We start from the raw sequence: 57,671 nt of genomic DNA, 5'->3' as shown, positions 1-57,671 counted from the left end.
TCTTCACCTCTTCTATTTGCGATTTTATTTATATAACACCCCAGTGAAATGTACAGCTTGAGAGCATTTATAGTCATTCCGTAAAAGCTCTTCTAAACAGAACTTTTACAGATATTTTTATACTAATTGAGACTTTCATTATCTGAAGTATCTTCTTTATTTAAAATCCGCCCTTCTTGTTTTGGTCGAATCAACGGTGCTGTAGGTCTTGGATGATGAGTATGTGTATATTGCATACCTGCTCCCGCATTGACGTCATCTGCAGCGATTTCAGTTTCAAAACGCTCATTATCCAAATCTCGAATTTCCTCTGTAATTCTTTCTACCTCATCTTCATCCACACCAAGTTCTTGCAAAATCACACCTCCAAACTTAATTGCAGATTCAAACGTTTCACGAATCATAAAGTCCACTTTTTGTTTAACTAAATGCAGTGAATGCTCACGGTCATATGAACGGACTAATAATTTTGCCAAAGGAAATTCATGGGTCACGAGTTCTACAATTCTATTGGTCGTTTCCTTGCTATCTACACACACCACAATCGCTTGTGCTGTTGCAGCGCCAGACGCATGCAGTATATCTAGATGGCAACCATCGCCATAATAAATTTTAAAACCAAACTTTTCGGCGTTTCGAATCATGTCGGTATTATTATCAATAATGGTGACATCGACACCTCTTGCTAACAACAATTGACTAGTAACCTGTCCAAAGCGCCCAAAACCGATCATTAAAACACTACCACTTAGCCCGTCGGCAATATTGATATTTTCTAATGAAACCTTCGTTTTTGCTTGAGTAAAACGTTTGAAAATAATACCGACAATTGGAGTCAACACCATTGAAAGCACAACAATGGCGGTTAAGTTAGATTTAATAGTATTATCAATAACTTGTGCACTTAGCGCAGCCGAGAAAAGTACAAAGGCAAACTCTCCACCTTGAGCCATAAGTAAAGCGCGGTCTAACGCTTCAGTATGAGAGCTTTTCGTTATTCGAGCGACTATATAAATCATGAGCGCTTTGGCAAGCATCAGGGCAATTACGCCACTCACAATCAGTTGCCAGTTTTGAGCAACTACCGATAAGTCCAATGACATACCGACCCCAAGGAAAAACAGGCCCAGCAATATTCCTCGGAATGGTTCAATATCCGCTTCAATTTGATGTCTAAAGGTCGATTCAGATAAAAGCACGCCCGCCAAAAAAGCACCCATCGCCATAGTCAAACCACTGACTTGCATGAGTAACGCCGCACCCAACACAACCAGTAAAGCCGCAGCCGTCATGACCTCTCGGGCCTTGGCAGCGGCCAACAGTCTAAATAATGGGTTTAGTAACCAATATCCTGCCGCAATAAGCCCTGCAATTGCGAGCAAACCAATCCCTATATTTTCTAGACGTACCGATGTGCTTTCGACCACATGATTCGGTGCCATAAAAGCAACAATAGCCAGCAATGGCACAATGAGTAAATCTTCAAAAAGTAAGATGGCTACAATTTTTTGTCCTCGGGGTTGAGTCAGATCACCCCGATCACCCAAGAGCTGCATCACAATTGCAGTCGAGGTTAATACAAACCCTGCAGCACCAATAAAAGCAACTTGCCACGTAAAACCAAATAAAAGCCCGACACCAGTTAAAGCCAGCGCGCAAATAATAATCTGTAGCGTACCAAGGCCAAAAATCTCGCGTCTAAGACTCCACAAATGTGACGGCTGCATTTCCAAACCAATCACAAAGAGGTACATCACGATTCCCAACTCGGCAATATGCAAAATTGCTGTAGAATCTTGAAAAAAAGCAAAACCAAATGGGCCAATAATTAGACCCGCAATTAAATAACCTAATACTGAACCTAAACCAATACGTTTAAAAATAGGAACCGCAATGACAGCAGCCGCCAATAAAACCACGGGGGCAACCAAGCTAATTGAATGTGCTTCTGAGCTCATACATTTCTCATTTTATTTATCTGCATTTATTCTATGTGAAACGAGGTTTAAGGGCGATTATTAGTTTTGAGAAAAAGCATCCTAAAAATAAAATGGTTTAATGATCCGAAAATAAAAATTGAGCCTATAAATAAGAATCAAATATTCATGGACAAACACCCATAAAAAAAGCCCTAACGGGCTTTTTTTATATTAGGCAATAAATTTCAACATGAGCTGAATGACTGTCGCATTAATTAAGTCGACAAAGAATGCACCACAAAGCGGAACGATTAAGAAAGCCTTATGCGATGGACCATACATATTAGTAATGGCTTGCATATTTGCCACGGCTGTTGGTGTTGCACCCATACCAAAACCACAATGACCTGCTGCCAATACTGCTGCATCGTAGTTTTTGCCCATGACGCGGAACGTCACAAATGCCGCATATAAAGCCATCGTAATGGTTTGCGCACCTAAAATAACTACAAGCGGACCAGCTAAGTCGGCAAGTTGCCAAAGCTTTAATGAAAGCAATGCCATTGCTAAATAAAGCGACAAAGACGCGTTACCAAATACATCAATCGCACGGTCGAAAATATCAATTTTCAACACGCTTTCTAAAATGTTTCTTAAGATTACACCGCCACCGAGTGCCCAAACGAAAGTTGGTAACTCAAACCACGTTCCCTTACTAAAGCCAGTCATAAATTCAGCAAACGCTAAACATGCTGCAAACATACCCAGTGTAGTAATTGCATTATCGGCAGTAATTAAACGGACTTGATGCGGGTTTTCAAACGGAGCAAGGTCATCTGAATTTTGTTCAAGATGTGTGTCGCGATTTTGAATTTCAGCATTGGTTTTTGGTTGAGCAAGGCTGTAACGATTGATAAGCAATTTCGCTAAAGGCCCACCAATCACACCACCAATAATCAAGCCAAAGGTCGCGCTCGCCATACCTAATGCTAAAGCACCCTGAATACCATGCTGACTTTCTAAAATTTCACCCCATGCGCCAGCTGTACCATGACCACCTGTTAAGGTAATTGAACCAGCAATCAAACCAATAAGTGGGTCAAGGCCCAATAAAGTCGCAAGGCTCATACCAACAGCATTTTGCACAACAATAAATGAGGCTACACAAATTAAGAAGATGATTAAAGCAGTACCACCTTCTTTAAGCTTCATAAAATTGGCACTCAACCCAATTGAAGCAAAGAACACGAGCATAAAACTGGTTTGTAATTCGCTACTAAAAACAATGCTATACCCCCACAATGTGTGGACAAGTAAAGAAACTACAGCAGCAACCAAACCACCCGCTACAGGTTCAGGGATATTATAACGTTTTAAAAAATCAATACGATTAACAAGAAAGCGGCCCAACAATAAGACGATAACCGCCGAAATTAGTGTATAAAAACCATTAAAAACAAATTCCATATATACTACTTTCTGATTACATTCCTAATGGATTGTAAAATAATTATATTTTATTTTTTATTATTTAAAAAAAACACAAACAAACTTTACAAAAACCATCTTTATTTAATAATACCAATATAAATCAATGTATTATTTTGAGTATTTAGTAAAAAATCATGATGTATCCTCTCTTAAATTTCTATATTGCTTTGATAATTAATTTTTTAAACATTTAAATGCTCAAGCGATGAAATCAAGACATCTGGTTGCCTCAATCTTATTACCGATTTTTTAAGTAAGAGTATGTTGGGCTAAGCTAAGCTCTACTTGATACATTTAAAGAAAAATCCTGTCTTTTGGGTCACTGAACTTCTCCATCATTCACTTTAATATCCTTCAAAGACCAGCTCTTTACTGTTCTGGGCAACATCTTTATAGGTTTTATATTCAATGAGTTTATTGCTTAAAGTTCGTCAGAACGTTCCACAGCTTCAATCTATTAAAAAATCTCTTCAGACACGTGCTGGTCAAAAAATACCTCACATGCTGATCAATGCATCAGATCTCTTTTTCAGAGGCCCTCAAATAGCTTTGTCAGGAAAAACACCTTTTGATGTGATTCATAAGCATGAAATCATTACCTTACGCCATTATAAAAATGAAACTGATACCTCTACTCCTAAACACCGCGTACCTTTAGTTATTGTTCCACCACTAGCAGTGAACATGCTCATTTACGATTTGTTCCCTACTCGTAGTTTTGTACGTTTCTTTTTAGCCCAAGGGTTTGATGTTTACTTAATTGACTGGGGCGTACCAACCCGACACCAAGCAAAATACAACTTCGGGACCTATATTAAAGTTTTCATGCCAGAGATGTTAAAGCAAGTTCGCCTACACAGCGGTCAGCAACAACTTTCTTTACATGGTTGGAGTTTAGGCGGCGCACTTTCGCTCTGCTATACCGCATTGTTTAAAGATAAAGATATTAAAAATCTAATTATTCTCGCTTCCCCTATCGACACACATAAAGCAGGTTATATGGGGAAACTATACGGTAGTCTTACCAAACCTGCCGAATGGGTTCGCAAACATACGCCGTTTCGTATTCGCCATCATGTACCAAGTGAAGCATTTCATATTCATGGCTGGCAAAACACGCTTGGCTTTAAATTAACGGATCCGATTGGAAATTTGAAAACATATTGGGAACTTTTTAAAAATCTAGATAACCGAGAGTTTATTGTCGATCATGCAACCTCAAGCTCATTTATCGATAATATGCTGGCCTATCCGGGCGGTGTCATGCGCGACATTATTCTCCGTTTCTGGATTGATAATGAATTATCTAAAGGTGTAGTTAAATTTGGTGAACTTACCGCCTATCTAAAAGACATTAAATGCTCTGTGTTAGCTGTTGGTGGCAACACAGATATTATTGTCACAGCTGATGCTGTTAAACCACTCATGGATTTAATTAGTAGCCAAGACAAAACATTTAAGGTGGTACCCGGTGGTCATATGGGCGTAGTTTCTGGTAGTCAAGCACCCACTACGGTCTGGCCCGAAGTGAGTACTTGGTTAGCTACTCGTTCAGAATAATTAATTCAAAAGCAGTAAAGCCAGTGTAGTCAGTTCTATGCTGGCCATAATTCAAATTTTATAAGTCTGATATTCTAGTTTCATTTATATTACAGTAGTTTTTTCTCATAATTCAAAAGCAGCTCATTACTAGATAACTCAAAAATATAAATATAATTTCCTCACTATTAATCACATTAAAATCCTTCAACACATAAATTTTATTTATTAGAAATACAACTTAATAAAACAATATTTTATCAAATGTTAAAATTTTTTAAATAGATCAATTTTTTCTTATTAATATTTATAAATTTTAAGAAAAGTACCTCTTAAAGTTGATGTTACTTTTTGTTATTTATGTAAAGCTCATCTAAACAATATATTTACTTAAGTTACTGTTAAACAATTATTTTTATAAATTTAATTTTGTAAAATTTGATCATTATTTATACAAATGTAGGCAATATCTCACAATTATGTAAGCCAAAGCTTACAACTCAACTGATTGTTTTTCTTATAATTAATTTCAGTACATATAAGCACTCTTTACTATTAAATAGAAAGCTGAATATTAATAAAGAGATCTGGAGAAAATGATAAAGTCATCTTTATTAATATAAAAACTCTTAATAATAGAAAAAGAATCTCAAAAATTAATATGTACTATCTTTCCTCTGGAAACAGAGGAAAGATACTTTTTTAATCATCAGATAGGGTATAGAAAATGTTTATTGCAAAAAATATATTTGTATATTTACTATCAATGTTAGCTTTATGCTTACTGATTATTTTCTTTAATTACATAGGAATAAACGAGACGATTAATCTTCTTCTCTCTTCTGCACTGTTTGGAATATTTATTACTTGGTATTTTAAAGGTAGTGGACTCTGTCTCGCCCTATTTAGCTTTTTTTATTGGGCTATGTTTGTCATTAGTCAAAGCTTAGAAGTGATATGGATGCTCGCAAGTTCAGTTATTGTATATTTAGTCATGACTAAAATATTACCTAAACTCAAGACCATCCATATTGGCGTGATAGCCAAATAGCTAAAACGGTTTCACCCCACGATTCACCATACCCACCTTTTTAACTGTATTAACTTTGGTTTGCTCAGCAATAACCAATTCATTGATGAAAGCTTTTAAATTTTGCTCATCGAGACGAATAGGATTAAAAGTACTTTCTCCCATTTTTAGAAAGAAAGATTCGATATTTGTATTACGTTGTACATATTTCATTGACCATCGTTGAAACGAGTTTTGTTCAATGGAATATGTACACAACCATTTAACATTGTGGTGTCTTTCATCATTTGTAATTTTTTCAAATAATCGTTCAACCACTTCTCGCTCACCTTCCAAGCATTGAAAGAAAGCATTATCGGCATAATAGAGCACCCCACAGATCTGATTCAAATCATTGAAATCTCGTGCTTCTGTCAAAATATCACGTAAATCTTGCAACAAATCTTCATTTTTTTCGTTTCGTTGACTGGCATAACACAGGCGAACGTTCATTAGCAATTCCGTGAAATATAAAATTTCTTTATTTAAAGATTTTTTAATCTAGCATATCTCTATTACTAATAATTTATATTTCACTCATATTCTAAAGTTTATTTTAAAAATACGTTCGATTATTAACTATAAGAGCTTAATAACTAATGATTTATATTCACAAGAAAATAAAAAGCCCTCCTATTGAGGGCTTTTAATGCTCTAAAAGAACAATAAATTTCTTTAAAAGCTAAAATAAAAAAAAGCACTAAAAAGTGCTTTTTTTACTTGCTGTTATATTATTGTGGAATAATATTTACAGCATTTGGGCCTTTTTGCCCTTGAGTAACGGTAAATGTTACGCGTTGACCTTCATGCAAAGTTTTGAAACCAGAACCTGTGATTTCTTTGAAGTGAGCAAACACATCTGGACCGTTGTCTTGTTGAATGAAACCGAAACCTTTAGTTTCGTTAAACCACTTTACTGTACCACTTACTGTATTAGACATGATATATCCTACTGATTTCTAATATTTTAGAATCATTAAATAATGACCCTATCATAACTTTGAAAAAAGAATAACAAATTGAGCTTAATATCTTAAAAAACGAAGGATTATGACTAAAACTACGATACTTAAAAGAAGATTTACTAACAAGTCTTTTTTCTAGTTAACAGCATCATACATGAAATAAAATTGTATTCAAGGCTTTTATATAAATAATTTCCAAAACTTAAGTTAAATAAATATAAAACAATAGCTTAAAAAAAGATTAAGAAATTCAGTACATTGCTTAATTAAAAAACAATCTATGATGTGATAAAAGCATTGGAAAGCAACAGATATAAAAATGTCTATTTAGAAAATTGCTTGAGCACGGATGAAAAGTTATTTTTAAAAATATAGATAATAAAAAACTCCCGAATAGGAGCCTTATTTTATTTGATGGCAGAGGATCAAGGACTCGAACCTTGACGAACGGTTTTGGAGACCGTCATGCTACCATTACACCAATCCTCTATATTCATGATTAAACACTCAAGATTTAATCATAAAAAAAGCAAGATCATCGTCTTGCTTTTTTCAATGGTGGGGGCGAAGAGACTCGAACTCTTACACCTTGCGGCGCTGGAACCTAAATCCAGTGCGTCTACCAATTTCGCCACGCCCCCATCTGGGACATTTATTTAAAATAAATGTGGCAGAGGATCAAGGACTCGAACCTTGACGAACGGTTTTGGAGACCGTCATGCTACCATTACACCAATCCTCTTCCAAGATCTAGATGACTTAACATCTACATCAAACTTTAAGTTATTAGCTTAAAGTGGTGGGGGCGAAGAGACTCGAACTCTTACACCTTGCGGCGCTGGAACCTAAATCCAGTGCGTCTACCAATTTCGCCACGCCCCCGATGGCTGTGTATATTAGCGATAAGATCTGACAGTGACAAGTGTTTTTTTTCTAAAAAAAACTAACCGTGTAAATTGTATACAGATACTAGATCAATGATTTTTATCAATTTGAATCTCTTTTAAGCAATTTATTGCTTCATCAGCATTTGAAAACCGATTTTGCTGTTGTTTTTGTAATAAACCTGCAAGTAAGGGATAAAAAATCAAAAACTGCGTGGGTAATTGAATGTTTAATTTTTGACAGTGCAAGACTGCCCAATCACGATAACTACCAGCTTCTAAGCGAGTTTGTGTTAACCATTCATATAGAACGATGCCAAATGCATATAAATCGCTTTGTATTCCCTTATACCCTCCTCTAAATAGCTCAGGAGCCATATAACGAGGTGTTGCATCCATGACTGTATCGCAACTTGAAATCGGTCTCGTTTTCTCAAAATCAATTAAATAAGGCTTTTGCTGAAACTTTCTAAAATGCTCTGCCTTAACGTCTCCATGAATCCAGCCAAGTTCATGAAGTTCTGCAAGCTTATTTATTGCGAACCAAATCTTACGATATACATCAGTTAAATCACTTTCATGAGTCAATGAACCGAACCACACATCACTATCAGGTAAAATTAAAACCTTACCCAAAGAATGGCCTAGCTGAGGAATTAAACTGACCTCAATCAATTTATAAGGTAAAAGCCATGCAGGTTTTTTAAGGTGAATTTCTTTATAAAATAGTTGCTCATGCATGAAATCTTGCTCATTTTGAGCATGGGTTTCAGGCAAATGATATTTTAACCAGTAATTCTTGGTATCTATGGTACATGTCCATAAACACCGTCCTAATGCTGCACTTGTTGGCTTTGTTACACATGTTAAGTTTTCTATATGCGAAGCAAAATCATGCTTCAGCATAATAAGACTCAGGCTGTTGTTTCTTTTCTTCAAAGCGCAAAACTTCTAAACAATGCTGAATTGTCTTACCAATACGAGCATGGGTCTCAATTGAAGAAATTTTTGGCCAAGTTGCACGTTCCCCTTCTCTTTGCAAACGCTTAAACAGATGCGGACGCGGGTTTTGCAAAGTATAGGTATAGTGACTTAGGCTATATTTAGCAATGATATTTACATCACCATAATAACGCTGTCCCATTACGCCATAGCCATGATCCAACAATCTTCTAACTGGGGATATAGAACCAAGTCGTTGACGCGTAAAGTCCATAATGCCCATTGATAGCACTTTACCTTGGCGTCTTAGAATTCTTTCAGGCCAACTTAAAACGTCTTTACGGAAGCGATCCGCATCATTTTGCATAAATGGAACAATATGTGGGTTAACCTGACTCGCAATCGTATAGTTTAAATTATAAAGCCGCGCCATTCTTTCTTGCGGGAAATCGCTTCGTACACTTCCATCCACCCACTTTGTATTTGCCATATAAGGTGTATGTTCACCGTCATAACGTTTACTGGTTAAACGTACCGGCGGGAATAAAATTGGCACGGCACATGAAGCCAATACAGCACTCCAAACCAAAACATTCGGTGTCATAATGGCGTTCATAATTCTTGGGTTTTCTGTTGCATCATATGGCGCCACTGCCACATTAATGTTTAAACCAGATTTTTTGAAAGCCTCTTCAAAAGTAAGATCACCTAAGTTCTCAATGAGGAATTTTTTCAAATACTGAACATCGGCAATTCCACCATTGCCTTTAATGAGTTCACGGAATTTCCTAAAATGAAAAGCATCACTAAAAAATTGCTCACCATTTAATAAGTTTTGGATATCTTCACTGGCAGAGGTTCCAAGCATACCTGTCATAATTGCCCCTGCACTTGAGCCAGAGAGCACTTTAGGCATTAAGTCTTGTTCAATTAAAGCCTTACATACTCCCGTATGAAAAAGTCCTAAAGTCGCCCCGCCCGAAAACATAAGTGCAGGTTGTCCATACGCCTTTTCACAGTTTTCAAAAAACTCTATTTTTTCTTTTCTTTGAAACGTAATGCATTCACTTGAAGCAATGTAAGCCAAGCTTTGGCTAACTTCTTCAATATAGTCTTCAATTAACTTTTTTGTACCGACATGTGTTGCGGCAAAAAGCATTGGATGACCAATATTTGCAATATCGTAAGTTAGACCTTCTTTAAGTAAATAAATGAGGTCTAATGTGCGATGTTGCTGACGATATCTTTTGAGCAAAGTGTATCGATAAGAAATGAGCTCGGCATCGAAATAAGGTGAACTATTATCAAATTTCCACTCTTGCACACCTGTTTCTTCATCTAGTTTTAATGCAAAAGACTTCCATTCTTCATAAGATTCAGCCATGTCTAATTGACGTTGTAATTTTTTGATACGGTAAGCCTGATGTGGATTCATATCACTTCGTATTTTTTCAAACATATTTCGTCCTCATCTTCACAGATGATTTTACTGAATAGACATCACAACACTATGCTCGGTCTGAACATTTCAATCAATTGCAAAACCGATAAAGTGTATAGGCAATAAGTTTTTTGTCAGCCTGTTAATTTCGGTGTTAGTATCCTATCAAACACTGTTTAACATGATTGACTTACCATGGCTACCATTGATTTACCGGACAATTTAGTTCAAACATTATCACTTGTATTAAATCAGTTACAGCAAGTCTTGCCTGAGCCTCGACAAGAAACAGATTTTACTGCACCTGCTTTTAGATGGGAAAATCAGCAACTTAATGCCATCTATACGCCAAAAAATATTTATCTTGATGACTTAAAAGGCATTGAGCGTCAAAAAGAAAAAATTATTCAAAATACTTTGCAATTTTTAAATGGCCTACCAGCAAATGATGTGCTGTTAACCGGCTCACGTGGTACAGGAAAATCATCTATTGTTCGTGCTTTATTAACTGAGTATGCTCCTCAAGGATTACGTTTAATTGAAATTGAACGTGATGATTTATCAGACTTACCTAAAATTCAAAAACTCATTCAAAATCGACCTGAAAAATATATCGTCTACTGTGATGACTTGGCTTTTAATGCCGAAGATGAAAATTACCGTAGTCTAAAAAGTGTATTAGATGGTTCATTACAGTCAGGTTCAAGTAATTTTATTATTTATGCAACCAGTAACCGTCGCCACCTGTTACCAGAATTCATGCATGAAAATACACCTGTAACTAAGGTCGATGTTCCCCAATATACTGAACTACATCCACAAGAAGCGATAGAAGAAAAGATCTCTTTGTCGGATCGTTTTGGTCTATGGCTATCTTTTTATCCAATGGATCAGAACCTATATTTAGAAATCGTTGAGCATTATCTTGATAAAGCAAACATGCCTTTCAATGATGAAGTTCGTGCTGAAAGTTTACGTTGGTGTCAGATGCGTGGTCAGCGCTCTGGTCGAGCGGCTTATCAGTTTTCTAAGCATTGGATTGGTTTAAACGCATTAAAAGATTTGTCTAACAATTAAATAAAATGTCCCGCAAAGCCTTAGCTTTGGCCTATAAACCGCTTAGCTTTGGCAGTTGTTTTTCATAACCTAAAACAAAGATAGCCCTTCTTTAGGTTTATATATGAAAAAGCAATTGCCAAAAATTTCTACAACAAGCAAAGCGCTCGGTAAAAGTTTATTACTTGCACAAAGCGTTTTAGACCAAGCAAAAAAATATTCAACTCTTCCTTTTACTCAAGTCCATATCATCCGTCCACGAATTGACGAAAAATATTATAGCTGGACACATTACGGTATCTTTTTCCCACTTTTACCAGAACCGCATCGTTACTTAAATATTATGATTTTAATCGGTACACCAGGTGCACTTGCATTTGACCATGATGACATCATCACTGGAAATCCTAGGAAAACAGCTACATTCTTTTCAAGCACAGCTGCTCTGGAACAAGCTTTACTGAAGGCCTATATCATTCCCGAAGATACAAAGATTAATAAAGATGGGACCTTAATAGAACTAGGTCAAGAAATTTCAATTCAAGGGAAATTCCCTCAAATTCACATTAATGGACATTATGATGGATTTAATTTCGACTTTGATATCGATATCACTTCACATGTTTCATGGTTTATAAAAACACCAATCTATGATCACTTTAGTTTATTGGCAAAGTTTAAAGGTTTTTTAAACTATCAAGCAGAACGCATTGAAACCCAAGGACTTTGTACTTACGAATATGCTCGAGCAGTTGGTCCTCACTCCATCACAAACAAACTTATTCCTGATGCATATAAACTGCCACTTGATTTTTTCACTTATCAAATCATCAATTTAAATGAAACCACTCAACTTCTTCTTACCAAAGCCGATATTGCAGGACAAACAGCTGCATATACCCTGCATATTAGACATCTGGACCAGTCAGCTGAAATTTATACAGATGTAAGCTTTGATATTATTTCGCATCAAGTTGATGACTTTGTTTCACCTAGTGGGCAAAAAATGCGACTTCCAAAATATTTTTCTTGGATCGCTAGAAATGAGGCAAAGCAAATCATTTTAAACATTCAGGCAGAAATTGACTGCCCATTCCGCTATGGTCATGGGCGAGGTTATGCAAGTAGCTATATATTTACTGGTCATTATTTTGGTAATGAAGTTCAAGGCCGTGGTTATATCGAATATATTGATATCGAAAACCAACAGGCTTTTGAAGATGAATAATTTTACTCAGGAATAGTGAGTTCAGTCATCGGCCAGCGCGGCGTGGTCGTTACCGCTAGATCATCATGCTGACCTGCTTTTAAACGTTGATAACCAGCAAAAGCAATCATTGCCCCATTATCAGTACATAAAGCAGGCTCTGCATAATAAACCTGTGCTTTAATTTTCGCCAAAGAAGTTTCTAATTGCTCGCGTAGTCTTAAGTTTGCGCTAACTCCCCCTGCAATCACTAAACGTTTAAGTCCAGTTTGCTTTAAAGCTTTTACTGATTTTTTTACCAAGGTATCTACAATTGCTTCTTGGAATGAAGCAGCGATGTCAGCGTCACGATTTTCACCATTCAATTTTTTCAATTGAACAGAAACTGCTGTTTTTAAACCACTAAAAGAAAAATCTAAGCCTTGATGAAGCATAGGTCTTGGAAACTCAAAAGCTAATGAATCACCAGACAATGCAAGTTTTGCGATATTTGGCCCACCCGGATATGGCAAGCTCATCATTTTTGCAACTTTATCAAAAGCTTCGCCCGCAGCATCATCAATAGACTCACCCAATAGTTCATATTGACCAATAGCGTGGGCTGCCATCAATTGTGTATGTCCACCCGAAACTAACAATGCTACAAATGGAAATTCAGGTGGTTGACTTGAAAGTAATGGGGCCAACATATGACCTTCCATATGGTGAACACCAATTGCAGGCTTATTTAAAGAAAAAGCTAAAGTTCGGCCAAACAATGCACCTGTCATTAATGCTCCCATTAAGCCAGGACCACGCGTATAAGCAACCGCATCAATCTCTTGTTTTGTTACACCACTTTGCTCAAGCAATTGATTCATTAAAGGAATTAATTTACGAACATGGTCACGAGAAGCAAGTTCAGGTACTACTCCACCATATTCGGCATGAAGTTTAATCTGGCTATAAAGAACCTGTCCCCGTAAGCCGAGTTCGCTATCATAAAGTGCCAACCCTGTTTCATCACAAGAAGTTTCCAAGCCTAAAACAATCATCAAAACTGCCTTTTATATGAGTCAAAATATTGCAATCGCTATTATAGACTTGTGATATGAGTTGTAAATGAGTAAAATACTGACCTTCACTTGTGATCCGGCGCAATAGTGTGCCTGATCTTATCCATAATCTAGAGGATTTTACATGCCACAAGTTAAGTTGAAAGAAGGCGAACCAGTTGACGTAGCTATCCGTCGTTTCAAACGTTCATGCGAAAAAGCTGGTGTTTTAGCTGACGTTCGTAAACGCGAATTCTACGAAAAACCAACTCAAGAACGTAAGCGCAAAAAAGCTGCAGCAGTTAAACGCTACCAAAAGAAATTGGCTCGCGAATCTGTACGTACTACTCGCCTTTACTAATTAATTTGTGATTGACTGCTGAATTATGACTACTTTAAAAAACCAAATTACTGATGCATTAAAAACTTCTATGCGTGCCAAAGATATGGCAACAGTGACGGTTTTGCGTAGTCTACAAGCGGCAATTAAGCAAATCGAAGTCGATGAGCGCAAAGAGCTTGACGACGCTCAGGTTCTTGCGGTCATTGAAAAGCAAATTAAACAACGTAAAGAATCGATCAAAGCCTTTGAAGGTGCTGGTCGTAATGATTTAGCTAGTAAAGAACAAGCCGAAGCTGAGATTATCTCTCAGTTTCTACCAGAAGCTATGACTGAGGAAGAGCTTGATTCTCTCATTGAGCAAACGATTGCTGCTCAAGAAGCAACTAGCATGAAAGATATGGGTAAGGTGATGAATTCTCTACGTCCGATCATAGCCGGGCGTGCCGATCCTGCTCAAGTTTCAGCAAAAATTAAAGCTAAGTTAGCTTAATTCCCCCCTTTCTTAAATTTTATATTTCTTCCAATCAAGCTTCTTTAGTTTGTATATATTTGCTCATCCGCAAATTAAGTAAGATATAACTCTTAAATCTTCATTCTTCGCTCATCTTGCATTTGTTTCAAACGACTGTCTATTCTTGCCGACATTGCTTGATTATTTTTTGCTAATCGCTGGGCATGCAACATTGATTTAATTGCATTTTCCTCACTACCCGACCAATATTCTGCTTCAGCCCGATAGCGTAGAACATTAACAGCTCTTAAAGGTCCATTCTTATCCAAATTCGCAGCTTGCTGTAAAAATTGCCAACCTTGTATATCTCTTGGATTCTTATTAATAAATCTTTGAACCAAGGTTTGAACTTGCGCAAACTTACCTTGGCGCAGCAGCACCTCAGCCAACTTATAACTAAAAGCTTTATTTTCAGGCATCGTCATCTGCATAGAAGCAATTGTAGTATAAGCTTGATCTAACTTGTTTTGGCCAAGATAAATATCTGTCTGCAATAATGTTACAAGAGGCTTTCCACTAGATTTCGCTTGATCTAGAGTAGACTGCGCTTGTACATAATCACCTTGTCTTGTGTAAAATGCTGCTAAAGCAATCAAACCAGCAATATTTTTTTGGGACGCTAAACTTTGTAGTTGGTTTTCAGTTGCTTGATTAGCAACCACCATGGTGTACCATTTTAAAATCTCAAAATCTGCATCATATATACGATTTTTAACTCTAGGCAGCTGGTTTGCACGGAGCCTAGCTTCACTCATACGCTCAGTCGTCAATGGATGAGTCAGCCAGAAATCCGGTAAAAAACTTACTCGACTTGTAGCTCTATGCATTGTTTCAAAATAATCAGCCATACTTTGAGGGTTATAACCCGCCGCATACATATATTGCATACCAATACGGTCTGCTTCACGCTCTTGATTTCGACTATATGTTAATTGCTTATCCATGAGTGCAGCTTGGGTACCAAGCATCACTGCTGCACCCGCATCGCCACCACCCTGCGCAGCTATAGCCACCCCCGCTAAAAGTCCTGCTAGACTTAGCAATGTTTGACCTTTAAAGGCTTCTTCAGAGCGACTAAAATGTCTTTGCGATACATGCGCAATTTCATGCGCCATAACACCAGCAATTTCATCAATATTTCGTGCTGAGGCAATCAGCCCCGTATTGAGCGCAAATAAGCCACCTGGAACAGCAAAAGCATTAATTTGTGGGTCTTTAATCACGACTAGACCAATCGGCTGCCCAAGCTGTGTTTCACTTAAAATACTCGAAAATACCTGAAAAAATTGATCTTCTAGCCAGACATCTTGAATAACAGGCATTTGTTTGTGAACTTCACGAAAAACTTTTTCGCCAATAAATTTTTCTTTTTGTTGATCAAGCAAACCAATCCCACTTCCAATATTTGGAATTTCTACTTGATTTGCAGAAGGCTGAGGATCGAAAGGCTGTGCGTACGAAGCATTTGTTATAAAAGCCGTACTTAAAATAATTGGCAAAAATCTCAAAAGTTTTTCTCTAGTAAAATTAAACCATCAAAAAAGTCTACTGATATAAAACATAAAAAATTATGTTCAATCAATAGACTTTTAATATATCACTCGAGATCGCTTAGTTTTGCAATGAAGTGTTATTAATCATTTATGCAAAGTTTGGGTTTACCAAATATCTAGGAGTTTTATCCTCTAAAGCTTCAACCAGATTTTTATAAGCAAGATTTGCCATTTTTTTACGGGTCTCTGCAGTCGCAGATCCTACGTGAGGCAAAGTAACAACATTTGGCAGTTTAAAAAGCTCTGAATCTTGTAAAGGTTCTTTTTCATATACATCTAAACCAGCCCCGAAGATTTCACCGCTTTGTAAGGCCTCAATCAATGCATGCTCGTCAACCACTGAACCACGCGCAATATTTATAAAAATAGCGTGCTTTTGCATAAGCTCAAATTGAGCTTTACCCATCAAGGCTTTCGATTCATTATTTAAATCAACTGCGGTTACTACAAAATCAGACTGTTGCAATAACTCATCTAAACCAAGATATTGTGCTTTTAAAGGCTCTGCCAATTCAGGCTTTTCACGGCGGTTATGGTAAACAATATTCATGTTAAATCCATAAAAACCACGGCGTGCAATTGCAGCACCAATATTACCAAGCCCAATAATTCCTAGCGTCTTTCCAAAAACATCTAAACCAAACTGTTGAGGCCCAACAGTTCTTTTCCATTCACCTTGTTTAGTCCAATGATCAAGAAAAGGAACTTTTCTAGCAGCGCTTAGTAATAATGTAAAAGCAAGATCAGCCGTTGTTTCAGTTAAAACATGAGGTGTATTTGATAACCAGATTTTTCTTTGGTTTAGATAAGCCACATCATAATTGTCATAGCCAACTGTTACAGATGAAATAATTTTGAGTTTTTGAGCAGGTGCAAGATTACTTTCATTAAGAAGTCGACCAGCACCAATCATTCCATCAGCATCTACAACTTGTTGGCGTATTTGCTCATTAATATCACCCAGTTTTGGATTAAGAACCACAACATGATAATCCTGTTGTAATCGAGACAAAATTTCTTCATCAATTTGGCTAAAAACTACAACTTTTTTCATGTAAATCCCTACTACTCGTTGTTATCTTGCATTAATTGCCATAACCTTTTTTTAAGGAGTGGTTTCTCCAACATCTCTTTTAAACTCGCCAAATGAATAATATTGGCATGTTGAATATAAGAACATTCACCAAGACACAAGATTTTCTTGTCTGCTGCGACAGCATCTAAAAATCCTTGAATATATGAACCTGCACCACGTTGGTCTTGATAGTTAGCTAAAGGGAACGGCCATTTTAGTTCAGCATATTGCCCTATTTTTGCTTTTTGAATGTTATTCCAAAGCTGCTTTTCTTCTTCACTTAAATTAGTAACATCTAAAAAAATAACACACTTTTCAAGCGCAAAAGCCTGCAACTCAAATGAAGCAATCGTAACCACTGGAGTTTGTACTTCAGCACGAGGCGAAACAACAGGCGGAACTTCTACTGGAAGAGGTACCGCAATTTCAGGTTCAACTTTTGGAATTTCGTTGACTTGTGGTTTTGTCGGCTGCTCAACAACTGGATTGCTCTTAGAAGGCAATATAATTGGCTCACCTTCTGGAGCAGCTTGATCTCGCCAGAGGCTTTGAGCATTATTTTTTTGGCAAACCTGTGTCTTAGGAATCCATACATCAATTCCCAAAGTTGCCAATATATTTCTTTGCTGCCCAATCATCTGTAAATCAATACCTCTACTCTATCTACATTCTAACGGGCTTCAGTTTTTTTTTCAGTGTTTTATTTCATTCAGATGTTTTTATAATCGTATATGTCTTTTAAATAATCATCACACTATTTCTCTTTTGCATTTGATCCACAATTTCTTCTGTCTCAAAGCCAAAACGCCAATAAAGCAATTCAAGCACATCCAGTTCATCTTGCGTAATAATACGGTCGCTCCACAAGCACATCTCTGCAATAGCTAGAATACTTAGACGATCACGTAATAATAAACCAGCAATATCATTTAAAATTTCAGCCAGATCTAATGGCTCATCTGAAATTTCATCATAGATATACATTTCATCTGGATTGAGTAACGAACGTAAAATGCGCTCACGTACTTCCAACTGATTAGGGCTATTAATTTGTTGAACATGAAGTAAAGCATCAATTAAACGAACAATTTGAGGTTTCACTTCTTCAAATGCAGTCGGTAAATGTAACGGCATTAAGTTCAACTCATGTTTAACCCGCTCCAGTAAAAGTGCATCTAACAACCCAATTTCACCATCTTCTTGGATAATAAGTGCTAGCTTAGTAAGAAATTGCCGCGCAATACTTGCGGGTATATGTCCAATATTTTTACAAGCATCATGAAATATCTGAATATGGATACGCCCATCCAAATTCAATAATGCATCGATAATGGCATGACTCACAGGTGCATCTTTTGGAATGAACTCCCGATATTGGCGAATCATCAAAATAGCGACCATCACTTCACGTGAACCCGTAGCAGTTTGTAGTGCTCGTTGAATTAATTCTGGACGCTTTTTATTTCGACGTACATCACTACTCAGGGGCTTAATGGCATCATTTAATGCAAAACTAATTGGTGAAAGCCTTAATAAAGGTAGAGGCTGTGGAGATGACCACGGAATATAGATTTCTTTCTCAGATTCTTCCAAGAAATGAAATAAGCTAAACAACGGACGGTTACGAAGTTTCTTTAAATTTTCTAATTGTAAATCTTGTAGCAAAGTGGGATTTAACTCATAAATACGTTCACGAATACTCGGGTGAATATTCATCCAGCTTTGTGGGCTGAGGGAGTTAGCAAAACACATATGCGCGATCGACTCAGAATAAGCACTATGAATTTGCGAACCAGAATGGTGAACATAAATACGCAACAAGGTTTGGGTATTTGCATTATTTTTTAATAGTCGTACTGTTTTTTGGTCATTACGAAAGGTACGCCCACTCAAAGTCAAATATTTAATAAAACGAGTAATCAGTACACCGAGGCTTCCAGCCAACCAAATGACCCCACCTACCGCAACAAAAACTGTTTCAAATTTATGTTTATAGCCCGGGCTATAGCGCTTAAAACCTTGTTTGGCTAATTTACTACCCCACTGACTAAAAGTTGTTAAACCACTATATAAAATCTTTAATTTTGTATTCTCAACAGCCTCACCTGATAAAATCTGATTAAACTCATGGCCCAATAAACCATATAACTCAAGCTTATCCAGATTCTGTAAAGCACCCCATGTCAGAATAATTACGATATCTTTGGGATGAAAACCTGCCGTAAGTGCATTTACACCAACTTCATCAGGTAGCACATATACGGTTGGAACTTTAAGTGAAAAAGTTTGCGCTAAGTGTTCTGTAATTTTTAATGCCGCAAGTTCTTCAGGAGTACTTTCCTCTTTCACCAAACGACGTGCTTTAAGTTGTTTTGCTAAAGAGTGTCCACCTTTACGCAGAATATAAAGTTCGGTCACTACCGACCAAACCATAATAAAAAGTAATAGCGCAATGAAGTAAGGACTTAAAGTGTGCCACCAAATTGGTTGACTATAATCAAAAAAATGTACGAGTAAACCTAAAATTAAATTTAAGATAAAAATAGTAAGCAACACAGCAACCAAACACATAGTGATGGACCATGCCATATTTTTATTTTCGATGAGATAGTGGCTTACTTCTTTCAATGTAAATATTCCCAATTACATTGTTAGGTTTCATCATAAAAGAAAAAAGCGGGAAACACCCGCTTTTTTCGGCTATTTCTATTCTTCTTTAATGCCTGTTAAATCTACAGAAGCAGCATCGACATTGACATCAATATAACCATCTTTTTTCTTTTTCGCAGAGTCATTACGCTTCTGCTCTAAATTATTTAGATAGTTACCATCAATATCACCTGTTACATAGATTCCATCAAATACTGAGCAATCGAACTCAGTTAAGTCAGGCACTTTGCTGGTACGTACAGCATTTTTCAAGTCTTCCAATTCTTGGAAAATCAAACGATCAGCACCAATAATTTCTTGGATCTCTTCCACACTGCGTTCTGAAGCAATAAGCTCAGCTTTAGCAGGCATATCAATACCATAAACGTTTGGATACATCACTTTTGGTGCTGCTGACGCAAAGTATACTTTTTTTGCACCAGAATCACGTGCCATCTGAATAATCTCATTACACGTTGTACCACGTACAATAGAGTCATCCACCAATAGAACGTTCTTACCTTTGAATTCTAACTCAACAGGGTTTAATTTCTGACGTACAGATTTTTTACGTTGCTGTTGACCCGGCATAATAAAGGTACGACCGATATAACGGTTTTTCATAAAACCTTCACGGAACTTTACACCTAGAATATTTGCAAGTTCTAAAGCTGAAGTACGGCTCGTATCAGGAATTGGGATAACCACATCAATATCATGGTCCTCACCCCAGTCACGTAAAATTTTATGAGCAAGCTTTTCACCCATTTTTAAACGTGCTTTGTAAACCGAAATTCCATCAATAATGGCATCAGGACGAGCAAAATAAACGTACTCAAAAATACATGGGCGATATTTAGGATTAGCAGCACACTGTTTAGAGAATAACTGACCATTTGCATCGATGAAAATTGCTTCACCTGGTTCAATATCACGCTCAATTTTAAAACCAAGAGCTGTAATAGCAACCGATTCAGAAGCAATGATGTATTCCATCTCACCCTGTTCAGTCACACGTGACCCATAAATGAGTGGACGGATACCATTTGGATCACGGAAACCTACCAAACCATGACCAGTGATCATCGCCACGACACCATACGCACCCTGACAACGCTCATGCACACGAGAAACCGTGTGAAAAATATCGTCAGCTGTAGGATTTAAAGTGCCTTTCTTCTGTAATTCATGCGCGAACACGTTTAAAAGAACTTCTGAGTCAGAATCAGTATTCATATGACGTAAATCTGTTTTAAACAGGTCATCATGAATTTCTTCTGCATTGGTCAAATTACCATTATGTGCAAGTGTAATACCGTAAGGTGAGTTTACATAAAATGGTTGTGCTTCAGCACTGCTCGCAGAACCAGCAGTTGGGTAACGTACATGGCCAATACCATAATTACCAAGTAATGCTCTCATATGACGAGTATGAAAAACATCACGCACCATACCGTTATCCTTACGAAGGAAAAGACGGCCTTCATGGCAGGTTACTATTCCAGCTGCATCTTGCCCACGATGTTGCAACATCGTTAAAGCATCAAACAACATTTGGTTCACTGGCGATTTACCGGCTATACCAACAACTCCACACATAGCAACCTCGCAGACAAGCTAGGAATTAATAAAAAGGATTCTTTGTCGAATGGTCGGATCGGTTTTCTAAATCATCCGATTCGTCCATTGGTTTTGAAGGAGCGCCTGAGGCACTGCCTCCAGATGTTATTTGATGAAATGCCTCACTTGCTGCATCTTTAGACAACTCTGTAGCTAGAGGTGCATAAGGCAATAAAAACTGTATAAATTTGGACTGCTTCCAGTGTGGTGAGCTTTCAACCCAAGGCCCTACGCCCTGCATTGTAATCAGCACTACCAGCAAACCCTTTAAAGAACCAAAAGCACCACCTGCTAAACGATTTAATGGCCCCAATTTCAGACTTTTCAAGAGGCCATTTAAAAATGCAGAGACGATCCATGTTAAAACAATGATCAAAAGCGCTATAAATGCAAAAGCTGCAATTTTTTGAACAACTGGATCATGACTTAAACCCGACATAGACGGCGCAAGAAGGACAGCATATTTTGCACCCATAATTAATGCAATGACCCATCCTACCAAGTTCGCAAAGGCTTTAATAAATCCTTGTCGCAAACCGTTTAGCCCCCCAATGAGCAAAAGTATCAGAATAATGATATCAATTGTGTTCATATTCACTTAAGTCATGGCTGCAACACATTGTTTCACTAGAACAGGACCGGTATAAATCAGCCCGCTATAGATTTGAACTAATGTTGCTCCAGCTTGCTGTTTGACTGCTGCTTGTTCACCCGACAAAATTCCGCCCACACCAATTAATGGGATTTGTCCTTTCAATGTTTGAGCAAACAAACGTAAGCATTCTGTACTTTTTTCAAAAACAGGTGCACCAGATAAACCACCCGACTCATTACCATAAGGAAGATTTTCTACACCTTCTCTTGATAAGGTCGTATTAGTAACGATCAAGCCATCAATTTTAAACTGCACTAATTGAGCTGCAATAAACTCAACATCTTCAGCTGTTAAATCAGGTGCAACTTTTAAAACCAAAGGAACATAGTGGTTATTTTGTTCAGCTAGCTCAAGTTGTCTTTCTTTTAAGGTTTGCAACAATTCAGTTAATGCATCGCCACTTTGTAAACTTCTTAAGTTCTTAGTATTTGGAGATGAAATATTAACGGTAATATAAGAAGCATAGTTATACACTTTCTCAAGGCAAATCAAGTAGTCATCAACAGCTTTTTCTACAGGCGTATCAGCATTCTTACCAATATTGATGCCTAAAATTCCTTTAAACTTTGAAGCTTTGACATTTTCAATCAGCTTATCAACACCATCATTATTAAACCCCATACGGTTAATAATGGCTTGAGCTTCTGGAATTCGGAATAAGCGTGGCTGCGGATTACCCGATTGAGGACGCGGTGTAATTGTTCCAATTTCAATAAAACCGAACCCTAACCCAGCTAAAGCATCGATGTGTGCACCATTTTTATCAAGACCAGCCGCCAACCCTACCGGATTTGGAAATTCAATTCCCATACAAGTTGTTGGTTTCGCTTCTACGCTCTGACGTAGTAGGCCGAACTTATGTGCTTTATCAAGCATAGATAATGTTAATTCATGGGCACGCTCTGGTGCTAAACTAAACAACATTGGGCGAGCAAGTGAATATAACATACCAATCACAATCTACTGATTTTAGGTAGGCATATTATAGGCACAGGGAGCACAAAACACCATGCTTAAGACCAGCATATTTTAATATGTTATTGAACCGTCGCTGTTAATTTAATCTGTCCTTCGCTTGAAACCATTTCCATTTTTTCAATACTTAAGCCCATTTGTGCCAGTTGGGTTAAAAAGTTCGCTAAAATTGCATAATTCTGATGAGTAACAATAATTTGTAACTGCTCGCCATTTTGTTGAGAAGTAACAGTTAAACCTTGTTGTTGAGCTACACGTTGTATTTTCTCTGCTTGCCCTAACTCAAGTTCACTCGCAGGTTTCATAGTGACTGCATTACTTTGCATCCACACCATCAAATCTTTTAAATCATTTAAACGCTGTTGCTGTTGTTCTGCTAAGGAATGCATTTTCCAAAGTGAAGCTCCAATAATAGCTACTACAACAAAAATTGTAGTAAAGACCACCATAATACGTTCACGGACAGTCAAACGGTCTAAATATTGATTAACTTGTTCGATCCACTGATCAAAGCGGTTCTGCAATTGAGCTAACATTTTCATTATTGTATTTTCACCACCCCAATTGCCCCACCACCATCGGCTTGAACATTACCTAACTCCGCCTTAAATCCTTGCTGATTAAGCTGCTGTGTTAAAGCTTGCAAATCATCTCCCGATTTTGCTTTCAAGGCCATGGTTAGTGTAGAAGCATCATAATTTAATTGCTGAGCTAAAATTTGTCTTTGCATCAAAATAGGTCCAACACGGCTCAATAAAGAAAGTGCTTGTGTATCGCCTTGTTTACTCATTCTTAAATGACTTTCAAATTGGCTTTTTATATTTTGTTCATTTACGCGACTAGAAGGACCAAACCAATATTTATATTGCTCTATCGTCTGTTCAGCTGTTTGATTCGCTACATTTCTTAATTTTACCCAACGCAACAAATCATAGCTAAACTGAACCACAATGATTGCTAAAAGAATAACAGCACATGCTTTCCAGTAACCTGAGACAGTTTGCTCTTGTCCTTTGGCTTTCGGTAAAATATTAAAAGGATGCTGTTTAGGTTTATCTAAACCCTGAAATTGATAAAAAAACTCTGAACGTTGCTCAACACTAGAAGCTGCTTCTAAGCTTTCTAATTGTTCTGTCGTTAATCCACTATATTGATAGTTTGTTTCAACTGGCTGGAATTCCAAAAATAATCCCAAATCATCTAGTGAATTACCCACCCATTTACTTTCACGCGCCAGTAATTTTTGGTCAATATTACAAAGGATAACTTGGTGTTCTTGTGGTTCCGGCAAAATCAAAAAGTCTGGCAACAAAGCAACAAGCTTGATTGGCAACAAATTCATTGCATGTTGCCATGTTTCCACAGTGGTTTTTGCAACGCCCAATATTGTCAATTGATCAGCATGAAAATGATGAACCACTTTCATATGATCAATCGGTAAAGTCACAAACTCTTCAAGCAAATATTTAACACCATCTGCCCCTAGTTGTTTGTAATGAGACTTTGCTATTTGTTGCTGGAATACCTGAGCATGACGACTAGGAAAAAAGACGACAGCCTCTTTTCCTTGATGTAATTGTAGGTCTTGTATTAATTGGTCAAGGCTTTCAGCCTGCAACCAGTTTTCTCCGTTAGACCAATGCCATATTCCATTGGTTTCAGGCATCCATAAATACAGCATAATGGGCTAAATAACCTTTTTAATTATATTGTGGGTATAAAACTATTTTTTTGTGTTGATAAGCCAGTTGCAATCACAGCCTGATCATAAATTCGAGCTTCAGCCAGTGCAAATGGATTAAAGTTTTCATGAGTCAGTAGCTCAGCAATATGCCCTACTACATTCATATGACACACGACTACAATTGACTCATAAGGAATCTGTGACAACCACTCAATTGCTTCTTTAGCATTATCATCTGGCTTAATTTTATCGCATAATAATACCGGCACATCTTTAAAATAAGCTTGAATATGAGCCAGTGTCTCTTGAGCACGTAGTAAAGGACTGACTACAAAAATATCAGGCTTAACAATATCTTTTAAAAATGTTGCTGTCTGTTCAGCTTGAGCATGTCCACGAGCAGTAAGAGGACGTTTAGTATCGTTACCATTTACAGGTGGAGCGGCTTCCCCATGGCGAACCAATGTCAGTTGCATAAATTTTCCTTGTTAATAATTCTTGCATTATAACCACAATTTATGACATTTCTTCTTCAGACTTCGTGATGAGGCAAAACAAATTCAACATCACTACGGTGTCCGTTTTTCATAAGAGATAATGCAATATTTAAAGGAGGTGCTCCCTCAAAGATAACTTCATATAAAGCATTGGTAATTGGCATATATACGTCTAGTTCTTCTGCTTTACCACGCACCTGAACAATTGTATTGATGCCTTCTGCTGTCTGCCCTAACTCTTTACTTGCCTGATCAAGTGTTTTACCTGAACCCAAAGCATAACCAATTTGATAATTACGGCTTAAAGGGCTGTTACAAGTCGCGAATAAATCACCAACACCTGACAATCCCAAGAATGTAAGCGGATTTGCACCTTGTTTTACTGCAAAGCGGCTCATCTCGGCCAAAGCACGAGTTAAAATCATACTCTTGGTGTTTTCACCAATTTTGTAAGCGGCACCAATGCCCATTGCAACCGCATAAATATTTTTAAGTGCACCACCCAACTCCACACCGTGCACATCATCACTACCAAAAACACGGAATAAAGCACTATGCAGGGCATGTTGCACAGCATAACGAACTAATTCGGAGTCACTGGCAATAACAGTGCCAGATGGCATACCAGCCATAATTTCTTTTGCAAGGTTTGGACCTGATAGCACACCATAAGGAACTTCAGGTAATTCTTCACGAATGATATCGCTCATGAAGCTGAAAGTTTTAGCTTCAACACCTTTGGTTAAAGACACAACCGCCTGTGCGGTAATATAAGGGGCAATTTGTTTTAAGACATCACGGAATGAGTGACTCGGAATTGCGACCAAAATAATATCTCGATCACACACGGCTTGCTCAAGATCAGATACAGCGCGTAATGATGACTCTAAAATAAAATCTGGCAAATAACGTTTATTAATGTGGGTTTTATTAATTTCCTCAGCTGTTTCGGCATCACGAATCCAGATCATGGTATCGCAACCATTACGTGCAGCTAAATTTGCCATAGCCGTTCCGAAGCTACCCCCCCCCAGAACAGTAATACGTAAAGCGGTTTTTTTATCAACCGCAACTGGTTCTACCAAATCTGTAAACTTAAATTCAGCCATCTTTTATTATCCTATTTCTTACTTCTACAGACGTTTAAGCCTGCCAAACTTTTACGAATTCTTTACTTTCAATATCTGCACGCGGTGCAATTACTTTAGCTGCTGTGCCGACGTAAATAATACCTGAAATTAAATCACGAGGTTGCAGACCTAAATGCTGTTTTAACCAATTTGATTCGACAACTGCACCACTACGCCACATGGTCGAAAAACCTTGAGCTTGTAGAGATAATAAAAGATTTTGTACTGCGGCACCCGTACTTAAGATTTGTTCGAAATGCGGTACTTTCGGATGATCTTGTAGTTGTGTAAGCGCTAAAATGAGTAGCGGAGCACGAAAAGGATGTTGTTTAACACGTTCGAGTTGAGCGGGATCAGTTTCACCTAAATCTGCTAGAGCCTTTGCTAAAACTTCACCAAAAGCACCACGTTGTTCGCCTGAAACAACCACAAAACGCGTTGGCTTAAGTCGATGATGATCTGGAGCAGTCAAAGCTGCTTGGAAAGCTAACTCCAATTGCTCTGTACTTGGAGCTGGCTCAACTAATTGGCCAATAGACTGACGCTGATGAATATTTTGGTGAATTATTTGTATTGCTGAATCCGTCATTAATATTGATCTAACTCAAAAATTCAAAATAGATTAGCATAATCTACCGTTAATCCACCATTGAATCTAGCTTATAAAATTAGCGAACTCTCACTTTGACATTTTTTAATACAAAACATCAAAACTCATACAACGTCTTCAAAATCAAATAGAAAACTTGTGTTCAAATATCAATATCTTTTAGCGATTAACTTTAGGTGCATTATGAAAAAAATAATTTTAGCGAGCGCAATGAGCGGTGTTGTTTTATTACTTGGTGCTTGCGCAACTACTCCTAAAAATACTTTAGCAGTTCAAAAAGAAAATAATCAGTTTGAAGTTACAGGTATTGGTAAAACCAATTTAATCGCGAAAAATAATGCGATTACTGCAGCTCAAAAAACTTGCTCAAAAAACACTACGCCAGTCGTTGTAGATGAAAAAACAACATATAACGGTGTGTTAAAAGATGTTGTAAGCGAAAAAACTGGTCAAATGGTTGAAGCAGCAGCAGGTGTTATTGGTACATTAACTGGTAAAAATGCATCTTTAGCAAAAGATGATGACTACCAAACAACGCTTACATTCTATTGTAAAATTAATTAATCAAAAAAAATCCCAATCAAATGATTGGGATTTTTTTTATTAGCAATAACCATCTAATCTGGTCAGTGGTAATTTTTTACCAATTGCTTTTTCAATTTCAGGTAAATAAAAGGCATCATCTTCAGATAAGAAACTAATACTTACCCCCTGTGAGCCAGCACGACCTGTACGACCAATACGGTGCACATAATCATCAGACTGTTCAGGCAATGTAAAGTTGATGACATGCGACACGCCATCCACATGAATACCACGACCAGCAACATCTGTCGCAATCATAATATTATGTTTACCTTGCTTAAATTGCTCTAACATTTTTAAACGTTTATCTTGAGCAATTTCACCTGAAAGCATACCTACTCTGTATCCATCTTTCTTTAAATGATCATAAAGACGGCGCACCTGATCACGTCGATTAGCAAAAATCATCACTTTATCGATCGGTTCTTCACGCAAAATATCTTGTAATAAACGATATTTATCTTGTTTAGCCACAACATAAACACGTTGCTCAACATCATTATTCGTTTTTTGCTCAGGCTCAATTTCAACAGTGATTGGTTCAAACAACCATTGTCTTGCCAAATTAAGAACATCATAACTAAATGTCGCTGAGAACATGAGCGTTTGACGCTGTTCCTTACGAGGAGAATAACGGACAATACGTTTTACCGAAGGAATAAATCCCATGTCCAATAAACGGTCGGCTTCATCAATAACTAAAAATTCAATTTGATCTAGCCAAACTTCTTTCTGTTCTACAAAATCAATTAGACGCCCAGGTGTAGCCACCATGATATCGATAAAATTAGCATCTAGCTGTTTCTTTTGCTTATCAAAATCCACACCCCCTAATAATGTTACAAGGTGCAAATCTGAAAATTTTGTGAGTAGCTTTGCATCACTTTCAATCTGCAGTGCCAATTCACGAGTAGGGGCCAAAATTAAGGCACGTGGCTCACCACGGAAACGCTGCTCTTGAACCGGATTATTGAGTAAATCATTAATTACACTAATCAGAAAGGCTGCTGTCTTACCAGTTCCTGTCTGTGCTCGCCCAATTGCATCATGCCCGGCTAATGTATATTTTAAAACCTTTTGCTGAATTGGGGTCATTTGAGTAAACCCTAAAGCATCAATCGCCTTTTTAAGTTGCGGATGTAAATTCAAGGTTTCAAAACCAGATGTCATAAATACGTGCTCTAACAAACAATCTCTCGAATGAGAAGATCATTATAAACAAAAACGCCCCAATTCAAAAATTGGAGCGTCCATGATTCATCAAAAGATGAATTAGTCTTAGTCTAAAGGCTGAACGTTTTCAGCTTGAAAACCTTTTTGACCTTGTACAACGCTAAATTCTACGCGTTGACCATCACGTAGAGAACGGTGACCGTCACCTACGATTGCACGGAAATGAACGAATACGTCGTCACCGCCGTTACGTTGAATAAAACCAAAGCCTTTAGTGTCATTAAACCACTTTACTACGCCTTGTTCACGAGCTGTCATAAGTCAATCCTCAGATGTTGAAAAAAGGACCTTCCGGTGTTGCAAACAGCAGAGCAAACAAGGTTTTAAAATATTTATAATCTTAAAGCTTGTAATCATTCTGTAAAACTATCAACAATTTCCGGTTACATCCATTTGTTATAGGGTTATTAAATCAATTTGATTGTGTGGTAAATCCTAAAACGGTTCGAGCTTAACATGGGTTTATGACAATTAATAGAATTTTTTTCAATTATTTCCCCTATTTTTAGTTCTTTTTTTAAACAGCTTATTACAATATTTTTTATAGAAATTAGCCAGATCTTCTTCCATAAAATATGCTGCAATTACTAAAAATTTGTTAGAATATTTTTTTTAGTTGTTTTGATGATGAATGAGCAATACTTCTTCTAATACAGCACCCATTGAAATTAATGCCCTTGGGCAGCCATGCCCAATGCCATTGTTAATGTTAAAGCGTGAACTTAAAAAAGCGTCAGGCAAACAACAATTTTTATTAAAATCTTCAGATCCTCATAGTGAAATTGATGTAACTCGTTACTGTGGTTTACATCATTTTACGTGTCAAACTACACACATATCAGAAAGAGAATTTCACTATTTAATTGAAACTCAATAATTCTTTGCTAAACTAAAAGATTAGAAATTGCATAAAATTTTACATTTCTCTACCCAATTTTCCTTAATTATGAAGCTGATTCAAATTAAGATGAATTTATTGGTTATCCCATTCGATCCTATAAGGAGAACTCATGAGTGACAGCAGCAATCAATTGATGCCCCTGTCATTGTCTGCGCCCGGTGTAAACCTTGGTGCATATATCAGTACTGTCAATCAGATTCCTATTTTAACGGCCGAGCAAGAAAAAGAACTTGCTGAACGTTATTATTATGACCAAGATCTTGATGCCGCAAAAATGCTGGTAATGTCGCATTTACGTTTTGTCGTTCATATTGCGCGCAGCTATGCAGGTTATGGCCTACCACAAGGCGACCTTATTCAAGAAGGTAATTTAGGCTTAATGAAAGCCGTGAAACGTTTCGACCCAAATATGGGCGTGCGTCTAGTATCTTTTGCCGTCCACTGGATTAAGGCAGAAATTCATGAATACGTTATTCGCAACTGGCGTATCGTCAAAATTGCAACGACAAAAGCTCAGCGTAAATTATTTTTCAATTTACGTAGTTTAAAAAAATCGAGTAAAAAATTAACGCTCGAAGAAGCTCAATCGATTGCAAATGACTTAAATGTAACTCCAGAACAAGTTCTGGAAATGGAAGGTCGTTTAACTGCTTATGATGCTGCTTTTGAAGCACAAGGCGACGACGATGACGATACACCACATACAGCACCTGCATTGTATCTTGAAGATAACCGCTATGACCCTGCCCGTTTAGTCGAAAACGAAGACTGGGAAGAGCAAAGTACTTCAGCCTTGCATGATGCAATGGACCAGTTAGATGACCGTTCGCGTAATATTTTACAACGCCGCTGGTTAGATGATGACAAATCTACTCTTCACGAGTTAGCAGCTGAATATAATGTTTCAGCAGAACGTATTCGTCAGCTTGAAAAGAATGCGATGGAAAAAATCAAAACTGCCATGTCAGCAAGCTAAAATAAATTTAAAAATAAAAGGGCGAATCGCCCTTTTGTTTTATCTGGCTATGTTTAGCCAACCCAATCTATGTTAACGTTGCCTTTCATTATTCAGTTGCGTTTTTTGTTATGTGGATCGCCATTTCAGCCCTTAATCTTGCTTTTGCAGTCATGTTGGGTGCTTTTGGAGCACATGGTCTTAAAGCTCACGCGGGTCCTGAGCAACTTGCTTGGTGGCAAACTGCAACCGACTACTTTTTTTATCATGCGCTTGGCCTACTAGCCCTTGGTATTTTAAGTAAGGTTCTTCCTCATTTCCCAATCAAGTTATCTTTCTTGCTTATCCAAATTGGTATTCTATTCTTTTGTGGTTCGCTTTATATCATGGCGCTAGGTTTACCACGAATATTAGGCGCAATTACGCCAATCGGTGGAGCCTTAATGATTGCGGGATGGCTAGTCTTGGCTTGGAATGCTTTCAAATACGCAAAATAATCGGAATGTGATCATGCAAATTTATTTAAATGGCGAATTAACGGACACGCCTAGCCAAAACCTGTTGCAACTCATTCAGGAGTTGGCACTTGAAGGAAAACGTTTTGCTGTTGAGCACAATCAGCAAATCGTTTCTAAAAGCAAATTAGAGCAAATTTCTATTGCTCAACATGACCGTATCGAAATTATTCACGCTGTTGGCGGCGGCTAAGTCGGAGTTATCCATGCAAGACACCCCTCTCATTATTGGTTCACGTTCTTTTCAATCTCGCTTATTGGTCGGAACTGGCAAATATAAAGACTTAAATGAAACGGATTTAGCTATTCAAGCCAGTGGTGCAGAAATCGTAACTGTCGCAATCCGCCGTGTGAATATTGGACAAAATCCAGATCAACCGAATTTACTGTCTGTCATTCCACCAGAAAAATATACAATTTTGCCAAATACCGCAGGTTGTTTTGATGCTGACAGCGCAGTACGCACGTGTATGCTAGCGCGTGAGTTACTCGATGGTCATAACCTAGTAAAACTTGAAGTATTGGGTGATGAAAAAACCTTATATCCAAATGTAACCGAGACTTTAAAAGCCGCGCGCACTTTGATTGATGACGGTTTTGAGATTATGGTCTATACCTCTGACGACCCAATCATTGCTCAAGAACTTGAAAGTATGGGCTGTGTTGCGATTATGCCTTTAGGTAGTCTAATTGGTTCAGGTTTAGGTATTTTAAATCCACATACCATTTCAATTATTAAAGAAAATGCGAAAGTTCCAGTTTTAGTCGATGCAGGCGTTGGTACAGCAAGTGATGCTGCTATTGCGATGGAACTTGGTTGTGATGGTGTATTGATGAATACAGCAATTGCAGCTGCTCAAAACCCTATTTTGATGGCTTCCGCAATGAAAAAAGCTGTTGAAGCAGGACGTGAAGCATTTTTAGCAGGTCGTATGCCACGTAAACGCATGGCAAATGCAAGCTCGCCAGAAACAGGTTATTTCTTTAAATAATTTATTTCCAAGGAATCACTGCTTTTTCCAGTGATTCCTCTCCCGTCATATAACCATTTTACGTTTTAAAAATATATCGCTTTATTCTAATATGCTTAGGCTATTCCAATATTCGTCTTAAATTATCCTTGGTGTTTAACTCAAAATTCTTTTGGAAATATACAGTTTGGTAAAGTGGCTCAGACTGATAAAAATGTATTAAAACTTGTTTTCTCTTAATTGAATATACTTCTGGATCAACCCAAGAATACTCCCGCTGAATTTGCTGTTCATACTGGATAAAACGTTCAGGCGTTGCTGCCAAAATAGCTAAATCAATATCCAACAAAAATTGCAAATCTATTTCATCGGTTAATGCATGCTTTTGAGTCGCAAGTATCCAACGCTTTATTTTCTCTAGAGTATCGAACGATAAATCTTGTGCCATCAATTGTTCAAATAACTCAGCACTCTTAAGTTCATTGTCTTTAGCTTCTGGATCATAGACCGCATCATGAAACCAGAGAGCCAATGCAACAGCATACGGATCATTTAATTCGTATTGAACCGCCTCCATTAAACTCAAACATTCATATAAATGTTGGATGGTATGGTAGGCTCGCTGCTTTTCACTATAAGCCGCAATAAGTTCATCATAGATTTTCTGCGGTTCAGAAAAATCATAATGCTGATGCAGCTCAAACCAAACATGCTTTAGTTTTGATAAATAAAGCTGCATCATCAATTAACCACGCTTAAGATTATTGCTCATCACGTTTAAACACCAACTCTTTTGCCGATGAGTTATCAGCATCAAAGTAATAACCCTCGGTATTAAACGCTTTGATGTCTTCAGCTTTATTTAATTGGTTTTCAATCATAAAACGAGCCATTAAACCGCGTGCTTTTTTCGCATAGAAACTAATGACTTTATATTTGCCATTTTTCTGGTCAAGGAAAACAGGCTTTACAATTTCAGCCTTAATTTTCTTTTCATTGACAGACTTGTAATATTCATCTGAAGCTAGATTTACCACCAATTCAGATTTAATTGTCGCCAAGTCTTCATTAATTTGGTTAGTGATGATATCACCCCAGAATTCATACAAATTATGACCACGCGTATTTTTTAATTTAGTGCCCATCTCAAGACGATAAGGCATCATTAAATCTAAAGGACGCAATAAACCATATAAACCAGAAAGCATACGCAAATGCTGCTGTGCAAAATCAATATCTTTGTCTTTTAAATGATAAGCATCTAAACCGGTGTAAACATCCCCTTTAAATGCATAGATTGCTTGGCGAGCATTTGAGAAATTAAATTCGGGATTCCAATCTCTAAATCGATCTGCATTTAGTGTGGCAATTTTTTCACTGACACTCATTAAACTCGCAATTTCCGAAGCAGAAAGTTTGCGACAAACATCAATTAATTGTGCTGAGTTTTCTAACAAGCGAGGCTCAGTAAACTCATCTGTGGGTAACGCTGTTTCATAATCTAAAGTTTTTGCAGGAGAAATTAAAGCAAGCATAGACAACCTGAAAAAATTATTCTTAATACCAACTATAACAGTAGATATTTTTTAATGCTAACTCGTGTTTTCAATGACGACTATCGGTAAAATAGCACTACGTATTGTTATTTAGCGGTTCTTATATGTCTGAGCAAACTTTCATCCAGGGTCCAGTAGGTAAAATTGAACTTTTCGTTGACCGCCCTGAAGGTGAAATCAAAGGCTTTGCGGTTGTTTGTCATCCGCACCCATTGCAAGGTGGAACCCCTCAACATAAAGTCCCTGCCCTTTTAACCCAAATCTTTAATGAATATGGTTGCATTGTTTACCGCCCAAGTTTCCGCGGCCTAGGTGGCAGTGAAGGCATTCATGATGAAGGCCATGGTGAAACTGAAGATATCTTAGCTGTCATTGAACATGTTCGTAAGCTTCATGAAGGCCTACCATTTTATGCAGGCGGTTTTAGCTTTGGCTCACATGTTTTAGCAAAATGCTTTGCACAGCTTGCACCTGAATTACGACCTGTACAGTTAATTTTATGTGGTTTACCAACAGCTACTGTAGTAGGTTTACGTCACTATAAAACTCCTGAAATTCAAGGTGATATTCTACTCATTCATGGTGAGCAAGATGACATTACTTTACTTTCAGATGCAATTGCGTGGGCAAAACCGCAGAAGCATCCAATTACGATTCTGCCGGGTGCTAACCACTTCTTTACAGGCTATTTAAAGCAGCTTCGCCAAATCATTACACGTTTTATTATCATGAAATAAACGGTAATTTGATGGGCATAACTTGAGAGTATGCCCATCATTTTATAAGCCGTGTCATTATTGAAAATTATTCCAGCTTAACCCAAAACGTGCCAAATATTTTTTCACTCGGTCACTATCGTTCGTTGTATTACGCTGTTGACGAGATACTGAAAAGAGTTGTCTTCCCGCCTCTGCCATGGATTTTGAATTTTCGCAGATTTTGAGCACACCTCGTAATTGAATCTGATCAAATTCATCTATTTGTTCTAGCTGCTCAGGACTTAAATAGTTCAATAAAATATCTGTATTTTTATCATTGTAAGATTCATCCTGAATAAGCCAAAGCTGCTTTAGACGTTGAATTTCTTTTTCTACAGCTTCACGGCGAATTAACTCACCTTGCGATAAAGTTACCAAACGAGTTACGCTCGCTGCTAAATCTCTAAAATTTCCTTGCCATGATGCATCTGCCGATTTAGCAAACTTTAAATATGTTTCTAATGCATCACGTTGAAAACGTAATTGTCTTTGATGAATTGCAGCAAAACGCTGTAGCTCAAAATCAATATTGGGTGCAATATCTTCTACACGGTCTTTTAAATTTGGTAAGAAGAACGTCCACGTATTCAAACGAGCCCATAAATCTTCACGAAAACGACCAGCTTGAACCTCATTGCGTAAATCACGGTTAGTACCTGCTATTAGCTGAAAATCGGCCTGAATTTCCTTATCACTTCCAACAGGAAAAAAACTTTTGTCTTCTAGCGCTTTTAGCAGCATAGCTTGTTCATCAAGTCCTAATTCACCAATTTCATCTAAAAATAAAATGCCTTGGTCAGCACTTTTTAATAAACCAGCACGAGAAGCTGCTGCCCCTGTAAATGCACCTTTTATATGACCAAATAAAGTTGACATGGCACTATCACCACGCAAGGTTGCACAGTTAACATCAATAAAACGACCGCTTAATTGAAATTTATCTTTCTTTAACTGAAAAATTTGTTTTGCTAAATGAGACTTACCAACCCCTGTTGCCCCCATAATCAAAATAGGTGCACTAGAGCGGGTTGCAACTAATTCAACTTCCTCAATAAGCTGATTAAACGCTTTATTATGAGTAGAAATATTTGCTTTAAGTTGTTGCCAATTTTGTTTTTGTTCATCATCGAATCGCTGTTTTAAAACATCGTATCGAGACAAATCCAGATCAATAATTCTATATTCACCTTCTGAGGTCTTTTGCTGATTAGGTGAACTTTGGATAAGTTGAGCTGGTAAATAATGTGCATCTACCAATAAATACCAACAAATTTGAGCAACATGCGTTCCCGTTGTGATATGCAGTAAATAGTTATTTTTTTCAACATCAAACGGATAGGTTTTTACAAAATCATAAAGTGCACCATAAACTTCAGCAAAATCCCAAGGGTCTCTAATACTCACCTTATGTCCAGAAACCTCAGTTTGGGGAGAGATTTCTTTAGCATCTGCTGCTATAGATTTAACTAAATTATGATGTTGTCGATCATGTAAAAGTACCAATTCATCTACAAGCAAATCTTCATGCATTAACAAGCTAATCGTAGGACGCCAACGTTGCCATCGATCTGGCTTTCTCCCCTGATCAAGTGTAGAACCGACAAAGCCAATAACGACTGTTTTCTTTGCATCCGCCATAATTTCTATAAAATTTTATAACTGTCTATAATATACAATACGCATTTGACCAAAAAATTCCAAGAATATGCTTCATTTTACTTTTTTAGGCACATCTTCGGGTGTACCTACCCTGACACGTAATGTTTCAGGATTAGCAGTTCGTAACACCAAAAATAAGGACTGGATTTTAATTGATGCCGGCGAAGGGACACAGCACCGCGTTCAACAAGCTAAACTTTCACTACAAAATCTAGTTGCCATTTGTATTACACACGTTCACGGCGATCATTGTTATGGTCTAGTTGGTTTATTGGCAAGTGCAGGCATGAATGCCCGTAGCAAGCCCTTAATCGTGATTGCACCGAAAGAAATTCAGCAATGGTTTGAAATCACTGCCCAGCTTACAGACTTACATTTGCCTTATTCCCTTCAATTTATTGATGTAAATGAAGCAACACAGCCACAACAGATCACTGACGAATTCATTGTGCAAGCACACCCTCTAAGCCATCGTGTTCCAAGTTTTGCTTTTAGCATTTATATCAAATCTATTCAGAAGAAGTTAGATACCCAAGCTCTAACTCAGCTTGGCATACCTCAAGGCGACATGTGGGGCCATTTAAAACGAGGCTACGATGTTAAATTTGACGGAAAAACTTTAAAAGCTCAAGACTTTATCAAAATTCAAAATCACCAAGTTCATGCAATTATAGGTGGTGATAATGACCAACCAGAACTATTAGTTGATGCTTGCAAAGATGCTCAACTCCTTATTCACGAATCGACTTACTTGCAAACGGTCTTAGATAAAGTCGGCAAAGGTCCAATGCATAGCTCAGCAAAAATGGTGGCTGAATTTGCAGAACAGCAATCTTTAAGTAATTTAATTCTGACGCACTTTAGCCCCCGACATCAAGATAGAGCTGGGCAGCAAGCTATTACCGAAGAAGTTCGCCAGTTTTATAAAGGTCATTTTTATTTAGCAAATGATTTTGATGAATTTACTTTAAATGAAGCTGGACAGCTTTTAAAAGTCGATAAAAACGGGAAGCCCAATTAAACACATATATCCAAAAAGATATTTAAATATATTTTTAGATATATTTTTAATATTAAAAACCGCCAATAAAATTTATCCGACAGAAGATAAAATTATTTTTATTTATTATTTTTAATAACTTACTATCTACCTCAAGTATTCTCCTCAAAATTTGGCACACTCAGTGCAATAGTACAAAGCACACAACATCATTGGGATATTGTGAATAACACCTGCCTGCAAACGCTTGGCAGGCAGGCTTTGAAAGGAAAAGAAAATGTCTGTCATTGAAGAAATTAACCAACAAGCTCAGTTTGAACAAAAGCAGCAACAACGTTCTTATGAAGTTCTGCAAAATGAAAAAAGTATGCCAGTCAAAATGTGGACTAAAGGCGTGCTTGTTGATGACAACTCAAAACAACAATTATTACAAACAGCTCAAATGCCTTTTATTTATAAATGGATGGCTGTTATGCCAGATGTACACTTCGGTTTAGGAGCAACTATTGGTAGCGTAATTCCAACTAAAGGGGCAATTATTCCTGCTGCTGTGGGTGTAGATATTGGTTGTGGAATGATGGCAACCCGTACAAGCTTAACTGCTTCAGATTTACCAGATAACTTACATGCTCTACGTAGTGAACTTGAACGATTAATTCCCCATGGAATGACTAAGCGCGGACGTGATCGTGGTTCATGGGAAACTCCACCAGAAATGGTAGATCAAGCTTGGGCTGATCTGGTTGCAGATTTTGAATATATTTGCGCAAAACACCCACGTTTAAAAAACACCAACAACCGCAAACATTTGGGAACTTTAGGTACTGGAAACCACTTTGTAGAAATCTGTTTAGATGAGCATGATCATGTCTGGATTATGTTGCACTCAGGTTCTCGTGGTGTAGGAAATGCTATCGGTAATCATTTTATTGAACTTGCACGTAAAGACATGCAGAAACATTTCATTAATTTGCCAAATAAAGATTTAGCATACCTAGTGGAAGGAACTGAACATTTTGATGATTACTGGTTTGCGGTAGGTTGGGCTCAACGCTTTGCGATGAAGAACCGAGAAATCATGATGCAATCTGCAATTAAAGCCTTGGCTACGATTGTACCAAAGCCTTTTCAAGCACATTTGGAAGCAGTGAACTGTCACCATAACTATGTGGAAAAGGAAGAACACTACGGTGAAGAAGTGATGGTCACCCGTAAAGGTGCGGTCCGTGCGCGCTTAGGTGAATATGGAATTATTCCAGGTTCAATGGGTGCGAAATCATTTATTGTTCGGGGGCTTGGAAATCAGGAGGCTTTCTGCTCATGTTCGCATGGTGCAGGCCGTGTTATGAGCCGTACTGAAGCCAAACGACGCTTTACTGTTGAAGATCAGATTGCACAAACTGAAGGTGTGGAATGCCGTAAAGATGCTGCTGTTATTGATGAAATTCCATCGGCATATAAACCAATTGAAGATGTAATGAAAGCTCAAAGCGATTTGGTTGAAGTGGTATATACATTAAGACAAGTGGTATGTGTTAAAGGTTGAACATATTATGATCTAAAATATTAATTTTAGATCATAACTTTATAAATTTTAGGAGAAATCAAATGGCCTTTTCATGGACATGCCCTTACTGCAACCAAAATGCGACAATTACAGATTCAAATATTTCTAGATTCTTAAATAAGTTTAACAATAATAATAAATATGGTTTGGTTGGAATTGAAATAGAGTCAATTACTTGCCCAAATCTATTGTGTAAAGAGTCAAAAATCACCGCAAGGCTTGCTCCTTTGTCAGGAAATTATAATATTCCAACCCTAGGAAAAACTATTATTTCATGGAACTTAAAGCCAAATTCATCAGCTAAAACATTTTCTGATTATATTCCCAAAGCCGTTTTAGATGATTATAACGAAGCATGTTTAATTCGTGATCTCAGTCCAAAGGCATCTGCAACTTTATCAAGAAGATGCTTACAAGGCATGATTCGAGATTATTGGGGTGTATCTAAAAATACCTTAAATGAAGAAATAAAGGCTATTAAAGATCGAATCGACCCTATTATTTGGCAAGCAATTGATGCTGTCAGAAAAATTGGAAACATTGGTGCTCACATGGAAAAAGACATTAATTTTATTATTGATGTTGAACCAAATGAAGCCCAAATGCTGATTGGTTTAATCGAAATGCTATTAAAAGAGTGGTACATAGCTCGATATGAACGCCAAAAACAATTAGAAGATTTAATTGGATTAGATGTGATTAAATCTGAACAAAAAAATATTCCTAAATTGGTGAATGAATAATGAAACTCGCAGAAGCACTTTTACTTCGAAGCGATCAACAAAAAAAGCTCGCTTCGTTAAAACAACGAATTAATGCCAATGTATTGGTACAAGAAGGTGATGAACCTAGTGAAGATCCAAATGAGCTCATCAAACAAGTATTCGCTTTAACTCAGGAAAGCAATCAATTGATTTGTCGTATTCATTTGACCAATGCACAAGCAAAACTGGAAGATGGCAAAGTATTGTTGTCCCTATTAAGCTTGCGCGGTAGTTATGCTGAACAGCATAAGATTTTAATAGATGCGATTGCCAATACACATCGAGAACCTGATCGTTATAGCTCACGTGAAATTAAGTGGAAGAAAGTCATTCCTGTTTATAGCTTACAAAAGCAGGCGGATGATATCAGTGCGAAACTCCGTGACTTAAACGTTAAAATTCAGGCTGCTAACTGGCAAATTGATCTAATCAATTAAACAATAGATTTTGTGAAATTATTTTCACAATCAAAGTTTGGGCATACTGGGCGAGTACAAGATCCTGCATTACTCCGATCTGAGGGATTGAAAATAATTCAGGCGGCTATGGCAGCATGTGAGCCGTGCATCGATATTCACTTATCAGGCTCAGCACTATGCACCTAGTAAACCTTTGTCGAAAACAAAGTCACACATTACTTCGCATTACCATGTACTGGCAGTATGTTCATTTAATTAGAAAATAAGGAAAATAGAAGTGAAGACAGTTTTGGCAAATATGCCCAAAACCATCCAAATTGATGGTTCACAAGGTGAAGGTGGTGGACAGATTTTAAGAACTGCCCTTGCCCTTTCAATGATTACAAGCCAACCGTTTGAATTAATTAATATACGTGCAGGACGTAAAAAACCAGGGTTAATGCGTCAACATTTGGTTTGTGTACAAGCATCTCAACAAATTAGCCAAGCTTATGTAGAGGGTGCTGAATTACATAGCCAACGTTTATATTTCGCACCTCAGCATGTTCAAAGTGGTAAATATCAATTTCAAATCGGTTCAGCGGGTAGTACAACACTGGTTTTACAAACGCTTCTACCTGTTTTGTTATTACAAAATGAAGCTACCGAACTCACCATTTCAGGGGGTACACATAACCCACTTGCACCAACAGCAGATTTTATTGAACACTGCTTTTTACCTGCTCTAGCTCAAATTGGAATTAACGTAGATTTTAAATTAAGTAAAGCCGGCTTCTTTCCAATTGGTGCAGGTGAAATTCAGGTTACCGTTCAACCATGGCAACATCGAAACAAGCTAAATTTATTAGATCGCGGTACTTTGCAAAGTAATGAGGCCTTTGCAGCTGTATTAAATCTTTCAGAAGAAGCACAGATAGCACAACGTGAATTAACCACATTAAGTAAAAAACTAAACTTAAGCTCTCAGCAGCAATTTCATTTAAATGGAATTAGCCAAGGCAATACAGTCTATGTGAAAGTTGCTCATCAATATCACACTCAACTGTTTACAGCTTTAGGTGAGATGCGCAAAAGTGCAGAGCAAATAGCTGATCATTTAGCAAAAGATGTAAATCTATATTTATCTTCGCAGGCTGTTGTAGATGAGTATTTGGCAGATCAATTGCTTCTACCTTTAGCTTTAGGTCAAGGTGGTGAGTTCACCGCACAATGTATTAGCGAACACACTCGTACACAAGCAGCCATGATTGAAAAATTTATTGATTGTGAAATCGAGTTTGTCGAGTTAAATCCACATCATTTTCATGTAAAAGTTAAAGTTTAAGAAGCTCACAATTGAGCTTCTTATTTGTAAAAACTACTCTACAGATGCTAAAGCAGTTACCAATAGCTTCCAGCATTTCTCTACAGTATCAACTTTAACTCGTTCACCTGGTGCATGTGCACCTTGAATATCAGGCCCAAACGAAACCATCTGTAAATGTGGGTAATGTTCAGCAATAATCCCACACTCCAAGCCTGCATGAATCACTTTAAGATTTGGCTCAATATTAAATGCATTTTGATAGGCTTGTTGTAAGCACTTTAGAGCAGCCGAATCTGGATTTGGTGTCCAACCTGAAACTAACGGCGTAAGTGTAGAGCCGATATTAAATTGACTGAAATGTTTTTGAATTTTTTCTGCAAAGTCTTGAGCTTCTTGATTCACCATTGAACGAACCATTAAGACAGCTTTTCCGCCTTCTCTATTTAGTCTCACCACTCCAATATTATTTGAAGTCTCAACTACATCTGATAGAACCTGACTCATACTTGCAACGCCATAAGGACTTATTGCTAAAGCTTGCAACCATTCATTTTGCTGTTGTTGAGCAATCACTTCGATCACTTCAGCACTATTAGGCTGAATAGTTAATTGCAGATTGTCATCAATACCTTGTAGCTGTTTTTTCCATGCTGTTTGATATTCAGCGAGTAATTTTTCTAATTCAGGCAATTGGTTAGATGAAATGGCAATGGTTGCTACAGCTTCGCGAGGTAAAGCATTACGAGCTGTACCACCTATAAACTCAACAAGTCGTCCACCAAGCTTCGCTAAATGCTGATTTAAAAAACGGGCCAGAATAACGTTGGCATTACCACGTCCTAAATGGATATCTACGCCAGAGTGGCCACCTTTAAGACCAGCCACCTGAATATTAACAATATTCAAATTTTCAGGAATTGGTTCATAATTAAGCGGTTGCTCAACTTCAACATCAATACTACCAGCACATCCGAGATACAACTCGCCCCACTCTTCTGTATCAATATTAAATAGCCACTTCCCTTTTAGTACACCTGCCTGTAAAAGTCGCGCACCACTCATCCCTGCTTCTTCATCAACTGTTAGAAGAACTTCAATTGGCCCATGAGCAATATCATTTGAGTCTAAAACTGCCAAAGCTAATGCTACCCCAATGCCATTATCAGCACCTAAAGTAGTATCTTTAGCAATTAACCAGCCATCTTCGAGGACTGGCTGGATCGGGTCTTTAAAGAAGTCATGTACTGTGCCAGTATTGGCTTGAGTGACCATATCTAGATGGCCTTGCAGAATAACGCCAGATACATGTTCTTTACCCAGAGTCGCATTCTTACGAATAATCAAATTCCCCACTTTATCTACGTAAGTTTCTAAATTCCGACTTTCAGCCCAGTTTTGTAAAAACTCACGAAGTTGCTGTTCATGCTTCGATGGACGAGGAATAGTGCAAAGTGTTTGAAAATGCTGCCAAACCACTTGAGGAGATAACGCTGCAATATCAACTTGTGTCATGAAAACCACACTCTAATTATGTAAATATCTTAATAATTTCAATATACACAATGCATTAAAGATAGGTAGGGATTTCGGGAAAGATTTTGTATTTTTATATTTAATCTAAAGAGATTGTACGACTTTTCTAAAAAGCCGTACTTCATGAATAACTCTTAACAGCCGTGCGCTTAGTTTTTCCATTCAAATGCTGAAAAGCTATGATCAGCTTTCAAACTATTTTCAACGGCCTGTGCAAGCTGGCGAATAATGCTTTGTGTTTCAATTTTCTCAAACCAGTCTTGTTCTTCATCTGGATTGGCAGAAATTTCACACATCAGGTGTCCATCATGGTCTGTTTTTTGACAAGTAATAGACAAAGGTAAAAGATGATTATCAATACTCACTTCTACCTTTTCATGTTCATGCACAATGTGCTGCGCATCAAAACCGTAATGCCCCAATTGCTTAAATAGTAAAGCCGCTACATATTCTTGAGTGATATGGCATTCATTTGGTGGATGATCAAGCACCCCATGTTGTGGGCAACTGGCAATAAATTGTAATTTTTTCATCCTTTGTCCTAACACTATTATCATTATCTGCACTTAGCATAAGCAATAAATAAACAGCAGCCAAGCCTTTAGCCCGCTGCTGCCGTTGCTATTGTGTTAGCAATTATAAAATGTGTCAGGTCAAAAGTTATTGGCTAACTTCGATTGTTAAGCCTGCACGATTCGCCAACTCAGTGAAAGTCGGGAAGCTTGTCGCCACAGTTTCAGTACCATGAATTGTAATCGGACCAGAATTACGAAGACCTGCCATACTAAAACTCATAGCAATACGGTGGTCATGATGTGATTCAATTTCGCCGCCAGCAAAGATTGGTGACCAATCGCCAGATTTGCCTTTACCTTCGATAATGATGCCATCATCAGTTGGCGTACAGTCAATACCCATGATTTTTAAGCCATCAGCCATAACCTGAATACGGTCAGACTCTTTCACACGAAGTTCTGCCGCACCAGTTAATACTGTTTGGCCTTCGGCACAAGCTGCTGCAATAAATAAAGCTGGGAATTCATCAATTGCTAAAGGAACTTGGTCTTCCGGCATATGAATGCCTTTAAGTGTGCGTGAACCTTTAATATGAATATCAGCAATCGGTTCGCCACCGGCAATACGTTCATTTTCAACAGTCAGGTCAGCACCCATCTGTTTTAAAATTTCAATTACGCCAGTACGTGTTGGGTTAATACCTACAGCTTCCAGAATAACATCAGAACCCTCAGTAATTGCGGCACCCACCATAAAGAAAGCAGCTGATGAAATATCTGATGGTACTTGAATGTCAGTACCCACTAATTTTCCACCACCAACAAGAGAAATTTTGTTGCCTTCGGTTTTAACATCATAACCAAATGCACGAAGCATGCGCTCTGTATGGTCACGAGTTGGTTCTGGCTCAGTTACCGAAGTTTCACCTTCAGCCCATAGGCCCGCAAGTAAAATACCCGACTTCACCTGAGCAGATGCCATTGGCAAGTCGTATTGAATGCCCTTTAATTGCTGGCTACCCGTAATGCTTACAGGTGGTGTACCTTTCTCACCTGTTGTCTGGATTTGCGCACCCATTAAACGCAATGGTTTAGCAATACGCTCCATTGGACGTTTAGAAAGTGATGCATCACCTGTCATCACTGAATCAAATTTTTGTGCTGATAACATACCTGAAAGCAAACGCATGCTCGTTCCAGAGTTACCCATATACAAGGCACTCGCTGGTGCTTTTAAACCATGCATGCCCACGCCATGAATGGTCACTTCACCATTTTTAGGGCCTTCAATGCTTACACCCATATCACGGAAAGCTTGTAAAGTTGCTAAAGCATCTTCACCTTCAAGGAAGCCAGTGACATGAGTCGTGCCTTCGGCAATAGCACCAAACATAATAGAGCGATGTGACACAGATTTGTCACCCGGTACGGTAAATTTACCTTTAAAAGCCTTATTTCCCGGTAAGATACTGAATTGCTGTGTCACCTTATTTTTCTCCATTAAAGGTTTTTTGGCTAACATATGATTGAAATGCTGACGTGCTGCCTGAGCATGACCGAGTAAACCCATTAATGCATGAGAGTCTTCGCTTTCAATCAACTGTCTAAGTACTGTAAGTTGCTTTTCGAAGCCATCTACAGCATCTAATATCGCTGTTTTATTGGCAAAGAAAATGTCATGCCACATTTGTGGATCACTAGCTGCAATCCGTGAAAAGTCACGAAAGCCACCTGCTGCATAGCGGAAAATATCAAGATTATCTTCACGATTCGCAAGTTGCTCAACCAAATTAAATGCCATCAAGTGCGGTAAATGACTTGTATGTGCTAAAACTTCATCATGCTTGGCAACGTCCATACAAATGACTTCAGCTTTAGCAGCAGACCAAAGTTGAATCAGTTTATCAACTGCCCATTCTGCACTTGTGGGTAACGGCGTTAAAATAACTTTGTGATTTGCAAATAAATCGACCTTACCTGCATGAACGCCCGTATGCTCACTACCAGCAATAGGATGTCCCGGCACAAAACCTGCTGGTAAATCTTCACCAAATACAGCTTTTGCTGCATCGACGACATTACCTTTTGTACTTCCTACATCAGTTACAATCGTAGTTTCTGTCAAATAAGGTTTAATTAGTTCAAGCACTTTTTGTGTCGCACGTACTGGCAAGGCTAAAACAACTAAATCTGCCCCTTTCACAGCCTCTACAGGATCAGAAAATCCTTCTTGTATTAAGCCAAGTGATTTTGCATCTTCTAAAGTTTTCTGTGAGCGTGTAGAAGCCACAATAGTTGTCGCCAACTTTTCAGCAACAATAACCCGTGCCAAACTCGACCCGATGAGTCCTAAACCAATAAATGCAACTTTTTTAAATAGGGGTTGTGACATAACTTCAACTTTGCTTTTGCTCAAAGTGATTTAAACCTTTGAGCAATTTGTTTTTAAGCATAATGACATGACCATCTTGATGCATGTCATTATTCCAACATGAGTAATTAGAGAACAGCAGCAGGATAAGAACCTAAAATACGAAGCTCTTTTACCATTGGACGAATATCATTAATTGCTGCTGCAACATTTTCTTGATCGATATGGCCTTCTAAATCAATAAAGAATACATAGGCCCATTTTTCAGGTAATGCTGGACGAGTCTCAATACTCGTTAAGCTAATATTATGTTTTGCAAACGGCGCTAAAATTTCTAATAAAGCACCAGCGCGGTCATGCGCTGAAATTAATAATGAAGTTTTGTCATTACCACTTTGTGGAATTTTTTCACGGCCAATGACTAAGAAACGAGTGGTATTTTCCGGATTATCTTCAATATTGCTATGTAAAATTTCAAGGTTATACATACCTGCTGCAATATCTGATGCAATCGCTGCTGAATGCCATTCGTTGCGAATACGACGTGCAGCTTCTGCATTTGAGTTTAAAGCAACACGTTCAACACCCGGATAATGCGCGTCTAACCATTGACGACATTGAGCTAAAGTCTGTTGGTGTGCATAAATCTGTTTAATACTGTCTTTACGTGTATTTTCAGAGACAAGGAATTGATGATGAATACGTAATTCAACTTCACCAATCACATTTAAATTCGATGTTTTAAAACAATCTAAAGTATGGTTCACAATACCTTCAGATGAGTTTTCAACTGGCACTACGCCGTAATGTGCACTACCTGCTTCTACTTCACGGAACACTTCATCAATTGTTGGTAATGGACGAACAACTGCATCTTTACCAAAGTGTTTAAGCACGGCAGATTGAGTAAAAGTCCCTTCCGGTCCTAAAAATGCAATACTTTGCGGAGCTTCTAAAGCAAGGCAAGCAGACATAATTTCACGGAACAAACGCGCCATGGTGACATCAGACAAAGGACCTTGGTTGCGCTCCATGACTTTGCGTAAAACTTGTGCTTCACGTTCAGGACGATAAAACAAAGGATTCTCTTCAGAAGCAAATTTAGCTTTAGCAACAGCTTCAGCAAGGCTTGCGCGGCGATTTAATAATTCTTGAATCTGTTGATCTACACTATCAATATCTTCACGAATTTGTTCTAAACTAAGAGAAGTCGTTTTGTTTTGATCATCGTTGATCATTAGAATGCAGCCTCAGTAAAATCATCTTTTAAACGAGAGTATAACAATAGTCTGCTTTGATTTGTTAGGCAATATAGCTGTAAGAGCTTTTTTCATTAACCTTTTTTCTTCCATTTCTTGATTACTTTATTTGATAATGATTTTCATTTATCATTTGTATAATAAATTTTATTATCGTCCATTATGCAAAGATCATTTTTCCTTTTATCTACTAGTTTTTTATTGAGTACTTTAATAAGCTGTTCTACCTTCGCCCAAACGCCTATACAAAATCAACCAAAAATCGTTTTTCAAAATAATCAGGCACAATTTCAAATTAAATCTAAAAATACAGGCCATGATTATCTTATTCAAATTTATAAACCACCTGTCGCTCCGCCCCAACATGGCTATCCAGTACTTTATATATTAGATGGAAATGCTACATTTCCAAGTGCTGCCAATATTGCTCAGTCGATTGGCGCAGGTTCTACCAAATTAGGACTAGATCCACTCATGATCGTAGCGGTTGGCTACCCTCAGCAAAAAACCTTTGATGTGCAAAAGCGTGCTTATGATTACACTCCAAAACCTTCTGCTGAATTTCAAGCACAAGGTAAATATAAATATGGCGGTGCTGATCAGTTTATTGCTTTTTTAAATAGCGAACTCAAGCCTACAATTGCAAAACAATTTCCGATTAATAGCCAACAACAAAGTCTTTATGGACATTCTTTTGGAGGTTTATTTGTGCTTTATCATTTTTTTCAAAAGCCAGATGCATTTCAGCGTTACTTTGCTGCAAGCCCTTCCCTCTGGTTTGACCAAGGCATGTTATTTCAGCAGTTAAATCATTGGCAAAGTCAGAAACCAAATCATTCCCCTTTACTCATGACCACAGTCGGTACACATGAGCAAGGCGGCCCTCGTACTCAACTTGATAATAAATTTAACGAAACAGATTTCTTTAAAGCCTTAGAAAATAAACGTTCAAACCAATTTAGTTATTGGCATTTTTATAACCCTGCTGAACAACACATTACAAATTTGTATGCGAGCTTACCTAAAGCGCTTATGTTTGCTTCATGTCAAAATTTAGAAAGCTGTAAATCTTTATTTGATGGGCCATTGCAGCAACCAGCCAAGTAAAAACATAATTACATTTAAAGATGATTATTTCGTTGTTCTTAAAGATACTCCTCTTAATGTATAGATTGGTTATACTGACCCAATATGTCATAACAACAGTAAAATAGAATGAATAAAATTATTGTTTTAAGCCTATTGGGTTTTACAACTTTTAGTTTAACGGCTTGTGGCGGTTGTCCAATAATTGCAGGTTGCAATGGTAGGGATAATTCTCCGTACTATATGACGACTGTCGGTAATCAAGTTCGTGGCATTCCAATCCCACCTCAAACCAAGCTGACATATCAGTCACAACATTTTAGGCAGAAATATGAGCAAACACATGCTTTAAAAGAGAAAAATTTATCAGGCATCTATTTACCACCAGATATAGCAATCATTTGGGGCGGTATGCCAGTAGATATGTTTATACAGTTTTCTAATCCCGAAATGAAAGGCTTCTCGGTCTATCCAGCACGAGGATTTAAAGCAGAATTATCAAATGAGTTTTTACGTTTATGGAAAAGCTGTGAAAGTGATTTAAACATTAACTTAAAGAATCCAAATGATTGGTCATTTAATCCTGAAAATATGAAAATAACGGGTTGTGGTGTCGTCTTTCAAGAACGTAGTAAATACACCGAAGATTCATTCCATCAAGATGAAGCAGATGAGTTTTTAAGAAAGATGAATCATGCATTACAGCAATTACCGAAACAACAAGACTATCCTGTCATTCAACAGAAGACCAAATAGTTAAAAACAAAACAGCCCATTTTAGAACAGGCTGTTTTTTCTCTGCCTAATTAAGCTTTGCCAATTAATCCACGCGCTACGATTTCTTTCATAATTTCATTTGTACCACCGTAAATACGTTGAATACGTGCATCTACAAAGAAACGTGAAATTGGATATTCAGTCATATAACCATAGCCACCAAAAAGTTGCAGCAAGTTGTCTGCGACTTTCATTTGCATATCCGTACTAAAACTTTTGAGTGCGGCTGCTGTTTCAACATCTAGCTTGCCTTCTTGATATAGAGCAACATTTCTCTCATAGAAAGCAGCTGTAGCAAGCTCATCAATTTTTGCTTGTGCTAAAACAAAACGAGTATTTTGGAACTGTGAAATAGGTTGACCAAATGCATGACGCTCTTTTACATAAGCAGTTGCCAAATCAATTGCACCACGAATAGCGCCAATTGCGGTAGATGCAATAGCTGTACGTTCTCGCGGTAACTCTTGCATTAAATAAGCAAAGCCTTGTCCAGCTTGACCGAGTAACTGGTTTTTAGGAACTTTAACATTGTCAAAAAATAGCTCAGATGTGTCTTGAGAATGCAGACCGATTTTGTCTAAATTTGTGCCTTTTTTAAAGCCTTCTAGATGCGTATCTGCCAATAATAATGACACGCCTTTTGCACGCGCTTGAGGATCAGTTTTTACTGCAAGCACCACAAGATCAGCATGTTGTCCATTTGAAATAAAGGTTTTTGAGCCATTTAATAAATAATGGTCATCTTGCAAAATGGCGCTAGTACGCATTGATTGTAAATCCGAACCCGCTCCAGGTTCAGTCATACCAATTGCACCAACTACTTCACCTGTTACCATTTTCGGCAACCAATATTGTTTTTGCTCTTCTGTGCCAATGTGTAAAATATATGGTGCAGCAATTTCAGAGTGGCAAGAAATCGCTGTTGATAATGCACAAAAACCAGCGCGTGCCGATTCTTCAACCAACATTAATGAATAATAGGTTGGCACACCATAACCACCGTATTCTTCTGGAACATCCACACATAAAAAGCCATTTTCGCCCAGTTGATTCCAGACAGAACGTGGCATGATTCCTTCGCGTTCCCATTGGTCATAATGTGGAGCAATATGCTCATTCATAAAACGTTTAAAATTATCACGGAATAATTCTAAATCTGCATCGTATGCCAACATAATATTTTCCTTCAGCTTTATTGTTTTATCTAATCTGATTGTTGTGCATGCTAATCATTTTTTAAGCTACTGTCATGACATAGCTGCTCATTAAAACTGTACTTTTCAGTCAGCCAATAAAAAAGGAAGCCAAAGCTTCCTTTTTTATATCGGTTTATTTGAATTAATCTAAACCTTCAGCGACTTGAGGAGTTTTTTGCTCCATCATTTTTCTGTCGACTTCATCTGGATTGTTTAAAGCATCATTTAGCTTATCTTTATCTAAAGCACCGACCCATTTTGCAACAACAATCGTTGCTAATGAGTTACCGACAAGGTTAGTTAATGCACGGGCTTCTGACATGAAACGGTCAATACCTAAAATCAATGCCAGACCTGCCACTGGAATATGTCCTACAGCAGATAAAGTTGCAGCCATAACAATAAAGCCAGAGCCTGTTACACCCGCAGCCCCCTTAGATGAAATTAAGAGTACCAACAACAAAGTAATCTGATGTTGAATATCAAGCTGTGTGTTTGTTGCCTGAGCAATAAAGATTGCAGCCATAGTCAAATAAATTGACGTACCATCAAGGTTAAATGAATAACCTGTTGGGATAACTAAACCAACTACAGATTTTTCACAACCTGCAATTTCAAGTTTACGTAACATGCGAGGCAAAACAGATTCAGAAGAAGATGTACCAAGTACAATTAATAACTCTTCACGAATCAGGCGAATCATCTTAAGGATACTGAATCCACTAATACGGCTGATTGTACCCAAAATTAAGAAGATAAAGAGTAAGCACGTAATATAGAAGCAGATAATGAGCTGCCCTAATTGTACGAGTGAACCAACGCCATATTTACCGATAGTAAATGCCATTGCACCGAATGCACCAATCGGAGCTAATTTCATGACCATATTCACAATGTTAAAGAACACATGTGCAACTTGATCAATAAATTTTAAAACTGGACGTCCCGCATCACCTAACTTATGTAAAGCAAAACCAAAGAGAATTGCAAAAAGAAGGACTTGTAAGATTTCACCATTTGCAAACGCACCAACCACCGTATCAGGGATGATGTGCATTAAGAAATCAATGGTAGATTGTGACTCACCAGAACTGACGTATTTTTGAATGCCCGAAGTATCGAGAGTGGTAGGGTCAACATTCATCCCTACACCCGGTTTAGCAATGTTAATTACAACAAGGCCAATTAGAAGTGCAATTGTTGAAACGATTTCAAAGTATAACAACGCAACGCCGCCAGTTTTTCCGACTGACTTCATGCTTTCCATGCCAGCAATACCGCTTACCACGGTACAGAAAATAACTGGAGCAATGATCATCTTGATCAAACGAATAAAGGCATCACCTAATGGCTTGAGTTTTTCACCTAACCCCGGAATATGCTGTTCGACACCATTGACAATTTGCGTTGAGCTTGGGGAAAAATGTCCTACCAAGATACCCGCAATAATCGCAATAATCACCTGAAAATAAAGTGATTTATAAATCGGTTTTTTAGCCATAACTTTACTTCAATCTATATTTCCAAGTCCGTTGGAAATACCAAAATGAAACGTCTATTCTTTACGAATACACAGCCCTAACCTTTCACATTAACACCGCAAAAGGGAAATGGTTTTTTGTGAACAAAAAACCTTCCTACTACCTCAATGAAAACAAAATCAATGTTTTCTAAAACAGGAGAATACCTGAAGTTTCTAACCACTTTGAGTAGCTCGAAATAACCTCTTACTTTTTCAATAAAAAGCTGAAGATATAGGAGAATCACATAAAATTATGATATGAGTGCTCAAAAAAGCACGGGAAAGTGTACTCGAATTAAATAACGATTCGATTAATTTTTTAGCTAATACGCATAAAAAACACTCAGGTAGCCTTAAGACTTTAGTATAAGAAACACTTTTGATATTTTTTCAGCAGCTTTTTATGTCATATTGATTAAATACTTGTGGACATTTCATTTTGAGCTGCCTACATCCCATCATTTTTATTGTTTTGAACTACGATGAATACTAAACGCAATATCTATAAAGATGCTGAACATCCCTTTGCTCAATATGTCCGTATTTTAGGTAAGGGGAAAACTGGATCTCGCTCTTTAAGTTATGAAGAAGCCTATCAAGCATTTACCATGATTTTAAAAGGTGAAGTGTTAGATGTGCAGCTAGGTGCATTTTTAATGCTACTTCGGGTTAAAGAAGAATCGATTGATGAACTTGCAGGGTTTGTGCAAGCGACTAAAGATCAGCTTCATTTTGAACCTTTAGATGTTGATTTAGATTGGTCATCTTATGCAGGTAAGCGAAAACACTATCCATGGTTTTTGTTAGCCGCTCTTACACTTGCCCAGCATGGCCATAAAATTGTTATGCATGGTGCGTCAGGTCATACGCTTAACCGTGTTTATACAGAGCAAGTCTTAGAATATCTTGGTTATCAAATTTGCCATTCTGAACAAGAAGTTCGTACACAATTAGCAGAGCAAAATTTTGCTTACTTACCACTAGACGTGATTTCACCAGTTTTAAGCGAATTGATATCTCTAAGAAATGTCATGGGATTGCGTTCACCTATTCATACTTTGGCCCGTTTAATTAATCCTTTTAACGCTAAGGCTACCTTACAAGCAATATTCCACCCTGCTTACAGAACTTCTCACCAACATAGCGCATTACGCTTAGGCTATCAAAATAGTGCCGTTATTAAAGGCGAAGGTGGTGAATTTGAACGAAACCCAGATGCTAAAACACTCATTTGCGGTATTAAAAATGGTGAGCTCTATGAACATGAGTTGCCAAAGCTCACACCTGAACGAAGCCCAATTGAAGAAGAATTAGATTTAGCAACGTTTAAAGCAGTATGGCTTGGTCAACAGCACCATGAATATGGAGAAATAGCCGTAACAGAAACCATCGGAATCGCGCTATATACGATGGGCGTTGTTGCTAGTTTTGAAGAAGCGATGCAAAAAGCAAAAGTGTTATGGGATACACGAAATTTAAGCAATCTTAATTCGTAGTTAACAAATGCTATCGTGAAGGTCGACATGAATGTCGACCGTATCACTGCGATACAGGAAGTATCGTCAGTGATACAGAGGATTTTTGGTTACTTTTGATCCTTCAAAAGTAATAAATACCTATATGCTATAACTTATGAAAAACATGCTATATAAGGCTGTATGGAATAACCAAAAATAATTTTTCTGTCTTATAAGTTTTAAACAAAACGAATCGGTTTAAACTCTGGTTCATGCTTGTGATGATCATCATCACACTCTTCACCTTCTTCTTTGGTACCACGGTCAATATACCCACTACGCTGATCTTCTGGTAAGTTCTTCAACTCCCAAGCGATTACAGCTTGCATACAAGTTTCACGCTGCTCTTTAGTTAAAACAACGCCGTTTGGCCATTTACCAATTTCTACTGCTGTTTTTAAACGCTCTACAATTTCAGGGTTTAAAACAGATAGCATTTGTTCAATATTCATGATTCATCTCTTTGAAAAGATTCAAAATCTTGGTTCCAACCAAGTTTGGTACGGCAGGCCATATAGAAATCATAACCTGGTGGATGCAATAAACTTAGTTTAAATGGGTGTTTACGGATGTGTAAACTGTCTCCAACATTGAGCGAGACACTATGTTGTCCATCTGCACTCACCATTGGTAATACCCGATTTTCGCGAATAACGATTTTAATTTCGCTTTGACCACCGACTACAATGGGACGTGATGACAATGTATGGGGATGCATTGGAACTAATGCAATAGCATCCATACTTGGATGTAAAATTGGACCACCACCTGACAATGCATAAGCCGTTGATCCGGTTGGAGTCGAAACAATTAAACCATCACTATGTTGGCGGTAAACATATTGACCATCAATATTAAGTTCGAAGTCAATCATGTGTACTGATTTACCCGAGTGCAAAACTACATCATTTAAGGCAATGGCGTCATAAATGACTTCACCATTTGTTCTTACTTCCATTTCAAGTAAGAAACGACGGTCAAGCTGGAAATGCCCTTGAAGTACTTGGTCAAGTTTGAAAATGGCTTCTGAAGGTTTGATATCAGTTAAAAAACCCAACCGCCCACGGTTGATACCAATAACAGGCGTATTGTAGCGAACTAAAGCTCTAGCAGCGTGGAGTAAAGAACCGTCACCTCCAACAACTATGACTAAATCAGCAACTTCACCCAATAAATGACGACTTACAATTTGTGCATGATCATAAGGCACTAATTCAGCAGTTTCCTGATCAAAAATGGGGTTTAAGCCTAGGTTCAACAAATGATCATGAATTAAACATAGTGTTTCTACTACTGATGATTTATCTGGTCGACCGATTAACCCGACGTTTCTGAAGGACTTATGTGAAATTTGCACGAATGAGTAAGCTCCGCTGCGATACTTGGCTATAATAACATTAACCTGATTAATTTAAAAAAACATAACAACAAGATGCTGTAAAATTCAATCTAAGTTTTCCAATTATTCACAGTTTTATCATTGCAAATTGATGACAAGCTATCGCATCATTACAGGCATTGTTAGGGTTTTATCTCATTTTTATGAAGTTTGAACGTGGTATCGGTTTCTTTGCACTAATCTTTTCCATTTTGGTCATTGGTGCTTTTATTGCTCTTAGTATCTATCTGATTCGTTTAGATAATATTATCCGTGAAAAATTTGAAGGACAACGGTGGGATATTCCCGCCAAAGTGTTTGCACGTCCTTTGGAAATTTATAATAACGCACCTATTACCCAAGCAAATTTCACTCAAGAATTAAAACTCTTGGGTTACAAAACTTCAAGTAATTATGACAAGTCTGGAACCTATGTTGCTCAGGGTAGCAATATGTATATCCACACGCGTGGTTTTGATTACGGCGACAGTGTTGAACCCGAACAAGTACTAGAGTTAAGTTTTGCAAATGACCAAGTTGCTGAAGTTCGAAGTACAAAACCTTCTTCAACGGGTGTTGCGCGACTAGAGCCACTTCTGATTGGGGGGATCTACCCTCAACATAATGAAGACCGTGTTCTCATTAAACTGAATAATGTCCCTAAACCACTTATTGAAGCTTTAATTTCAACAGAAGACCGTAATTTCTATCATCATCACGGTATTTCAATTCGTGGTACTGCCCGTGCATTAGTGAGTAATATCACAGGTGGTAAACGTCAAGGTGGTTCAACCCTGACTCAGCAATTGGTTAAAAACTTCTATCTCACACCTGAACGCACATTAAAACGTAAAGTTAATGAAGCATTAATGGCTTTACTCATTGAGCTGCATTACAGCAAAGATGAAATTTTAGAAGCCTACTTAAATGAAGTGAATCTAGGCCAAAATGGTAGCTACTCAATTAATGGCTATGGTTTGGCTTCTCAATTTTATTTTGGTTTACCTTTACGTGAGCTTAGCGTTGCACAACAAGCTTATTTAGTTGGTTTAGTGCAAGGCCCTTCTTTATATAATCCTTGGAAAAATCCTGAAGGTGCAAAAAAACGCCGCGATACCGTGTTAAATAACATGCGTGTAATGGGTTATTTAACTCAAGCAGAATACGAAGATGAAATTGCACGTCCTTTAAATGTGCTAAGCAAACCAAGTTTAGGTCCTGCAAAATTCCCTGACTTTTTAGATATCGTGCGTCGTCAATTACGCACAGAATATCAAGAAAGTGATTTAACTAATCAGGGCTTACGTATTTTTACGACTTTAGACCCAATTACTCAAACTCAAGTTCAAAATGCGTTTAAAGCTTCAGTAGACCGCTTAGCAAACAGCAACCCAGCCCGTTTGAAAAACTTACAGGGTGCGGTGCTCATTGCACATCCAGAAAACGGCGAGCTCGTTGCTGCTGTTGGTTCTACACAAGACTTTACTGGTTTTAACCGTGCTGTGGATGCAAAACGCCAAGTTGGTTCTTTATTAAAACCTGTGATTTATTTAAGTGCTATTGAATCTGGGCGTTACAACTGGGCAACCCAAATTGAAGATGCACCGATTAGTGTCCCTGTAGATGGTGGCAAAAGTTGGACACCTAAAAACTACAGTGGTGGCGGACATGGTGTAGTCAGCCTGAGTGAAGCTTTGGCAAATTCATATAACCTTTCTGCTGTGCGCTTGGGTCAAGAGTTTGGTTTATCAACATTTACCAACAACTTAAGAAAGTTTGGTGTTGAATCGACCATTCCTGCCTACCCTTCTATTTTCCTTGGGGCAGTCAATATGTCACCAATGGAGGTTCTTGGAATTTATGAGAACTTTGCTACAGGTGGCTTTAAATATCCGACTCGTGCGATTCGATCTGTCGTAGATGCCAATGGTCGCCTGCTTGACCGTTATGGCCTGAATGTTCAACAAACCATTGATCCATCTGTTGGTTATATCATGAATTATGGTCTACAACAGGTCATGTCTTCGGGTACTGGTCGCGCAGCTTATAACAGCTTGTCTCCAGCTTTAAAATTGGCGGGTAAATCAGGTACGACTAACGATACACGTGACTCATGGTTTGCGGGTTACTCAGGTAACCACGTTGCTGTAGTGTGGTTAGGTTTAGATGACAACAAAGTGACTGGATTAACAGGTTCATCTGGTGCATTGCCAGTATGGATTAATGTGATGAAACAATTACGTCAAACGCCTGTAAACCTACGCCAACCAGACACTGTACAGTGGCAGTGGATTGACCGTGCAACGGGTGATTTATCTGCTCAAGCTTGTGATGGTGCTATGTATATTCCGATGCTAACGCATACGGTTCCGCACCGTGCTACGCCATGTGGAGCACCTTATTATCAAGTTGATCCAACATATACGCCACAAAGTGATAACACAATTCCTGACACTCAGGATGATAATACCGACAGTTATATTCGTGAAAGTGAAAACCAGATGGAACAAGATCTGTCAAACAACTCACGGGTAATTTCAAGTGGTAGTTATAACAACTAAGCGTTAACAGGAAATTAGGATATGTTGAAGAAAGGTGTTTTTTATATTGGTGCTGTTCTTATGGTCGGCTGTACAACTCTGCCCGATCATTCTGACTCCAAAGAGAAAACACCTACTCCTCCAGTCAAAAAAACGGAAACTCCATCAGGTGTAAAAATTACACCTTATGATCACCCAGAAATTCAACGTAAAAATTTACAGGTGATTGTTCCTCAACAGAAAAAGCCTCAACATTTTACGGATGATGGCAGCCAGTTACCTGCATTTAAAGTTTTAATGCAAAAAACACAGCAGGCTTATAAAAACCAGCAATGGTCAGAGGCAGAGCGCTACGCACTTCAAGCACAGCGTTTAGCACCACAAGCGGCTGAGACTTATTTATTTCTTGCGCTTACGGCAAATCATAAACAGCAATATTCTAATGCTGAGTCTTTAGCAAGACGTGGTTTGAGTTTTGCCCAAAGTCAGCCAATGAAAAAGCAGCTATGGTTAGTCATCTTAAAAGCTGGGCAACAACGCAACAATCAAAAAACTGTTGAAGAAGCACAACAAGCATTAAAAGCCCTCTAGCTTTTAATGCTTTTTTATTTTCTTATTAGAAATTACGAATACCTGCTAAGCCATATGCACCATGCTGCTGTGCAGTGGCTAAATCATCAGGATGTACGCCTCCTAATGCAAAAACTGGAATCTGGCTATTTTGAGCGAGATCACTAAAACGTTCCCAACCTAATACAACAGCATCTGGATGAGTCTTTGTTGGTTTTACAGGACTAATAAAAACAGCATCGCAACCAATCTGCTGAGCTTGCTTTAAAGAAACGGCATCATGACAAGCAGCAATATAACGTACGCCCACTGTTAAATCGCCTTTATGCAAATTCATGAGTTGAGATTGTTTTAAATGAACGGTTTTAA

At 37.8% G+C, this 57,671-nt stretch carries 56 protein-coding genes and 4 tRNA genes (1 of these 60 only partly in view); 23 read left to right on the top strand and 37 right to left on the bottom strand.

Going from position 1 to position 57,671, the window contains the following annotated elements:
- Positions 1-122: 122 nt before the first annotated feature.
- Both JGE69_RS07375 and gltS read right to left on the bottom strand, forming a co-directional pair.
- Positions 123-1,958 (bottom strand): monovalent cation:proton antiporter-2 (CPA2) family protein, encoded by a 1,836-nt coding sequence (locus JGE69_RS07375; protein WP_199112926.1) that lies wholly within the window; start codon positions 1,956-1,958, stop codon positions 123-125.
- 192 nt (positions 1,959-2,150) lie between these two features.
- Positions 2,151-3,386: a sodium/glutamate symporter gene (gene gltS, locus JGE69_RS07370; RefSeq protein ID WP_014207191.1), complete on the bottom strand. Its 1,236-nt coding sequence runs from the start codon at positions 3,384-3,386 to the stop codon at positions 2,151-2,153.
- A gap of 432 nt (positions 3,387-3,818) precedes the next feature.
- Between gltS and JGE69_RS07365 the strand changes: the two genes are divergently transcribed.
- Together JGE69_RS07365 and JGE69_RS07360 are read left to right on the top strand one after the other, a co-directional pair.
- Positions 3,819-4,970, top strand: a complete 1,152-nt coding sequence (locus JGE69_RS07365; protein WP_032004656.1) for an alpha/beta fold hydrolase — start codon at positions 3,819-3,821, stop codon at positions 4,968-4,970.
- Between the two features lie 706 nt (positions 4,971-5,676).
- Complete coding sequence (locus tag JGE69_RS07360; RefSeq protein ID WP_130172373.1) at positions 5,677-6,000, top strand: hypothetical protein; 324 nt, start codon at positions 5,677-5,679, stop codon at positions 5,998-6,000.
- Here JGE69_RS07360 and JGE69_RS07355 read toward each other — a convergent pair whose 3' ends face one another.
- The 8 genes from JGE69_RS07355 to JGE69_RS07320 all read right to left on the bottom strand — a co-directional run bounded on the left by JGE69_RS07355 (position 6,001) and on the right by JGE69_RS07320 (position 10,268).
- Entirely contained in the window at positions 6,001-6,471 is a 471-nt protein-coding gene (locus JGE69_RS07355; RefSeq protein ID WP_130172372.1) for an AnBLUF65 family BLUF photoreceptors, read from the bottom strand.
- 278 nt (positions 6,472-6,749) lie between these two features.
- Positions 6,750-6,959: a cold-shock protein gene (locus JGE69_RS07350; protein WP_086265869.1), complete on the bottom strand. Its 210-nt coding sequence runs from the start codon at positions 6,957-6,959 to the stop codon at positions 6,750-6,752.
- A 439-nt stretch (positions 6,960-7,398) separates the two neighbouring features.
- A tRNA-Trp gene (locus JGE69_RS07345) sits at positions 7,399-7,472 on the bottom strand.
- 67 nt (positions 7,473-7,539) lie between these two features.
- A tRNA-Leu gene (locus JGE69_RS07340) sits at positions 7,540-7,624 on the bottom strand.
- A gap of 27 nt (positions 7,625-7,651) precedes the next feature.
- Positions 7,652-7,725, bottom strand: a tRNA-Trp gene (locus JGE69_RS07335).
- A gap of 55 nt (positions 7,726-7,780) precedes the next feature.
- Positions 7,781-7,865: transfer RNA gene (locus tag JGE69_RS07330), tRNA-Leu, on the bottom strand.
- A gap of 92 nt (positions 7,866-7,957) precedes the next feature.
- Positions 7,958-8,773 (bottom strand): protein kinase domain-containing protein, encoded by an 816-nt coding sequence (locus JGE69_RS07325; protein WP_060464714.1) that lies wholly within the window; start codon positions 8,771-8,773, stop codon positions 7,958-7,960.
- Complete coding sequence (locus tag JGE69_RS07320) at positions 8,760-10,268, bottom strand: DUF3336 domain-containing protein (protein ID WP_005073515.1); 1,509 nt, start codon at positions 10,266-10,268, stop codon at positions 8,760-8,762. The genes JGE69_RS07325 and JGE69_RS07320 overlap by 14 nt, the downstream gene beginning before the upstream one ends.
- 177 nt (positions 10,269-10,445) lie before the next feature.
- Here JGE69_RS07320 and JGE69_RS07315 point away from each other — a divergent pair, with 177 nt between their 5' ends.
- Together JGE69_RS07315 and JGE69_RS07310 are read left to right on the top strand one after the other, a co-directional pair.
- Positions 10,446-11,327: an ATP-binding protein gene (locus tag JGE69_RS07315; protein ID WP_032052273.1), complete on the top strand. Its 882-nt coding sequence runs from the start codon at positions 10,446-10,448 to the stop codon at positions 11,325-11,327.
- A gap of 103 nt (positions 11,328-11,430) precedes the next feature.
- Positions 11,431-12,534, top strand: a complete 1,104-nt coding sequence (locus JGE69_RS07310) for a DUF6670 family protein (RefSeq protein ID WP_199112928.1) — start codon at positions 11,431-11,433, stop codon at positions 12,532-12,534.
- 2 nt (positions 12,535-12,536) lie between these two features.
- Here the strand turns inward: JGE69_RS07310 and tsaD are convergent, their stop codons facing one another.
- Positions 12,537-13,547 carry a tRNA (adenosine(37)-N6)-threonylcarbamoyltransferase complex transferase subunit TsaD gene (gene tsaD, locus JGE69_RS07305; protein WP_199112930.1) on the bottom strand — a complete coding sequence of 337 codons (1,011 nt, stop codon included), beginning with the start codon at positions 13,545-13,547 and terminating at the stop codon, positions 12,537-12,539.
- A 145-nt stretch (positions 13,548-13,692) separates the two neighbouring features.
- Here tsaD and rpsU point away from each other — a divergent pair, with 145 nt between their 5' ends.
- On the top strand, positions 13,693-13,908 hold the full coding sequence (gene rpsU / locus JGE69_RS07300; RefSeq protein ID WP_001136722.1) for a 30S ribosomal protein S21: 216 nt from the start codon (positions 13,693-13,695) through the stop codon (positions 13,906-13,908).
- 25 nt (positions 13,909-13,933) lie between these two features.
- On the top strand, positions 13,934-14,380 hold the full coding sequence (locus JGE69_RS07295) for a GatB/YqeY domain-containing protein (protein WP_078221128.1): 447 nt from the start codon (positions 13,934-13,936) through the stop codon (positions 14,378-14,380).
- A 92-nt stretch (positions 14,381-14,472) separates the two neighbouring features.
- Here JGE69_RS07295 and JGE69_RS07290 read toward each other — a convergent pair whose 3' ends face one another.
- The 12 genes from JGE69_RS07290 to JGE69_RS07235 form a co-directional block, all read right to left on the bottom strand.
- On the bottom strand, positions 14,473-15,900 hold the full coding sequence (locus JGE69_RS07290; protein ID WP_199112932.1) for a M48 family metalloprotease: 1,428 nt from the start codon (positions 15,898-15,900) through the stop codon (positions 14,473-14,475).
- A 142-nt stretch (positions 15,901-16,042) separates the two neighbouring features.
- Positions 16,043-17,008, bottom strand: a complete 966-nt coding sequence (locus JGE69_RS07285) for a 2-hydroxyacid dehydrogenase (protein WP_078221130.1) — start codon at positions 17,006-17,008, stop codon at positions 16,043-16,045.
- 11 nt (positions 17,009-17,019) lie between these two features.
- A complete protein-coding gene (locus JGE69_RS07280) occupies positions 17,020-17,667 on the bottom strand; it encodes a hypothetical protein (RefSeq protein WP_199112934.1) in 648 nt (215 codons plus the stop codon).
- Between the two features lie 100 nt (positions 17,668-17,767).
- Positions 17,768-19,657 carry a M48 family metalloprotease gene (locus JGE69_RS07275; protein ID WP_078221132.1) on the bottom strand — a complete coding sequence of 630 codons (1,890 nt, stop codon included), beginning with the start codon at positions 19,655-19,657 and terminating at the stop codon, positions 17,768-17,770.
- Positions 19,658-19,735: 78 nt separating this feature from the next.
- Positions 19,736-21,277, bottom strand: a complete 1,542-nt coding sequence (gene purF, locus JGE69_RS07270; protein ID WP_044100970.1) for an amidophosphoribosyltransferase — start codon at positions 21,275-21,277, stop codon at positions 19,736-19,738.
- 25 nt (positions 21,278-21,302) lie between these two features.
- Entirely contained in the window at positions 21,303-21,890 is a 588-nt protein-coding gene (locus tag JGE69_RS07265) for a CvpA family protein (RefSeq protein WP_199112936.1), read from the bottom strand.
- Between the two features lie 6 nt (positions 21,891-21,896).
- The gene (locus tag JGE69_RS07260; RefSeq protein ID WP_199112938.1) at positions 21,897-22,901 is read right to left on the bottom strand and encodes a quinone-dependent dihydroorotate dehydrogenase; all 1,005 of its coding nucleotides are present in this window, start codon (positions 22,899-22,901) and stop codon (positions 21,897-21,899) included.
- A gap of 89 nt (positions 22,902-22,990) precedes the next feature.
- A complete protein-coding gene (gene gspM, locus JGE69_RS07255) occupies positions 22,991-23,470 on the bottom strand; it encodes a type II secretion system protein GspM (RefSeq protein WP_005073507.1) in 480 nt (159 codons plus the stop codon).
- Entirely contained in the window at positions 23,470-24,609 is a 1,140-nt protein-coding gene (gene gspL / locus JGE69_RS07250) for a type II secretion system protein GspL (protein WP_086265863.1), read from the bottom strand. Before gspL ends, gspM begins: the two co-directional genes overlap by 1 nt.
- A 23-nt stretch (positions 24,610-24,632) precedes the next feature.
- Positions 24,633-25,088: a SixA phosphatase family protein gene (locus JGE69_RS07245; protein ID WP_086265862.1), complete on the bottom strand. Its 456-nt coding sequence runs from the start codon at positions 25,086-25,088 to the stop codon at positions 24,633-24,635.
- 56 nt (positions 25,089-25,144) lie between these two features.
- Positions 25,145-26,218, bottom strand: coding sequence for an NAD(P)H-dependent glycerol-3-phosphate dehydrogenase (locus JGE69_RS07240; protein WP_002115297.1), 1,074 nt, complete (start codon positions 26,216-26,218; stop codon positions 25,145-25,147).
- Positions 26,219-26,252: 34 nt separating this feature from the next.
- Entirely contained in the window at positions 26,253-26,828 is a 576-nt protein-coding gene (locus JGE69_RS07235; RefSeq protein ID WP_039758727.1) for a nitroreductase, read from the bottom strand.
- A 204-nt stretch (positions 26,829-27,032) separates the two neighbouring features.
- On the opposite strand from JGE69_RS07235, the gene JGE69_RS07230 reads away from it, so the two are divergent.
- On the top strand, positions 27,033-27,413 hold the full coding sequence (locus JGE69_RS07230) for a hypothetical protein (protein ID WP_005073503.1): 381 nt from the start codon (positions 27,033-27,035) through the stop codon (positions 27,411-27,413).
- A 39-nt stretch (positions 27,414-27,452) separates the two neighbouring features.
- On the opposite strand, the gene rhlB is transcribed toward JGE69_RS07230, so the two are convergent.
- Both rhlB and JGE69_RS07220 read right to left on the bottom strand, forming a co-directional pair.
- Positions 27,453-28,604, bottom strand: coding sequence for an ATP-dependent RNA helicase RhlB (gene rhlB, locus JGE69_RS07225; protein WP_199112940.1), 1,152 nt, complete (start codon positions 28,602-28,604; stop codon positions 27,453-27,455).
- 108 nt (positions 28,605-28,712) lie between these two features.
- Positions 28,713-28,925 carry a cold-shock protein gene (locus JGE69_RS07220; RefSeq protein ID WP_000126912.1) on the bottom strand — a complete coding sequence of 71 codons (213 nt, stop codon included), beginning with the start codon at positions 28,923-28,925 and terminating at the stop codon, positions 28,713-28,715.
- A 373-nt stretch (positions 28,926-29,298) separates the two neighbouring features.
- Between JGE69_RS07220 and JGE69_RS07215 the strand changes: the two genes are divergently transcribed.
- The 5 genes from JGE69_RS07215 (at position 29,299) to JGE69_RS07195 (ending at position 32,030) form a co-directional block, all read left to right on the top strand.
- Positions 29,299-29,544, top strand: coding sequence for a sulfurtransferase TusA family protein (locus tag JGE69_RS07215; protein WP_005068314.1), 246 nt, complete (start codon positions 29,299-29,301; stop codon positions 29,542-29,544).
- A gap of 133 nt (positions 29,545-29,677) precedes the next feature.
- The gene (gene rpoH / locus JGE69_RS07210; RefSeq protein WP_002115267.1) at positions 29,678-30,544 is read left to right on the top strand and encodes an RNA polymerase sigma factor RpoH; all 867 of its coding nucleotides are present in this window, start codon (positions 29,678-29,680) and stop codon (positions 30,542-30,544) included.
- 110 nt (positions 30,545-30,654) lie between these two features.
- Complete coding sequence (locus tag JGE69_RS07205; RefSeq protein WP_002115263.1) at positions 30,655-31,020, top strand: DUF423 domain-containing protein; 366 nt, start codon at positions 30,655-30,657, stop codon at positions 31,018-31,020.
- A 13-nt stretch (positions 31,021-31,033) separates the two neighbouring features.
- Positions 31,034-31,231, top strand: a complete 198-nt coding sequence (gene thiS, locus JGE69_RS07200) for a sulfur carrier protein ThiS (protein ID WP_002115323.1) — start codon at positions 31,034-31,036, stop codon at positions 31,229-31,231.
- Between the two features lie 13 nt (positions 31,232-31,244).
- Positions 31,245-32,030: a thiazole synthase gene (locus tag JGE69_RS07195; RefSeq protein WP_001154366.1), complete on the top strand. Its 786-nt coding sequence runs from the start codon at positions 31,245-31,247 to the stop codon at positions 32,028-32,030.
- 100 nt (positions 32,031-32,130) lie between these two features.
- On the opposite strand, the gene JGE69_RS07190 is transcribed toward JGE69_RS07195, so the two are convergent.
- Together JGE69_RS07190 and yaaA are read right to left on the bottom strand one after the other, a co-directional pair.
- On the bottom strand, positions 32,131-32,754 hold the full coding sequence (locus JGE69_RS07190) for a metal-dependent hydrolase (RefSeq protein WP_199112942.1): 624 nt from the start codon (positions 32,752-32,754) through the stop codon (positions 32,131-32,133).
- 16 nt (positions 32,755-32,770) lie between these two features.
- Complete coding sequence (gene yaaA / locus JGE69_RS07185) at positions 32,771-33,544, bottom strand: peroxide stress protein YaaA (RefSeq protein ID WP_199112944.1); 774 nt, start codon at positions 33,542-33,544, stop codon at positions 32,771-32,773.
- Between the two features lie 125 nt (positions 33,545-33,669).
- Here yaaA and JGE69_RS07180 point away from each other — a divergent pair, with 125 nt between their 5' ends.
- Complete coding sequence (locus JGE69_RS07180; protein WP_017386507.1) at positions 33,670-34,302, top strand: alpha/beta hydrolase; 633 nt, start codon at positions 33,670-33,672, stop codon at positions 34,300-34,302.
- Between the two features lie 57 nt (positions 34,303-34,359).
- Here the strand turns inward: JGE69_RS07180 and rtcR are convergent, their stop codons facing one another.
- The gene (gene rtcR, locus JGE69_RS07175; RefSeq protein ID WP_199112946.1) at positions 34,360-35,961 is read right to left on the bottom strand and encodes an RNA repair transcriptional activator RtcR; all 1,602 of its coding nucleotides are present in this window, start codon (positions 35,959-35,961) and stop codon (positions 34,360-34,362) included.
- 67 nt (positions 35,962-36,028) lie between these two features.
- On the opposite strand from rtcR, the gene JGE69_RS07170 reads away from it, so the two are divergent.
- From JGE69_RS07170 to rtcA, 5 genes are all read left to right on the top strand, one after another.
- Positions 36,029-37,003 (top strand): ribonuclease Z, encoded by a 975-nt coding sequence (locus JGE69_RS07170; RefSeq protein WP_199112948.1) that lies wholly within the window; start codon positions 36,029-36,031, stop codon positions 37,001-37,003.
- A gap of 256 nt (positions 37,004-37,259) precedes the next feature.
- Positions 37,260-38,528, top strand: a complete 1,269-nt coding sequence (locus JGE69_RS07165; RefSeq protein ID WP_199112950.1) for an RtcB family protein — start codon at positions 37,260-37,262, stop codon at positions 38,526-38,528.
- A gap of 62 nt (positions 38,529-38,590) precedes the next feature.
- Positions 38,591-39,292: a DUF4145 domain-containing protein gene (locus JGE69_RS07160; RefSeq protein ID WP_199112952.1), complete on the top strand. Its 702-nt coding sequence runs from the start codon at positions 38,591-38,593 to the stop codon at positions 39,290-39,292.
- Positions 39,292-39,750: a DIP1984 family protein gene (locus JGE69_RS07155; RefSeq protein ID WP_199112954.1), complete on the top strand. Its 459-nt coding sequence runs from the start codon at positions 39,292-39,294 to the stop codon at positions 39,748-39,750. The genes JGE69_RS07160 and JGE69_RS07155 overlap by 1 nt, the downstream gene beginning before the upstream one ends.
- 259 nt (positions 39,751-40,009) lie before the next feature.
- Entirely contained in the window at positions 40,010-41,056 is a 1,047-nt protein-coding gene (rtcA, locus tag JGE69_RS07150) for an RNA 3'-terminal phosphate cyclase (RefSeq protein ID WP_199112956.1), read from the top strand.
- 33 nt (positions 41,057-41,089) lie between these two features.
- Here rtcA and JGE69_RS07145 read toward each other — a convergent pair whose 3' ends face one another.
- From JGE69_RS07145 to pheA, 4 genes are all read right to left on the bottom strand, one after another.
- On the bottom strand, positions 41,090-42,550 hold the full coding sequence (locus JGE69_RS07145; RefSeq protein WP_199112958.1) for an aminoacyl-histidine dipeptidase: 1,461 nt from the start codon (positions 42,548-42,550) through the stop codon (positions 41,090-41,092).
- Between the two features lie 170 nt (positions 42,551-42,720).
- Positions 42,721-43,104, bottom strand: coding sequence for a hypothetical protein (locus JGE69_RS07140; RefSeq protein ID WP_004791237.1), 384 nt, complete (start codon positions 43,102-43,104; stop codon positions 42,721-42,723).
- Positions 43,105-43,231: 127 nt separating this feature from the next.
- Positions 43,232-45,478 carry a bifunctional prephenate dehydrogenase/3-phosphoshikimate 1-carboxyvinyltransferase gene (locus tag JGE69_RS07135; protein ID WP_199112960.1) on the bottom strand — a complete coding sequence of 749 codons (2,247 nt, stop codon included), beginning with the start codon at positions 45,476-45,478 and terminating at the stop codon, positions 43,232-43,234.
- Between the two features lie 107 nt (positions 45,479-45,585).
- Positions 45,586-46,695, bottom strand: a complete 1,110-nt coding sequence (gene pheA, locus JGE69_RS07130) for a prephenate dehydratase (protein WP_002049199.1) — start codon at positions 46,693-46,695, stop codon at positions 45,586-45,588.
- A gap of 183 nt (positions 46,696-46,878) precedes the next feature.
- Between pheA and JGE69_RS07125 the strand changes: the two genes are divergently transcribed.
- Both JGE69_RS07125 and JGE69_RS07120 read left to right on the top strand, forming a co-directional pair.
- On the top strand, positions 46,879-47,823 hold the full coding sequence (locus JGE69_RS07125) for an alpha/beta hydrolase (RefSeq protein WP_199112961.1): 945 nt from the start codon (positions 46,879-46,881) through the stop codon (positions 47,821-47,823).
- A 108-nt stretch (positions 47,824-47,931) separates the two neighbouring features.
- A complete protein-coding gene (locus tag JGE69_RS07120; RefSeq protein ID WP_199112963.1) occupies positions 47,932-48,558 on the top strand; it encodes a hypothetical protein in 627 nt (208 codons plus the stop codon).
- Between the two features lie 50 nt (positions 48,559-48,608).
- On the opposite strand, the gene JGE69_RS07115 is transcribed toward JGE69_RS07120, so the two are convergent.
- Both JGE69_RS07115 and JGE69_RS07110 read right to left on the bottom strand, forming a co-directional pair.
- Complete coding sequence (locus tag JGE69_RS07115) at positions 48,609-49,754, bottom strand: acyl-CoA dehydrogenase family protein (RefSeq protein ID WP_017386519.1); 1,146 nt, start codon at positions 49,752-49,754, stop codon at positions 48,609-48,611.
- A gap of 163 nt (positions 49,755-49,917) precedes the next feature.
- A complete protein-coding gene (locus tag JGE69_RS07110) occupies positions 49,918-51,276 on the bottom strand; it encodes a dicarboxylate/amino acid:cation symporter (protein ID WP_002118145.1) in 1,359 nt (452 codons plus the stop codon).
- A 503-nt stretch (positions 51,277-51,779) separates the two neighbouring features.
- Between JGE69_RS07110 and JGE69_RS07105 the strand changes: the two genes are divergently transcribed.
- Entirely contained in the window at positions 51,780-52,793 is a 1,014-nt protein-coding gene (locus tag JGE69_RS07105) for a glycosyl transferase family protein (RefSeq protein WP_039758882.1), read from the top strand.
- Between the two features lie 200 nt (positions 52,794-52,993).
- Here the strand turns inward: JGE69_RS07105 and JGE69_RS07100 are convergent, their stop codons facing one another.
- Both JGE69_RS07100 and JGE69_RS07095 read right to left on the bottom strand, forming a co-directional pair.
- Entirely contained in the window at positions 52,994-53,266 is a 273-nt protein-coding gene (locus JGE69_RS07100; RefSeq protein ID WP_002118245.1) for a YeaC family protein, read from the bottom strand.
- The gene (locus tag JGE69_RS07095) at positions 53,263-54,171 is read right to left on the bottom strand and encodes an NAD(+) kinase (protein ID WP_005073476.1); all 909 of its coding nucleotides are present in this window, start codon (positions 54,169-54,171) and stop codon (positions 53,263-53,265) included. The genes JGE69_RS07100 and JGE69_RS07095 overlap by 4 nt, the downstream gene beginning before the upstream one ends.
- A gap of 185 nt (positions 54,172-54,356) precedes the next feature.
- Between JGE69_RS07095 and mrcB the strand changes: the two genes are divergently transcribed.
- Both mrcB and JGE69_RS07085 read left to right on the top strand, forming a co-directional pair.
- Positions 54,357-56,753 carry a penicillin-binding protein 1B gene (gene mrcB / locus JGE69_RS07090; RefSeq protein WP_199112965.1) on the top strand — a complete coding sequence of 799 codons (2,397 nt, stop codon included), beginning with the start codon at positions 54,357-54,359 and terminating at the stop codon, positions 56,751-56,753.
- Between the two features lie 21 nt (positions 56,754-56,774).
- Complete coding sequence (locus JGE69_RS07085) at positions 56,775-57,323, top strand: tetratricopeptide repeat protein (RefSeq protein ID WP_199112967.1); 549 nt, start codon at positions 56,775-56,777, stop codon at positions 57,321-57,323.
- A 25-nt stretch (positions 57,324-57,348) separates the two neighbouring features.
- On the opposite strand, the gene JGE69_RS07080 is transcribed toward JGE69_RS07085, so the two are convergent.
- Positions 57,349-57,671, bottom strand: the final stretch of a protein-coding gene (locus tag JGE69_RS07080) for an NUDIX domain-containing protein (protein WP_199112969.1). 574 nt of this gene lie beyond the right edge of the window; 323 of the gene's 897 nt are visible here — the last part of the coding sequence; the start codon falls outside the window, past its right edge — the gene reads right to left on this strand; the stop codon is at positions 57,349-57,351.

The sequence above is a fragment of the Acinetobacter sp. C13 genome, assembly GCF_016809775.1.
Classification (GTDB): Bacteria; Pseudomonadota; Gammaproteobacteria; order Pseudomonadales; family Moraxellaceae; genus Acinetobacter; species Acinetobacter pittii.
The sequence above is the reverse complement of the archived record's forward strand: the minus strand, read 5'-3'. Positions and strand labels throughout refer to the sequence as shown.

What these genes read in the sequence shown, in the direction of transcription:
- JGE69_RS07220 (WP_000126912.1), bottom strand. Translation starts at nt 28,925, where the DNA reads ATGACAGCTCGTGAACAAGGCGTAGTAAAGTGGTTTAATGACACTAAA.
- JGE69_RS07325 (WP_060464714.1), bottom strand. Translation starts at nt 8,773, where the DNA reads ATGCTGAAGCATGATTTTGCTTCGCATATAGAAAACTTAACATGTGTA.
- gspM (WP_005073507.1), bottom strand. Translation starts at nt 23,470, where the DNA reads ATGAAAATGTTAGCTCAATTGCAGAACCGCTTTGATCAGTGGATCGAA.
- JGE69_RS07135 (WP_199112960.1), bottom strand. Translation starts at nt 45,478, where the DNA reads ATGTCACAACCCCTATTTAAAAAAGTTGCATTTATTGGTTTAGGACTC.
- JGE69_RS07320 (WP_005073515.1), bottom strand. Translation starts at nt 10,268, where the DNA reads ATGTTTGAAAAAATACGAAGTGATATGAATCCACATCAGGCTTACCGT.
- JGE69_RS07195 (WP_001154366.1), top strand. Translation starts at nt 31,245, where the DNA reads ATGCAAGACACCCCTCTCATTATTGGTTCACGTTCTTTTCAATCTCGC.
- JGE69_RS07160 (WP_199112952.1), top strand. Translation starts at nt 38,591, where the DNA reads ATGGCCTTTTCATGGACATGCCCTTACTGCAACCAAAATGCGACAATT.
- rhlB (WP_199112940.1), bottom strand. Translation starts at nt 28,604, where the DNA reads ATGACATCTGGTTTTGAAACCTTGAATTTACATCCGCAACTTAAAAAG.
- JGE69_RS07240 (WP_002115297.1), bottom strand. Translation starts at nt 26,218, where the DNA reads ATGGCTGAATTTAAGTTTACAGATTTGGTAGAACCAGTTGCGGTTGAT.
- JGE69_RS07105 (WP_039758882.1), top strand. Translation starts at nt 51,780, where the DNA reads ATGAATACTAAACGCAATATCTATAAAGATGCTGAACATCCCTTTGCT.
- JGE69_RS07260 (WP_199112938.1), bottom strand. Translation starts at nt 22,901, where the DNA reads ATGTTATATTCACTTGCTCGCCCAATGTTGTTTAGTTTAGCACCAGAG.
- rtcR (WP_199112946.1), bottom strand. Translation starts at nt 35,961, where the DNA reads ATGGCGGATGCAAAGAAAACAGTCGTTATTGGCTTTGTCGGTTCTACA.
- JGE69_RS07310 (WP_199112928.1), top strand. Translation starts at nt 11,431, where the DNA reads ATGAAAAAGCAATTGCCAAAAATTTCTACAACAAGCAAAGCGCTCGGT.
- JGE69_RS07355 (WP_130172372.1), bottom strand. Translation starts at nt 6,471, where the DNA reads ATGAACGTTCGCCTGTGTTATGCCAGTCAACGAAACGAAAAAAATGAA.
- JGE69_RS07350 (WP_086265869.1), bottom strand. Translation starts at nt 6,959, where the DNA reads ATGTCTAATACAGTAAGTGGTACAGTAAAGTGGTTTAACGAAACTAAA.
- JGE69_RS07140 (WP_004791237.1), bottom strand. Translation starts at nt 43,104, where the DNA reads ATGAAAAAATTACAATTTATTGCCAGTTGCCCACAACATGGGGTGCTT.
- JGE69_RS07170 (WP_199112948.1), top strand. Translation starts at nt 36,029, where the DNA reads ATGCTTCATTTTACTTTTTTAGGCACATCTTCGGGTGTACCTACCCTG.
- JGE69_RS07155 (WP_199112954.1), top strand. Translation starts at nt 39,292, where the DNA reads ATGAAACTCGCAGAAGCACTTTTACTTCGAAGCGATCAACAAAAAAAG.
- JGE69_RS07215 (WP_005068314.1), top strand. Translation starts at nt 29,299, where the DNA reads ATGAGCAATACTTCTTCTAATACAGCACCCATTGAAATTAATGCCCTT.
- JGE69_RS07245 (WP_086265862.1), bottom strand. Translation starts at nt 25,088, where the DNA reads ATGCAACTGACATTGGTTCGCCATGGGGAAGCCGCTCCACCTGTAAAT.
- JGE69_RS07280 (WP_199112934.1), bottom strand. Translation starts at nt 17,667, where the DNA reads ATGATTGGGCAGCAAAGAAATATATTGGCAACTTTGGGAATTGATGTA.
- JGE69_RS07125 (WP_199112961.1), top strand. Translation starts at nt 46,879, where the DNA reads ATGCAAAGATCATTTTTCCTTTTATCTACTAGTTTTTTATTGAGTACT.
- JGE69_RS07285 (WP_078221130.1), bottom strand. Translation starts at nt 17,008, where the DNA reads ATGAAAAAAGTTGTAGTTTTTAGCCAAATTGATGAAGAAATTTTGTCT.
- rpsU (WP_001136722.1), top strand. Translation starts at nt 13,693, where the DNA reads ATGCCACAAGTTAAGTTGAAAGAAGGCGAACCAGTTGACGTAGCTATC.
- JGE69_RS07375 (WP_199112926.1), bottom strand. Translation starts at nt 1,958, where the DNA reads ATGAGCTCAGAAGCACATTCAATTAGCTTGGTTGCCCCCGTGGTTTTA.
- gltS (WP_014207191.1), bottom strand. Translation starts at nt 3,386, where the DNA reads ATGGAATTTGTTTTTAATGGTTTTTATACACTAATTTCGGCGGTTATC.
- pheA (WP_002049199.1), bottom strand. Translation starts at nt 46,695, where the DNA reads ATGATCAACGATGATCAAAACAAAACGACTTCTCTTAGTTTAGAACAA.
- JGE69_RS07100 (WP_002118245.1), bottom strand. Translation starts at nt 53,266, where the DNA reads ATGAATATTGAACAAATGCTATCTGTTTTAAACCCTGAAATTGTAGAG.
- JGE69_RS07365 (WP_032004656.1), top strand. Translation starts at nt 3,819, where the DNA reads ATGAGTTTATTGCTTAAAGTTCGTCAGAACGTTCCACAGCTTCAATCT.
- JGE69_RS07205 (WP_002115263.1), top strand. Translation starts at nt 30,655, where the DNA reads ATGTGGATCGCCATTTCAGCCCTTAATCTTGCTTTTGCAGTCATGTTG.
- JGE69_RS07115 (WP_017386519.1), bottom strand. Translation starts at nt 49,754, where the DNA reads ATGTTGGCATACGATGCAGATTTAGAATTATTCCGTGATAATTTTAAA.
- thiS (WP_002115323.1), top strand. Translation starts at nt 31,034, where the DNA reads ATGCAAATTTATTTAAATGGCGAATTAACGGACACGCCTAGCCAAAAC.
- JGE69_RS07120 (WP_199112963.1), top strand. Translation starts at nt 47,932, where the DNA reads ATGAATAAAATTATTGTTTTAAGCCTATTGGGTTTTACAACTTTTAGT.
- mrcB (WP_199112965.1), top strand. Translation starts at nt 54,357, where the DNA reads ATGAAGTTTGAACGTGGTATCGGTTTCTTTGCACTAATCTTTTCCATT.
- yaaA (WP_199112944.1), bottom strand. Translation starts at nt 33,544, where the DNA reads ATGCTTGCTTTAATTTCTCCTGCAAAAACTTTAGATTATGAAACAGCG.
- JGE69_RS07360 (WP_130172373.1), top strand. Translation starts at nt 5,677, where the DNA reads ATGTTTATTGCAAAAAATATATTTGTATATTTACTATCAATGTTAGCT.
- JGE69_RS07180 (WP_017386507.1), top strand. Translation starts at nt 33,670, where the DNA reads ATGTCTGAGCAAACTTTCATCCAGGGTCCAGTAGGTAAAATTGAACTT.
- JGE69_RS07145 (WP_199112958.1), bottom strand. Translation starts at nt 42,550, where the DNA reads ATGACACAAGTTGATATTGCAGCGTTATCTCCTCAAGTGGTTTGGCAG.
- purF (WP_044100970.1), bottom strand. Translation starts at nt 21,277, where the DNA reads ATGTGTGGAGTTGTTGGTATAGCCGGTAAATCGCCAGTGAACCAAATG.
- JGE69_RS07295 (WP_078221128.1), top strand. Translation starts at nt 13,934, where the DNA reads ATGACTACTTTAAAAAACCAAATTACTGATGCATTAAAAACTTCTATG.
- tsaD (WP_199112930.1), bottom strand. Translation starts at nt 13,547, where the DNA reads ATGATTGTTTTAGGCTTGGAAACTTCTTGTGATGAAACAGGGTTGGCA.
- JGE69_RS07110 (WP_002118145.1), bottom strand. Translation starts at nt 51,276, where the DNA reads ATGGCTAAAAAACCGATTTATAAATCACTTTATTTTCAGGTGATTATT.
- JGE69_RS07230 (WP_005073503.1), top strand. Translation starts at nt 27,033, where the DNA reads ATGAAAAAAATAATTTTAGCGAGCGCAATGAGCGGTGTTGTTTTATTA.
- JGE69_RS07235 (WP_039758727.1), bottom strand. Translation starts at nt 26,828, where the DNA reads ATGACGGATTCAGCAATACAAATAATTCACCAAAATATTCATCAGCGT.
- gspL (WP_086265863.1), bottom strand. Translation starts at nt 24,609, where the DNA reads ATGCTGTATTTATGGATGCCTGAAACCAATGGAATATGGCATTGGTCT.
- JGE69_RS07315 (WP_032052273.1), top strand. Translation starts at nt 10,446, where the DNA reads ATGGCTACCATTGATTTACCGGACAATTTAGTTCAAACATTATCACTT.
- JGE69_RS07085 (WP_199112967.1), top strand. Translation starts at nt 56,775, where the DNA reads ATGTTGAAGAAAGGTGTTTTTTATATTGGTGCTGTTCTTATGGTCGGC.
- rpoH (WP_002115267.1), top strand. Translation starts at nt 29,678, where the DNA reads ATGAGTGACAGCAGCAATCAATTGATGCCCCTGTCATTGTCTGCGCCC.
- JGE69_RS07165 (WP_199112950.1), top strand. Translation starts at nt 37,260, where the DNA reads ATGTCTGTCATTGAAGAAATTAACCAACAAGCTCAGTTTGAACAAAAG.
- JGE69_RS07265 (WP_199112936.1), bottom strand. Translation starts at nt 21,890, where the DNA reads ATGAACACAATTGATATCATTATTCTGATACTTTTGCTCATTGGGGGG.